The following is a 55,258-nucleotide window of genomic DNA, read 5'->3' as shown; positions in this document are numbered from 1 at the left end:
AAACGCCGCAGCATCGCGTTGTTGTGGTCGCCGAAGCTGGCGTGCGTGCCGAACGGGTCGGGCACCGTCGTCAGCGGTTCCTGCAGATGCTCGCGCAGCATGTCGGTCTGCGGCACGTTATCCGGCACCTTGCGCATCCCGTCGAGGTCGTCGGAAAAGCAGATCAGCCGGGTGGGCAGGTCGCTGATCGCCTCGAAGGCGCGGCGGATCATCGTGGTGCGCAGCACCTCGCCGAAGGTGCCCATGTGGGGCAGGCCGGACGGGCCGTAGCCGGTCTCGAACAGGACGTGCCCGCTGGCCGGCGGGGCCTTGTCGAACCGCTTGAGCAGGGCCCGCGCCTCCTCGAACGGCCAGGCCTTGCTGGTCATCGCCACGTCGCGCAGGTCGGACATGCCCTCGCCCCTTCATGTCGGCAGGAAGTGCGGCGTCGTCCCTAGTCCCGGCGGCGTGGCCCGTCAATCGGAGGGGCCGTGCCTTGCCCGGTCGCCGCGGCGTGCTTATTCCAGTGTCGCAACGAAGAAGCGAAGGCCAGGGCAATGTCCGACACCCCCTCTCTCGAACCGACCGACGCGCTGATCGCGCTGATGATCGCCGTGTCGGCCTCGGACGAGGACATCCGCACCGCCGAACTGGTGACGATCACCAACATCGTGAACAACCTGCCGGTCTTCGCCGACTACGACACCGCGCACATCCCGACGATGAGCCGGCTGGTGTTCGACCTGTACGCGCAGGAGGACGGCCTCGACGCGCTGTTCGACCTGATCCGCACCGCCCTGCCCCGCCGCCTGTGGGAGACCGCCTACGCCATGGCCTGCGACGTCGCCGCCGCGGACGGCCGGATCGAGGGCGCCGAGGCGCGGATGCTGGAGGAGATCCGCCACGAGCTGGAGATCGACCGCCTCCACGCCGCGGCCATCGAGCGCGGCGCGCGGGCGCGGTATCAGAGGCTGTAGGAGCGGAAGGCGGTCCGGGCGCACCAGTTGAAGGCCGGAGCTTCGTGCTGAGAGGGCGCGAGCTCGATTTGATTGGCGAGATCGATCCTGGAACATCCGGAGGGCGGCGTCTGGCCGCGCTCAGACGCTCCGACGGGGCGGTAGAAGCGCTTTATCTGGCCTCCCCCGGACGACCTCGACCATCTCGCAGGTGGTGAGGAAGCGTCTGGCCGGGGGGCGGCCAGACGCTGCCCGGGCCGCTGGCGCGGCTGAGTCCGGGCGGGCGCCAGGCTCCACGCCATCCCTGTTTCCGAAGTCGGGTCAGGTCTCGCGGCCAAGTCGCGGTTAGGAGACTCTTGCAGCCGCCCTCCGCTCAAACCCCCGGCACCGCGCCCCGCCGGCCATTGCCGCACGCCCGGCAGCCCGGCATGAAGGGCCGATGCTCGACGCCTACGCCCGCCGCCTGATCGACCCGCCGCTGAACCGCCTCGGCGCACGTCTCGCCGCGCGGGGCATCGCACCGGACCACGTCACGCTCGTCGGCCTCGCCTTCGGCCTGCTGGCCGCCGTCCTGATCGCGGTCGGCTGGACGCTGGCCGCCCTGATCCCCATCGCCGGCTCTCGCCTGTGCGACGGGCTCGACGGCGCCGTCGCCCGCGCGAGCCGCAGGACCGACTACGGGGGTTACCTCGACATCGCGACCGACTTCCTGTTCTACGGCGTCGTCCCGCTCGCGTTCGTCCTGAACGACCCCGCCGGCAACGGCGCGTCGGGAGCGTTCCTCCTCGCCTCCTTCTACTTCAACGGGGCGACGTTCCTCGGCTACGCCATCCTGGCCGAGAAGCGGCGGATGGAGACGGACGCGCAGGGGGTGAAATCGCTCTACTTCTCGAACGGCCTGCTCGAGGGCACCGAGACGATCCTTCTCTTCGTCCTCGTCTGCCTTCTCCCCTCGACCTTTCCCACGCTCGCCTGGATCTTCGGCGCCCTGTGCTTCCTGTCCGGTGCGCTGCGCCTGTGGGGCGCCCGGCTGGTCTTCCGCGAGCGGGTTTGACCGCCTGCGCCCGGCCGGATAAGGCGCCACGGGGCGTGAGGGACAGATGCGGACCACGATCAGGGGCGGCGACGACGAGACGGCCGGTTTGCTGGCATCGGCGCTGGGGGACCGCGGCGCCACGGTCGATCGCCGGCCGGAGGACGGGCCGCTCCGCGTCGCCTGCGGCGACCGCCCCGCGATCACCCTGATTACGCTGCCCCGCGCGCCCGGTGACATCGTGCGGCACCTCGAGGCAGGCCATATCCTGGTGGCGCCGCTTCACGCCGGTCCACCCGTCGCCGGCGTCTGGCGCCCGCGCCTCTCCGCCGGCAGCCTCGCCAGCCGGCTGCTGGACGGCTCCGCTGAGGGCGCCCTCGCCGACGACCCGTCCGGCAGCCGCCTCTACCGGGTCGGCGCCCGGGCGCTCGACCTGTGCTTCGTCGTCGCCGTCGCCGTGCTGCTCGGCTGGACCTTCCCCCTGATCGCCCTCTGGATCCGCCTCGACAGCCCCGGATCGGCGATCTTCGCCCAGACCCGCGTCGGCCGGCACGGGCGCCCCTTCACCTGCCTGAAGTTCCGGTCCATGCGCGCCGGCACGCGGCAGGCCGGCACCCATGAAGTGTCCGCCGACGCGGTGACGCGCCCCGGCCGCCTCCTCCGCCGGCTGAAGCTGGACGAGCTGCCGCAGGCCTGGAACGTGCTCATGGGCGACCTCGCTCTGGTCGGGCCGCGCCCATGCCTGCCCGTGCAGAAGGACCTGATCGCAAGGCGACGGGAGCGGGGCGTCCTGTCCATCCGGCCCGGCATCACCGGTCTCGCCCAGGTGGCCGGCATCGACATGAGCGACCCGGAGCGACTCGCCCGCATCGACGCGGCCTATGCGGCGATGCGGTCCCTGTCGCTCGACCTCGCGCTGGCGTGGAGAACCGTCCGGGGCGGCGGACGGGGCGACCGCGTCGACCGCGGATCGGCCCGTTGAGCGAAATGCCGCTTCCGGATTTGCGTACTTTGTTGATTTTCCGCGGTGCGGCATCCTATCATGGTCGTGATACGGAAGTTACCGGTTCGAAATCGTCGTCGTGCTAGCGACCGCCCCGCACAATTCTATGCCAGAAACATTTCGAGGCTGACGTGGGGCTTGGCAATCTGATCGTTTCCCTGCCGCGGGGGGCAAAGCAGGCCACCCTGGCACTGCTCGACGTGGCGCTCGTACCCATTGCGCTCGTGGGCGCCTACACGCTGCAGCTGAACGGCCTTCCGCCGAGCGAGGCGCTCCTCGATCGCTGGCAGGCCGTGCCTCTCCTGATGCTGATGGCCGGGCTGCTGTGCCTCGCGCTCGGCATCCACAAGGTCCAGCTCAAGGCCTACGAAAGCCGGGCGATCCGGCTGAGCGCGGTGCATGCGGTCGTGATGGGAATCGCGACGGCGATCGTCGACGACATGGCGAACGGCGGCATACCGGCGGCGACGTTCATCACCTTCGGTCTGCTCTACTTCTTCCTCACGACAGGATCGCGATTCCTGTTGCTGCAGATCGTGCTCGCGATCTACCGGCGGAACCACGACCAGGTCCGCGTCATCATCTACGGCGCCGGCCGCACCGGCCAGCAGCTGGCCGCCGCCCTGTCGACGGACGACCGCATCCAGCCGGTCGCGTTCGTCGACGACGACAAGAGCCTGCAATCGACCATCGTCCGGGGCCTGTCGGTCTATTCCCCCCTCACCATCCCCGCGCTGATCCGCGACAAGGGAGCCCACCGCGTCCTGCTTGCCATGCCATCGGTCCCGCGGACGCGGATCAACCAGCTGTCCCGCCAGCTCGAGGACATGGGCGTGGAGGCGCAGACGCTGCCCTCTTTCGCGCAGCTCGCCGGCACCGACACCCAGCTGCTGGTGGAGCAGTTGCGCCCCGTCACGCCATCGCGCCTGCTGCGCCGCGCGCCGCTCGACGCCGAGCTGCCGGGCGGGTCCGAGACCTACGTCGGCCGCAGCGTCATGGTGTCGGGCGGCGGCGGATCCATCGGCTCGGAACTGTGCCGCCAGCTGATCCGGTGCCGGCCGGCGAAGCTCGTCATGGTCGAGTTCAGCGAACTTGCCCTCTACTCCATCACCAACGAGCTGGAGCCGCTGGCGCAGGCGAACGGCGTCACGCTCGTCCCTATCCTCGCCTCGGCCGGAGAGGCCGCGCTGATGCGCAAGGTTCTGACCGACCACGCGGTCGAGATCGTGCTGCACGCGGCGGCCTACAAGCACGTTCCGATCGTCGAGCACAATCCCGTGGCCGGCCTCGCCAACAACGTGCTCGGGACCCAGGTCCTGGCCCAGGCCGCGCTGGACTGCGGGGTCGAACGTTTCATCCTGATCTCGTCGGACAAGGCGGTCCGGCCGCGCAACATGATGGGCGCCTCCAAGCGGCTGGCCGAACTGGTGGTGCAGGACCTCGCGCAGCGCGCCCAGACGACGGGCGGGCGCACGATCTTCTCGATGGTGCGGTTCGGCAACGTGATGAACTCCTCCGGCTCGGTCATCCCGCTCTTCCACGAGCAGATCTCCAAGGGCGGGCCGGTCACCGTCACCCATCGTGCCGTGACCCGCTATTTCATGACGATCCCCGAGGCCGCGCGCCTCGTCCTCGTCGCCGGCACCTTCGCCGAGGGCGGCGAGGTGTTCGTCCTCGACATGGGCGAGCCGATCGCGATCTACGACCTCGCCCGGCAGATGATCGAGGCGATGGGCCACCAGCCCCGGACCGAGGAAACCCCGGACGGCGACATCGAGATCAGGATCACCGGCCTGCGTCCCGGCGAGAAGCTGCATGAAGAGTTGCTGATCGGCCAGGGCCAGCTGACCACGCCGCACCCCAAGATCCTCCTCGCGCGCGAGACCAAGCTGTCCGAGATCGAGGTCGCCGCCGCGCTCAAGGCCCTGCGGGGGGCCGTGGCCGAGGCGGACGTGGCCGGCGTGCGCAGCGTCGTCGCCCGCTTCGTCGAGGGCGGCGAGGCCATCGTGGCCCGCGAGCCGAGCGCGCCGGCACAGCCGCCGGCCAACGTCCCCGCGCCGGGGGCGGCGCCCCAGCCGGTCTGACTTCAGCGGTCGTTGTCGCCGTAGCCGACCGGATTGGCGCTCTGCCACGCCCAGAGGCTGCGGACCATATCGTCGATCCCCAGTTCGGCCCGCCAGCCCAACGCCTCGGCCGCCTTCGCACAGTCGGCCTCCATCGCCGCGACGTCACCCGGACGCCGGGGATGGACCTCGGCCGGAAGCTCCCGCCCGACGGCCCGGCAGAAGGCCGCGTGCATCTCGCGCACCGAATAGCCCCGCCCCGTCCCGATGTTGAGCGCTTCGAAGCCGCTCGTCTCCTCGAACCGGCCCAGGGCCGCCACATGAGCGCGGGCGAGGTCCACGACGTGGATGTAGTCTCGCACCCCCGTCCCGTCCGGCGTGTCGTAGTCGTCGCCCCAGATGCGCAGCGCACCGCGCCGTCCGGTCGCGACCTGCGCCAGGAACGGCATCAGGTTCTGCGGCACGCCCCGCGGATCCTCGCCGATCCGGCCCGAGGCGTGGGCTCCCACCGGATTGAAGTAGCGCAGCGCGATGGCCGCCGCCCCGGGCGTCGCCCGCGCCCAGTCCGCCAGCACGTCCTCGCAGATCGCCTTGGTCCGGCCGTAGGGACTGGTCGGCGCTCGCGGATGGACCTCGTCGTAGGGCAGGTAGACCGGCTCGCCATAGACGGTCGCCGAGGACGAGAAGATCACGCGCCGGCAGTCCCCCGCCGCCATCGCCGACAACAGGGACACGGTGCCGCCGACGTTCACGCGGTAGTAGTCGAGCGGCTTCTCCTCGCTCTCGCCCACCGCCTTGAGACCCGCGAAATGTATCACCGCGTCGGGCCGGTGCGCGGCAAGGATGTCGATCAGGCGTGCGGTGTCGGTGATGTCCGCGTCCAGCACCTCCATCGGCCCGTCCGCAAGCTCGCGCACCCGCGACAGGGCGGTGCGCGAGCCGTTGTCGAAATTGTCGACGACGATCGGCTCGTGCCCCGCCGCCAGCAGCTCCACCAGCGTGTGGGACCCGATATAGCCGGCGCCGCCGGTCACCAGAACGCGCATCGCACCTTCCCCCCTCCGGCCCCTGATAGCCGCGCTGGCCGTCCCGGGGAAAGGCTTCCCCTCGCCCGCGCCTCCGGTCCGGGTCCACTTGCCCCGGATATGCGAACGGGGCGCGCGACCAGCCGCCGCGCACCCCGCCCGGAACGATCAGGGGATCAGTTCTGCGCCGCGTCCGTCACCTCGTGGGTGAACGCGCCCTCGGGCTCGGCGGTGATGACCGGGTCCGACCCGCCGCCGAGCAGAGTGTCGACGGTCCGCTGGTAGGCCTCCTCGTCGAGGCTGCCGTCGGAGCCGGCGGTCAGCTTGGCGACCTCGCCCATCATGCGGATCTGGTGCTCTTCGGTCTGGGCGCCTGTCTCGTCGTAGTCGAGGACGATCATCGCCGCCTCCTCGGGGTTCTCCTCGGCCCATTTCCAGCCGCGCATGGAAGCCCGCACGAAGCGCGCCATCTCGTCCACGAATTCGGGATCCTCGAGGTTCTCCTCCATCACGTAGAGGCCGTCCTCGAGCGTGGCGACGCCCTGCTCGTCATAGCGGAAGTTCACCAGCTCTTCCGGCGTGACACCCGCGTCGATGACCTGCCAGTACTCGTTGTACGTCATGGTCGAGATGCAGTCGGCCTGCCGCTGCAGCAGCGGATCGACGTTAAAGCCCTGCTTCAGGACCTCGACGCTGCCCTCGGCCGCGCCGTCGGTCGCGATGCCGAGCGTGCTCATCCAGCTGAGGAACGGATACTCGTTGCCGAAGAACCAGACGCCGAGCGTGCGGTTGTCCAGATCCTCGGGGCTCTCGATGCCGACGTCGCCCCAGCAGGTCAGCTGCATGCCGGAGGCCGCAAAGGGCTGGGCGATGTTGACGAGCGGCAGGCCGTTCTCGCGGGCGGCGAGGGCGGCGGGCATCCATTCCACGATCACGTCGGCGCCGCCGCCCGCGATCACCTGCGTGGGCGCGATGTCGGGGCCGCCGGGCAGGATCGTGACGTCGAGGCCCTCTTCCTCGTAATAGCCGTTCTCGAGCGCGACGTAATAGCCGGCGAACTGGGCCTGGGTGACCCACTTCAGTTGCAGCGTCACCTCGTCCATCTCCTGCGCCAGCGCGCCGAGAGGTGCCAGCGTCAGACCGGCGGCCAGTAGCGTGTTCTTCATTTCCCGTTCTCCCTGTTGTCGGGCCCGGACTGCCCGGGCTCCCCTCTTATCGTTGCGACGGGTGCCAGAAGGTCATCCGCCGTTCCACCAGCGCGGCCAGCCCGTAGGTCGCCGTTCCCGCCAGCGCCGCCACCACAATCGACGCCCAGACCATGCCGAGGTCAAGCTGGCCGATCGAGGTCGAGATGCGGAAGCCGAGGCCGAGCGTCGGCGAGCCGAAGAATTCCGCGACGATCGCCCCGATCAGCGCCAGGGTCGTGCAGATTTTCAGCCCGTTGAAGATGAACGGCATCGCCGCGGGCAGCCGCAGGGTCGTCAGCGTCTGCCGCCACGAGGCGCCGTAGGTGCGCAGCAGGTCACGCTGCATCTGCGTGGTGTCGGCGAGGCCGGCGACCGTGTTCACCAGCATCGGGAAGAACACCATCAGGACGACTACGGCCGCCTTCGACTGCCAGCCGAACCCGTACCACATGACGAGGATCGGCGCCGTGCCGACGATCGGCAGCGCCGCCATGAAGTTGCCCAACGGGAGGAGGCCCCGGCGCAGGAAGGAGAACCGGTCCACCAGAAGCGCGACGAGGAACGCCGCCCCGCAGCCGATGACGTAGCCGGCGAGCGCGCCCTTCAGGATCGTCTGCACGAAGTCGGCCCAGAGGGTGCCGGCACGGGCGGCGAAGGTCTCGGCCACCAGGCTCGGCGGCGGCAGGATCACCTGCGGCACGTCGTAGAGGCGCACCGTCAGCTCCCACAGGACGATCAGACTCGCCCCGAACAACGCCGCGACGGCCAGCGCGCCGCCCGCGCTGCGGACCCGCAGGGACAGCACGACGTTCAGCGTCCACGCCGCCGCCCACAGCGCGAGGATGGCGAGGAGGCGCGGATCCCAGACCGCGCCGATGGAGAACGCGCCCGTCAGGAGGGCGACGAGCGTCAGCACGGCCAGAAGTCCCAGAGCGGCGAGCACGGGCGTGGCGTAGGGAGACAGCCTCATCCCGCGACCCCCATCGCCCGCAGCGTCCGCCGCTCGGCCCAGCCGATGACCCAGACCAGCAGCGCGGCGAGGACGGCCGCCGCGAACAGCGCCGACCAGATCTGCACCGTCTGGCCGTAGTAGCTGCCCGCCAGCATCCGCGCGCCGAGGCCCCCCTTCTGCACCGGCAGCTCGCCCACGATGGCGCCGACGAGGCTCGCCGCGATGGCGATCTTGAGCGAGGCGAAGAGGTAGGGGACGGACGCCGGCAGCCGCAGCTTCCAGAACACCTGGCCCCGGCTCGCGCTGTAGGTGCGCATCAGGTCGAGATCCATCCTCTCGGGCGCGCGAAGGCCCTTCACCATACCGACGACGACCGGGAAGAAGGACAGGTAGGCCGAGATCACCGCCTTTGGCAGCAGGCCCTGCACGCCCACGGAATAGAGGACGACGATGATCATCGGCGCCAGCGCGACGATGGGCACGGTCTGGCTGACGATGGCCCAGGGCATGACGCTGAGGTCCATCGTCCGCGAATGGACGATCCCGACGGCGAGCAGGATCCCGAGGATCGAGCCGATGAGAAAACCGGACAGCGTCGCGGCCAGCGTGATGCCGCCGTGATAGATCAGCGACCGGTTCGAGAAGCTCCCGGACTGCACGATGCCGCGCCGTCCGTTCACCTCTTCGTCCCAGGTCGTCGCCCAGATCTCGGCCGCGACCTGGTGCGGCGCCGGCAGGCGCGGCCGCTCCAGCGACCACGATTCGCCGAGGAGGCCGGGATTGCGCAGGGCGAGCGTCAGACCGGAAAGGTCCCGCCGCTCCACCGCCGTCGGCGGGTCGATGACGGCACCCGCCCGCTCGGCCCTGGTCAGCGTCTCGGCCGCGTTCATCACCGGGACGGCGGCGTACCACAGGGCCAGAAGGCCCAGCACGACGACGAGGACGGGCACGAGGCTACGCACGGCGCCCCCTCGCCGCGGCGCCGGGCACCAGCGCCGTCACGAATGCCAGCACGGCGGCGACCGCGCCGGCGGCAGACAGCGACGCGAGGACCGGCGGGGCCCTCACGAATGCCGCCTCCGCGCCGCGCGCAGCCACAGCGCCACGACGGCGCCGATGGCGATGACGCCGCCCGCCACCATCACGATGCGGGCCTCGGCGCAGCGGGTCAGGCCGGGCACGACCATGCAGTTCCGCTCGGAATGGACGGCCCAGGCGGCGCCGACGAAGGACAGGCCGAAGACGAACGCAACGATGACGATGGTCTTGAAGACCCAGCCCCTCATCTCGCGCCGGCCCCCGTCACTCATCGACATGCCCCGCCCTCAGCCCCTCGCGCACGCGGTGGGCGATCTCGATGAACTCTCGGCTGTCGCGGATGTCGAGCGGCCGCTCGCGCGGAAGCGGGCTGTCGATCACGTCGGTGATCCGGCCGGGCCGCGGGCTCATCACCACGATCCGCGTGGAGAGGTAGACCGCCTCGGGGATCGAGTGGGTGACGAAGCCGATGGTCTTTCCGGTCCTGTCCCACAGGCGCAGCAGTTCTTCGTTGAGGCGGTCGCGGACGATCTCGTCCAGCGCGCCGAACGGCTCGTCCATCAGCAGGAGGTCGGCATCGAACGCCAGCGCCCGCGCGATCGAGGCGCGCTGCTGCATCCCGCCCGACAGCTGCCAGGGAAACTTCTTCTCGAAGCCGGCGAGGTCCACCAGCTCCAGCACCCTGGCGACCCGCTCGTCCCTCTCGGCCCGGGGAAAACCCATGATCTCCAGCGGAAGGCGGACATTGCCTCCGATGGTGCGCCAGGGGTACAGGCCCGCCGCCTGGAAGACGTAGCCGTAGGCGCGGCTGCGGCGCGCTTCGTCCGCCGTCATCCCGTTGACGCTCAGCGTGCCGCCTGTCGGCGTCTCCAGCCCGGCGATGCAGCGCAGGAACGTCGTCTTTCCGCAGCCCGAGGGGCCGATGAAGCTGACGAACTCGCCGCGGCGGATGTCGAGATCGACGCCCTTCAGCGCGTGCACCGGGCCGTCGGCCGTCTGGAAGGTGAGATCGAGGCCGCGGGCGGAGATCACCGCGTCGGCCGGTCCGGGTGCCGTCGCGGCCCGTGCCTCAGCCAAGGGTTCCGCCACGGTTGATGACCCAGGTTCGCCACGTGGACATGACGAGGAAGAAGGACGCCATCGGCGCCGCGAGCAGGGCGTAGGCGTAGGACAGCTCGCCCATGTCGCCGGTGCAGGCCTGCGCCCCGCCGCCGCCCAGCGGCAGGTCCACCGGCAGCACCCCGCAGAAGCGCAGGACGTCGATCGCCGTGACGGCGAAGTAGACGGCGCCGGCGGCACCGACGAGGGCCGACAGGCGCGGGTGGCCCGTCCGGGTGGCCAGCCACATCAACCCGGCAATTCCGCCGACGAAGGCCGCGATCATGATCGCCAGTCCAACAAGCAGCATATCGGAGACTCAGACCTCGCTACCCACTCGCAGTGCACCCCCGAACCGCGCCGAAGGCAAGCCATGCACTCTCGCCCTAACCGCAACGGCGCCCGAGGCCAAGCCCGCACGCCGCACCCTTGCCACCCCGTCGCGCCGGCGTCACACGCCCGTGGCCGGAATGCCCGTGCGCTCCACCGGCCGGGGCGACGTCAGCTCCTTCCAGGTGGAAAGGGCGCGGTTCACCGGCGTGTTCGCCTCGCGCGGGACGAACTGGCCATGCCCCTCCTGCCCCCGGACCTCGCCGTCGTGCACCGCGACCCTGCCACGGGTCAGGGTGAAGCGCGGCAGCCCCTTCACGTGTTTCCCCTCGAAGACGTTGTAATCGATGACCGATTGCTGAGTCTTTGCGCTGATCGTCTTTTCCTTCATCGGATCCCAGACGACGATGTCCGCGTCCGACCCGACCCGGATCGCCCCCTTCTTCGGGTAGCAATTCAGGATCTTGGCGATGTTGGTCGAGGTGACGGCCACGAACTCGTTCGGCGTCAGCCGCCCTGTTCCGACGCCGTAGGTCCACAGCATCGGCAGCCGGTCCTCCAGCCCGCCGGTGCCGTTCGGGATCTTGGTGAAGTCGCCGATGCCGGTGCGCTTCTGCTCGGTCGTGAAGGCGCAGTGATCCGTCGCGACCACCGACAGCGACCCGGCCTGCAGGCCGGCCCACAGCGAATCCTGGTTCTTCTTGTCCCGGAACGGCGGCGACATCACGCGGCGGGCGGCATAGTCCCAGTCCTGGTTGAAGTACTCGCTTTCGTCCAGCGTCAGGTGCTGGATCAGCGGCTCGCCCCAGACCCGCTTGCCCTGCTGGCGCGCCCGGCGGATCGCCTCGTGGCTGTCCTCGCAGGAGGTGTGGACGACGTAGAGCGGCACGCCCGCCATGTCGGCGATCATGATCGCCCGGTTCGTCGCCTCGCCCTCGACCTGCGGCGGACGGGAGTAGGCGTGGCCTTCGGGGCCGGTGTTCCCCTCGCGCAGCAGGCGGGCCGACAGGTCGGCCACCACGTCGCCGTTCTCGGCATGGACCATCGCGATGCCGCCCAGCTCCGCGAGGCGCTGGAACGAGGCGTACATCTCGTCGTCCTGCACCATCAGCGCGCCCTTGTAGGCCATGAAGTGCTTGAAGGTGTTGATGCCGCGGTCCTCGATGACAGACTTCATCTCGTGGAACACCTGCTCGCCCCACCAGGTGACGGCCATGTGGAACGAGTAGTCGCAGTGGGCGCGGGTCGACTTGTTGTCCCACATCTTCAGCGCGTCGTGCAGGCCCTGCCCCGGGCTCGGCAGCGCGAAGTCCACCACCATCGTCGTCCCGCCGGCAAGGGCGGCACGCGTGCCGCTCTCGAAGTCGTCGGCCGAGTAGGTGCCCATGAACGGCATCTCGAGATGCGTGTGCGGGTCGATCCCGCCCGGCATGACGTAGCAGCCGGTCGCGTCCAGCTCCTCGTCGCCCGTCAGGTTCTCGCCGATCTCGGCGATCCGCCCGCCCTCGACCAGGACGTCGGCCTTGTAGGTCAGGTCATGGGTGACGATCGTGCCGTTTCTGATGACGGTGGTGGTCATGCGGTCTCTCCCGTTTCAGTGCCCCGCGCCCCGGCCCTGAGCCGGGGCCTCGCCGGGCTCAGGGAAGCGCGTGGATCACGTCCTTCCAGTCGGGGTTCGCCCCGGTGATCAGCTGGTCCTTCCAGGCCCTGTGCCATCGCTTGATGGCTCGTTCCCGCCGGAGCGATGTTTCGAAGTCGTCGTGCGCCTCGAACCAGACGAGGGTGCGGATCCCGTACTTCGATGTGTGCAGGGAGAGCCCGGCGCGATGCGCCTCGATCCGCTGCCGCAAGTTGCGGGTCCGTCCGATGTAGATCGCGCCGCCGGGGCGGGAGGCCAGGATGTAGACGTAGTGAGGCACGCCGCAGCGATACGTCGTCCCGGCTAACCGATGGTGAACAAAGCCGGTCGGGGCCCCGGGTCAGGCCCGGGGCGGGTATTCTGGAGTGCTCCGGTGCACCTCGCCCCCACCCGCCCCGGGCCTGACCCGAAGCACCGCCGATGACCAAGGCCCACCCGCCCCGGGCCTGACCCGGGGCCTCGCCCCACCAAGTGCCCCCACTCACCCTCATTCCCGATAGTCCGGCTCTTCCCGGTCGAGGATCCGCTTCATCTCCTCGAAATGCGCCACCTCGGCGTCCTTGTACGCCGCCCACTCCGCCGCCGTCGCCTCGGCCAGCGCGTCGTCCATGACGGCGAGCGACCGCCCGGTCGAATAGGCCAGCACCATTGTCCGCGCCGCCCGCTCCAGGTGGTACATGGCGTCGAACGCCTCGGCGACGGTGGCGCCGAGCGTGGTGACGCCGTGGTTGCCCATCATCACCGCGCCGTGGTTGCCGATGGTCCGGGCGATCCTCTCGCCCTCGGCCTCTTCCGTGGCGATGCCGCCGAAGGACAGGTCGTAGGCGAGGCGGCCGTGCCAGCGCGCCGTGACCTGGTCGATCGGCAGGATCGTCGGGTCCTTGAGGCCGGCCAGCGCGGTGCAGTAGGGCGGGTGCAGGTGGATCGCGACGCGCGCCTGCGGCAGCGACCGGTGCAGGGCCGAGTGGATCGACCAGGCCGACGGGTCGGGCGCGTCCGGGCGCTGCATCGTCGTGCGGTCGTCGGCATCGACGAGCAGCAGGTCGGACGCCCGGATGCGGCTGAAGTGCATCCAGCGGGGATTCACGAGAAACGTGCGCCCGTCGGGCGAGACCGCGGCCGAGAAGTGGTTCGCGACCCCCTCGTGCCAGCCCTCGCGGGCGGCGAGGCGGAACATCGCGGCGAGATCGACGCGCAGGTCGGCCTCGGTGGCGGCGGCGTCGAGCATGCTAGTCCTCCCCGTCCAGTTCGGCCCGCAAACCGGCCAGGCAGTCCGCCTCGAGCGTCGGGTCGACATCGAGGCAGAGCGGCACCTCCTGCGCCCGCCCCGCGGCCGGCAGCGCGAGCGCGGCGACGGCGGCGAGGAAGGGCGGAAGGCGGCGCATCGCGGACCTATTGCAGCGGCGCGGCCAGCGGCTCGCCCGCCAGCATGTCCGACGTTGGCGGAGCGCCGTCGCAGATCGGGTTGCCGGCAGCGTCGCGGATCAGGTAGCCCGACGGCGGCACCGTCGCCTCGACGGTGAACAGGTAGCAGCCGTCGGCGTTCTTGATCACGGTCGTTTGCGGCGCCCCCGGCGGCAGCGCGGCGACGACCTGCGGCGGCAGCGGCGGAGGCGGCGGCGGTTCGGCCGGCTCTTCGGGCGGGAAGATGCCGTTCAGGGTGTCCTGGATGCCGCCGGCGCAGCCGGCCAGCAGCGCCACCAGCGCGAGGGGAAGAAAGCGGGTCACAGTCGTTTCACCATCGAAAAAGGTCTCGTTGCGCCCTGCTTACGGCACATGGACGAGCGGCGCCACCACGGGGCCCGCTCACTCCACGATCACCGCCGTGTCCACCACCGCGTGAAACAGCACGTCGGCCCCGGCGCGCGCCCACTCGGGGCTGATCTCCTCGGCCTCGTTGTGGCTCAGGCCGTCCACGCAGGGGCAGAAGATCATCGCCGTCGGCGCGACGCGGTTGATCCAGCAGGCGTCGTGGCCGGCGCCCGAGACGATGTCCATGTGGGAATAGCCCAGCCGATCGGCGGCGGACCGCACGGCCGACACGCAGCCGGCGTCGAACTCCACCGGGTCGAAATGCCCGGTCGGCTCGATCTCGATACCCAGACCGAGCTCGGCGGCGATGTCGGCCGCCTCTTTCTCCAGCCGCTCCCGCATCGAGGTCAGCTTGGCCAGATCGGGCGAGCGGAAGTCGATGGTGAAGACCGCGCGCCCGGGGATCACGTTGCGCGAGTTCGGATAGACGTTCGCCTGCCCGACCGCGCCGACGGCGTTCGCCTGGTGATCCATCGCGATCCGATGCACGGCCTCGGTGATCCGCGCCATGCCGAGACCGGCGTTCACCCGCATGTTCATCGGGGTGGAGCCGGTATGCGCGTCCTTGCCGGTCAGCCGCACCTCCAGCCACCACAGGCCCTGCCCGTGGGTGACGACGCCGATGTCCTTGCCCTCGGCCTCGAGGATCGGGCCCTGCTCGATATGCAGCTCGAAGAAGGCGTGCATCCTGCGGTCGCCGACCGCCTCCTCGCCCTTCCAGCCGATGCGCTCCAGCTCGGCGCCGAAGCTTTTGCCGTCCGCGTCCTTGCGGTCGTAGGCCCAGTCGAGGGCGTGCTCGCCCGCGAAGACGCCGGAGGCGAGCATCGCGGGGGCGAAGCGGGTGCCCTCCTCGTTCGTCCAGTTGGTCACGACGATCGGGTGCTTCGTCCTGATGCCGAGGTCGTTCAGCGTGCGGATGATCTCCAGCCCGCCCAGCACGCCGAGCACGCCGTCGTACCTGCCGCCGGTCGGCTGGGTGTCGAGGTGGCTGCCGACGTAGACCGGCAGCGCATCGGGGTCGGTCCCCTCGCGCCGGGCGAACATCGTGCCCATCGCGTCGACGCCGGTGGTCAGCCCCGCCTCGTCACACCAGCGCTTGAACAGCGCGCGCCCCTCGGCGTCGGCGTCGGTCAGGGTCTGGCGGTTGTTGCCGCCGGCGACGCCGGGGCCGATCTTCGCCATCTCCATCAGGCTGTCCCAGAGGCGCTCGCCGTTGATGCGAAGGTTCTCGCCGGGTGCGGCCATGGTCCCCGTCTCCCCTGCTGGCGCGGCCGTGCCTGCGCGTCTGCCGATTTGACCATTCGGTCAAAGGCACGCTACCAGAGGCGGGAGGGCAGTCAACCCGCCGGCCGACGCGGACCGGCGCGAGGACCGGGAGGCGGCGGGCGGATGACGGGCAGCGCGGTGGAGGGGACGACGCGGATCCAGGCTCGGAACCGGCAGGCGATCCTGGAGGCGGGGCTCGACGTCTTCTCCCAGCACGGCTTCCGCGGCGCGACACTCGACCAGATCGCCGGAGAGGCGGGCCTTTCGAAGCCCAACGTCCTCTACTACTTCGCGTCCAAGGAGGCGATCTACGCAGCCCTTCTGGAACGACTTCTCGACACCTGGCTCGCCCCCCTCGCGGCGCTCGACCCGGACGGCGAGCCCGAAGACGAGATCCTCGGCTACGTCCGCCGCAAGCTGGTGATGAGCCGCGACTATCCGCGCGAGAGCCGCCTCTTCGCCAACGAGATCCTTCAGGGCGCTCCGCGCATCGGCGAGATCCTCGGCACCGATCTTCGGGTGATGGTGGACGACAAGGCCGCGGTGATCCGCGGCTGGGCGGCGGACGGGAAGATCGCGGACGTGGAGCCGCATCACCTGATCTTCTCGATCTGGGCGCTGACCCAGCACTACGCCGACTACGACGTTCAGGTCCGCGCCGTCCTCGGCGGCGCCGACCCGTTTCCGCAGGCCGAAGCCTTCCTCGTCCACCTGTATCGGCGCACGATCGCGCCCGGCCCACCTTCGGGACGAGAGCGGACTTGACACCCGATGCCGGCCCTTTAAGCCTCCACGGTCATTTGCCCGTCCCCGTAGTTTAGCAGCAGGACGACCCGTCGCATGCAGGCGCCGAAGCATCCGCAGGAGACGGCGAGGCTGAACCTCGTCGCTCAGTACGGGATCCTCGACACCCCCGAGGAGCCGGAATTCGATGCCATCGCCCGACTGGCGGCCGTGATCTGCGACGCGCCCGTCGCGCTCGTCTCGATCCTCGACCGCAACCGGCAATGGTTCAAGGCGCACCACGGGACGGATCTGACCGAGACCCCGCTCGAGCAGTCGATCTGCGGTCATGCCGTTCTCGGCGACGGCCTTCTCGAGATCGAGGATACCGCCGCCGATCCGCGCACGACGGACAACCCGCTCTGCATCGGCGGCGACGCCTTCCGCTTCTATGCCGGCGCGCCCATCGTCGACGGGTCCGGCCTGCCTGTCGGCACGGTCTGCGTCCTCGACCAGCGGCCGCGCACGCTGAGCGGCGCGCAGCAGCAGGCGCTGAGCGACCTCGCCGACCAGGCGATGCGGCTGATCAAGTTGCGCAGCGCCCTCAGCGACGCCGAGCTGGTGGTGCAGGAGACGAACCACCGCATAAAGAACTCGCTGCAGTCGGTCTCGGCCTACGTCCGGCTTCAGCGCGCCAACCTCGTCGGCGCGGGCGAGGACGCGCTGGCGGCCTTTCGCGCGACCGAGACGCGCATCGGGTCGGTCGCCGCGCTGCACGAGGCGTTGTGCTACTCGGCGGTCGGAGAGAGGGTGGATCTCGCCGGTTATGCCGAGCGGATCCTGTCGCTGACGATGGCGAACGCGCCCGGGCACGTGCGCGGCGTAGTCGAGATCGAGCCGTGCCGCGTCAGCTCGCGCCAGGCCTCGGCGCTCGGCACGATCTTCAGCGAGTTCGTGTCGAACTCGGTGCGCCACGGCTTTCCCGACGGGCGCGCGGGGGCGATCCGCCTCGCCGGCCGGTTCGATGGCGACGGCCGGATGCGGATCGAGTGCAGCGACGACGGCGTCGGCCTCGCCGCCGGCCCCGTGCCCGGCGGACTGGGCGGTCTCGGCTTCCGCATCATCGAGGGCGCGATCCAGCAGCTCGACGCCGAGAAGCTGGAGCTGACGGCCGGCGACGGCACGCGCCTGGCACTGGTGTTCGAGCCGGAGTAGCTGCGCCTCGGAACCGCGGGCCCGTTAGCTCCGCCAGAGAGGGCGGCGTCCGGGGGCCAAAATGGTGCCCGGACCTCTTGCGCCACTCCACCCGGCCGGGCGAGCAAGGATCCGGCCCTGCCTCATGCCTTGGCGTCGGTCTTTCCGGCGCAGCCTCCGGGGCTCATGGCCACGCGCGAGGACACCCGGATGGACCGTCAGGCCGCCCTGCCCTCGAACGCGGCGGCCATCAAGGCGCGGGTATAGTCTGTCTGCGGCGCGTCGAAGATCGCGGCCGCGTCGCCGGCCTCCACCACGTCGCCGTTCTTCATCACCATCACCTTGTGCGACAGCGCGCGCACGACCTTGAGGTCGTGGCTGATGAACAGGTAGGCCAGTCCGTACTTCTGCTGCAGGTCGCGCAGCAGCTCAACGATCTGCACCTGCACCGTCATGTCGAGCGCGCTCGTCGGCTCGTCCAGCACCATCAGGCGGGGCCGCAGGATCAGGGCGCGGGCGATGGCGATGCGCTGGCGCTGGCCGCCGGAGAACTCGTGCGGGTAGCGGTCCATCGCGGCGGGGTCGAGGCCGACCTCGCGCATGATCTCGGCCACCATCTCGCGCCGGTTGCGGCCCTTCTCGACCCCGTGAACGGTCAGGCCCTCGGAGATGATCTGCTCCACCGTCATCCGCGGGGAGAGCGACCCGTAGGGGTCCTGGAACACGATCTGCATCTCGGACCGGAGCGGCCGCATCTGCCGCGTGTTCAGCCCGTCGATCTGGCGGCCCTGGAAGGCGATGCCGCCCTCCGAGTGGATCAGCCGCATCATGGCCAGCGCCAGCGTCGTCTTGCCCGATCCGCTCTCGCCCACGACGCCCACCGTCTCGCCCGCGCGAACCGTGAGCGTCGCGTCGTTGACGGCGCGGATGTGGCCGGCGGTGCGCTTCAGCATGCCCTTGTGGATCGGGAACCAAATCTTCAGGTGCTCGGTCTCCGCCACCACCGGGGCGTCCGCGGGCACCGGAGGCGGCACGCCCACGCTCTCGGCCGACAGCAGCATCTGCGTGTAGGGGTGCTGCGGGTTGGCGAAGATCTCGGCGGTGGGACCGTGCTCCACGATCTCGCCGTCCTTCATCACGCAGACCCGGTCGGCGATCCGCCGGACGATGGTCAGGTCGTGGGTGATGAACAGCATCGACAGGCCGGTCCGGGCCTTGAGGTCGGCGAGCAGGTCGAGGATCTGCGCCTGGATCGTCACGTCGAGGGCGGTCGTCGGCTCGTCCGCGATCAGCAGGTCGGGATCGTTCGACAGCGCCATCGCGATCATCACCCGCTGGCGCTGGCCGCCGGACAGCTGGTGCGGATAGGCGCCAAGGCGTGTGCGCGGCTCGCGGATGCCGACCTGGGTCAGCAGCTCCACGATCCGCTCGGTCACCGCGGCGCCGCGCAGGCCCTGGTGCAGCTCGATCGATTCGCGCAGCTGCTTTTCGATCGTGTGCAGCGGGTTGAGCGAGGTCATCGGCTCCTGGAAGATGAAGCTGATATCGTTGCCGCGGATGTCGCGCAGCACCTTGTCGCCGGCGCCGATCATCTCGCGCCCGTCGTAGCGGACGCTGCCCGACAGGCGCGCGCTCTCGCCGAGGAGCTGGACGGTAGACAGGGCGGTGACGGACTTGCCGGACCCGCTCTCCCCCACCAGCGCGACCGTCTCGCCGCGGCCGACTTCGAACGAGACGCCGCGCACCGCATGGACGGTGCCGCCGTCCTGGCTGAAGCGGACGTTCAGGTCCCGGACCTCGAGGAGCGCGCTCATGCCGCCATTCCCATCGGCCGCCGCGAGGATTCGCGGGCGTGCCCCAGCGGCCCCCCTCCCTCACGCCGGGAGGGCGAGGCGGCGAGGGCCGCGTCGGCCTCGGCCTGCGCCTGGCTCTCGGTCACCTCCGGCCCCTCGCCGGTGAAGGTCTTGCGCGGATCGAACGCGTCGCGGACGCCCTCGAAGATGAAGACCAGCAGCGACAGCATGATCGCGAAGGTGAAGAAGGCGGTGAAGGCCAGCCACGGCGCCTGCAGGTTCTGCTTGGCCTGCAACGTCATCTCGCCCAGCGACGGGGCCGAGGACGGCAGCCCGAAGCCGAGGAAGTCGAGGCTCGCAAGCGTGCCGATGGCGCCGGTCACCAGGAACGGCAGCATCGTCACCGTCGCCACCATCGCGTTCGGCAGCATGTGGCGGAACATGATCGTCCGGTCGGAGACGCCGAGCGCCTTGGCCGCGCGAACATACTCGAAGTTGCGCGCCCGCAGGAACTCCGCCCGCACGACCCCCACCAGCGCGGGCCAGCCGAACAGCACCGTCAGGAACACCAGAAGCCAGAAACTTCGCCCCAGGATCGCGAAGATGATGATGATGACGTACAGGCTGGGCGTGCCGGTCCAGATCTCGATGATCCGCTGGAAGATGAGGTCGGTCCAGCCGCCGAAATAGCCCTGCACCGCGCCGGCGATGACGCCGATCAGCGACGAGGCGACGGTGACCATCAGCGCGAAGAGCACCGACAGGCGGAAACCGTAGATGACCCGCGCCAGCACGTCCCGCTTGGTGTCGTCGGTGCCGAGGAGGTTGGCGCCGCGATAGGCGGGCGGCAGCAGGCCGAACTGCTCCTCGCCCTCGGCATCGGTCCAGTAGCCGACCACGTTCGGCGGCGACGGCGCGACGCCCGGGCGGTCGACGATGGTGTCGTAGGAATAGGGCAGCAGCGGCCAGACCATCCAGCCGGCCTCGAACCCTTCGAGGTCAGGGGTCTCGCCTTGCGCGACCTGCGCGATCAGCTCGTTCGGCGTGTCGAAGCAGGCGTCCATGCCGCCGGTCACGATCAGGCACTGCACCTCGGGGTCGCCGTAAGCGGCCTCGGTCGGGAAGTCGCCGCCGAACTCCTGCTCGGAATAGAACGAGAAGATCGGCATCCGGATCTCGCCGCGGTAGCTGACGAGGACCGGCTTGTCGTTGGCGAAGAACTCCGCGAACAGCGACAGCCCGAACAGGATGCCGAAGATCCATAGCGACCACAGCGCCCGGCGGTTGCGCTTGAAGTTGCGCCAGCGGCGCTGGTTCAGGGGCGACAGGCGCGGCCGGCGCCCCGTGGGCGCGCCCTGCGGCGTCAGCGTGGTCGACGGATCGACCGCCTCGCCCGGATGCGGCGCGCTGGAGGCAGCCTCGTTGCGGTACGGGTCGGGGTCGGACATCTATCCTCGGCTCTCGAAATCGATGCGGGGGTCGATGAAGACGTAGGTGAGGTCGGTCAGGATGCCGATCACGAGGCCCAGCAGCGAGAAGGCGAACAGGGTGCCGAACACCACCGGATAGTCCCGCGCCAGCGTCGCCTCGTAGCCGAGCCGGCCGAGACCGTCGAGGCTGAACAGCGTCTCGATGATGAGGCTGCCGCCGAAGAACACGCCGATGAAGAGGGCGGGAAAGCCCGAGATCACGATCAGCATCGCGTTGCGGAAGAGATGCCCGTAAAGGACCCGCCGCTCGGCCAGGCCCTTGGCGCGGGCGGTCATCACGTACTGCTTCTTGATCTCGTCGAGGAAGCTGTTCTTGGTCAGCAGCGTCAGCGTGGCGAAGGACGAGATCAGCGAGGCCAGCACCGGCAGGGTGATGTGCCACAGGTAGTCGAGGACCTTCCCGATCAGGCTCAGCTGCTCCCAATTGTCGGACGTCAGGCCCCGCAGCGGGAAGATGCGCCAGTAGCTGCCGCCCGCGAAGAGGACGATCAGCAGGATCGCGAAGAGGAAGCCCGGGATCGCGTAGCCGACGATGATCGCGCCCGACGTCCAGGTGTCGAACGGCGTGCCGTCGCGCACCGCCTTGCGGATGCCCAGCGGGATCGAGATCAGGTAGGCGATCAGCGTCGACCACAGGCCGAGCGTGATCGAGACCGGCATCTTCTCGAGCACCAGGTCCACCACGCTGATCGAGCGGAACCAGCTCTCGCCGAAGTCGAAGCGCATGTAGTCCCACATCATCATCAGGAACCGCTCGAGCGGCGGCTTGTCGAAGCCGAACTCCCGCTCGAGCTGTTCGATGAATTCCGGCGGCAGACCGCGGGCGCCGACGTAGCCCGACATGCCGCCGCCCGTGGTGGCCTCGCTCACCTCGTTGCCGCCGCCGGCGATCGTCTCGAAGACGTCGCCGCCGCCCTCCATCTGCGCGATGATCTGCTCGATCGGCCCGCCGGGCACGAACTGGATCAGCGCGAAGTTGACGATCATGATCCCGAGCAGCGTCGGGATCACGAGCAGCAGCCGGCGAAGGATGTAGGCCCCCACGACGGCCCCTTAGTTGAAGGCGCCGGCGGCGCGCAGCCGCTCGGCCGCCTCGGCGTCGTACCACCAGAAGTCGAGCTCGCCGGTGGCGTAGGGAGGCATGTTATCGGGGTGCCGGTACATGTCGTAGTAGGCGATGGTGTCCGTCGCCTTGTACCATTGCGGCACCCAGAACCGCAGCGAGCGCATGACCCGGTCGATCGCGTGCACCGCGTCGGTCATCTCCTCCAGCGTCTCGGCCTCGATGGCGGCGGGCAGCAGCCGGTCCACGGCCTCGTTCCGCAGCCGCATCACGTTGCGCGAGCTGTCGTCGGCGGTGGAGCTGTCGTACCACTGCTTGAGGCCCGAGCCCGGCTCGAAGCCCATGTCGAAGCCGTGGTTCGTGAGGTCGAAGTCGCCGGACCTGCGCCGCTCGACGTACTGCGAGGTGTCCACCCGGTCGAGCGTGGCGTCGATGCCGAGCCGCTCGAGGTTCTCGATGAACGGATTCACGATCCGGTCGAACAGCGGCGAATATTCCAGGATCGAGATGGTCAGCGTCTGGCCGTCCTTCGTCCGCATCCCGTTGTCGCCCACAGTCCAGCCGGCCTCGTCCAGCAGCCGCCCCGCCTCGCGGAAGACGCTGCGGTCGGGCTGGTTGTCGCTGGCGTCGTTGACCGGTGCCATCACCGCTTCGTCGGTAAGGATGCTCTCGGGCAGCAGCCCCTCGTCCACCAGCGGCTGCAGCAGCGCCAGTTCGCCCTCGGAGGGGGTGCCCGTCGCCTCGAGCTCGGAATTCTCCCAGAACGAGTTCACGCGGTCGTAGAGGCCGTAGAACAGCGTCTCGTTCGACCATTCGAAGTTGAACATCAGACCGATCGCCTCGCGGACGAGCGGGTCCTGCCATTGCGGCTTGTCGAGGTTGAAGACGAAGGCCTGCGCGTAGGCGATGTTGCCGTCGGGGATCGTCTCCTGCACGACCCAGCCGTTCTGAATGGCAGGGAAGTTGTAGCCCGTGGCCCAGTCGCGCGACGAGTTCTCGCGCCGGAACGTGTACTCGCCGGCCTTGAACCCCTCGAACGCGGCCGATCCGTCGGCGAAGTACTCCACCCGGATCGTGTTGAAGTTGTTGCGCCCGATGTTGAACGGATGCTCCGCGCCCCACCAGTCCTCGTTCCGGCCGATCACGATCTGCCGGTTGTAGTCGAAGCTGTCGAGGACGTAGGGCCCGGTGCCGAGGAACGGCGCGTCCTGGCTCTCGTCCAGGCGGGTGCCGGTCTCCTCGAACCACGACTTGCTGAAGACCGGCGTGGAGCCGGCGAAGCCGATGCGGTCGCGGATCGGCGCCTCGTCGGCGAAGGTGAAGCGGATCGTGTGGTCGTCGATCACCTCGACGCTCTCGATGAAGCTTTCGACGACGGCGCGGTACTCGGCGATCCCCTGCTCCATGAACAGGTTGAAGCTGAACTCGATGTCCTCGGCCGTCATCGGCCGCCCGTCCGAGAAGGTGACGTCGTCACGCAGGTTGAAGATCACCCAGTCGCGGCTTTCGGGATATTCCAGCGTCGTGCAGAGGTAGCAGTAGACGCCGTACACGTCGTCGGCGGTGCCGGTCAGGATCGTCTCGTAGTAGATCGACGGCAGCGCGGCCGACACGCCCTCGCGGGCGTAGTTGTTGAAGCTGTCGAAGGTGCCTTGCGACCAGATCGAGATCTCGCCGCCCTTGGGTGCGTCGGGATTTACGTAATCGAGATGCTCGAAGTCGGCCGGGTACTTCAGCTCGCCGAAGTTGGTGTAGCCGTGGCTCTCGATCACCTCGCCCTCGGCCTCCTGGCCCCAGGCGTCGCCGGCTGCGATCAGCGCAGCTCCGGCGAGGAGGGCGCCCGCGGCCAGGCGCGGCAGCGCCGGCACGGCGGCCCGGACGGCGGCGTCGGTCGGGCGGCGGGTCGGGCGAGGATGGGGGCCTTGGTGGGTCACGGACGGTCCTCCTGTGGCGGTCGGGCGCGATACCTTCGGGAGGTGAAGCTAATTGGGGGCGCGTCGACCATTCAAGTTGATTAAGCGTGAACGGGTCATGAGCGCACCGTGAGGTGCCGCAGCGGCGGGCGCAACGGCGCAGATGCGGGCGACGCGATGCGCCGCCCACACGACGACGCCGCCCGCGGGCGATCGGCCCGGAGCGGCGCCAGGAACAGGGGGGATCGGGCGGGCGATCAGTCGTCCAGGCTGTCGAGCCAGGCGATCAGGTCGGCGCGGTCCTGCGGGTCGCGCATGCCGGCGTAGGACATCGCGGTGCCCGGCGCCACGCCGCGCGGGTTCTCGAGGAAGTGGAACAGGTTCTCGCGGCTCCATTCCTCGCCGACCTGCTCCAGCGCGCCGGTGTAGTTGAAGCCGTCGACGGCATCGATCGGACGGCCGACCACGCCGTAGAGCGTCGGGCCGGTGCCGTTGTCGCCCGGCTCGATCGAGTGGCAGGTGCGACAGTTGCGCCACAGGTTCTCGCCGTCCGACGCGCTCGCCGCGGCGAACAGCTCCTCGACGTTCACCTCCTCGGCCGGCTCGGCCTCGGCGGGCGCGCTCTCCTCGACCGGAATGACGTAGGCCTGCGCATGCTCGCCCTCGCCATGGTCCTCGGCCGGATGGTAGATGGTCTCGGCGACCCAGCCGCCCAGCAGGAAGACCAGGAAGGTCCCGCAGAAGCCTCCGACGATCTTGGTGCCGGTCATTGTGTCGATCATGTCGCGTTCCATCCCGATCCAGTCCCCGCGGCTTCTAGCCGCTTGGGCCGCGCTTCTGCAAGGTGTAGAGGCGCGACGAAATGCCCGCGAAGAGGCGCCGGTTAAGGGGGGAATACTGGAGTGAGCGGCCGCATCGCCTTTCAGGGGGAGCCGGGCGCCTACGGGCACCAGGCCTGTCTCGAGGCGCGCCCCGACCTCGACCCCCTGCCCTGCCCGACCTTCGACGACGCGATCGAGGCGGTCCGCAAGGGCGACGCCGAGCTCGGCATGATCGCGGTCGAGAACTCGACCTATGGCCGGGTCGCCGACGTCCACCAGCTGCTGCCCGAGAGCGGGCTGAACATCGTCGACGAGGCGTTCGTCCGGATCCACATCAACGTCCTCGGCGTGCCCGGCGCGCGCCTGAACCAGCTGCGCCGCGTCCGCTCGATGGACATCCTGCTGGGCCAGGCGCGGGACTTCCTGCGCGAGCACGGGCTCGAGACGCTGAAATGGTCCGACAACGCCGCCGCCGCGCGCGAGATCGCGGCCCTCGGCGATCCGTCCGAGGGCGCGCTCGCCTCGGACCTCGCGGCGCGGGTCTACGGCCTCGACGTCCTCGCACGCCACATCGAGGACCACGACCGCAACACCACGCGCTTCGTCGTCATGGCGCGCGAGCCGGACTACAAGCGGCGCGGCAAGGGGCCGATGATCACGTCGTTCGTGTTCCGGGTCCGCAACATCCCGGCCGCGCTCTACAAGGCGATGGGCGGGTTCGCGACGAACGGCGTGAACATGACCAAGCTGGAGAGCTACATGGTCGGCGGCCACTTCACCGCGACCCAGTTCTACGCCGAGATCGAGGGCCACCCCGACGACCGCAACGTCCAGCTCGCCTTCGAGGAGCTGGACTACTTCACCGAACAGCTGAGGCTTCTCGGCGTCTATCCCGCCGCCCCGCGCCGCTACGAGATCGTCCGGGACTGACCGCCCGCATCGAACCCGCTCCCGCCCCGTTCCCTCTACTGCCGGGAATCCCGCATGGGCCCCGGGGGTGTGAAACCCCCGGCGCTTGCGCCCAGAGCGCGGGTCCGGTCAGGGCGCCGGAGGGGGGGCCGCCGCCTTCCGTGACCAGCGGGCCTCGATCTCCCTCGCCATCGCCTCGGCCCGCGTGTCGAGGCGCCGGGTGATGTTGCCGCGGGCGATCTTCAGCGACTGGAGCAGCAGCCGGGCCGGCATCGACTTGGCGGTCAGCTCGGTCTTCAGGGTGACCCGCGTCCGCGTCCGCGACAGCGCCACGCAGTCCACGGTGGTCAGGCCCTCGAGGCCGCCGGTGGACGAGGTGACCGAGAAGCTCTCGGGCGGCTCCCAGGCGACGAGATCGGCGCGCAGGTCGCGCTCGCGGCCGCGGAACTGGAAGCGGATCTGCCAGGCCGAGCCCTCCTCGACCTCGTCGGCCCCGTCGAGCCGGCGGACGTCCGCGCCGCGGCGCATCGCCTGCCGCTCGTAGGCGGCGAAGTCGCTGACCTGCCGGAAGACGACCTCGATCGGCGCCTCGACATCCTGCTGCGTGCTGATCTGCATCCGTCCCGTCCGCTCCCTGTGCCGCCGCGAGGCGCCGGCACTGTTCCGTCAATCGAGCGTGCCCGCAAGCCACCTGTCCAGAAGGAACCGCGCGATCGCGCCCTTGCGTGCCGGCCGGATCACGGGGTCGCGCCCCTGAAAGGCGGCGGCCAGCCGCTCGCGCCCGACCCACAGCGCCGCCTCCAGCTCCACCGGGTCGAGCGTGATCTCCCCCGTCAGCGCCTCGCCGCGGCAGCCCAGCATCAGCGAGGCGGGGAACGGCCAGGGCTGGCTGGCGAGGTAACCGACCCGCCCGACCCGGACGCCCGCCTCCTCCCACACCTCGCGGCGGACAGCGGCCTCGACGGTCTCGCCCGGCTCCACGAAGCCGGCGAGGAGCGAGTACATCCCCTCCGGCCAGACCGGCGAGCGGCCGAGAAGGACCTTCTCGCCGCGGGTGATCAGCATGATGACGACGGGATCGGTGCGCGGGAAATGGTGGCCGCCGCACGACGGGCAGTCGCGCTGCCATCCGGCCTGCACGATCCGGGTCGGCGTTCCGCAGCGGGCGCAGAAGCCGTGCGTCTCGTGCCAGCCGAGAAGCGCCTTGGCGGTCGCCGCAAGCTCCGCCTCGAAGGGCGTCAGCCGCGTCATCGCGGCCCGCAGCTCGGCGAAGCGCGCGCCGTCCGGACCGGCCGGATGCCGCTGCTCGGACGCGTCGAGAAAGGCGCCCACGCTCTCGATGTCGATGTCCGCCGGCGGCTCCCACGGCGAGATGTCGGCGGCCCAGAGGCCACCCTTGTCGGAGCGGCCGAGGAACAGCGGCGCCTCCCGGGCGTCCGCCAGCACCGGATGGCCCGCCGGCAGCCGCGACAGACGCGGCGCCTCGGCCGGCCCCTCGACCATCGGCTTGCCGCGCCACAGCGCGATCCAGCGCGAATCGCGCTGCGCCGCGAGCTCGCCCAGGCCCGCGCCGTCGCCCCTCAGCTCGGCCGCGCGGTCCAGACCGCCGCCTCCGAAAACCACAGTCTCTGCATCTTTCATGGCGGGACTTGACCCCGAACTCCGCGTCGTGGCCAGTCCCAATCCGATAGGGACTTGCCCGGCAAACGACTCAGCCTATGGTTGAAACCGGGGCGCGAACTGGAAAGGGTGATCGTGGACGGCATGGCGACCGCGGACACCGGGACTCTGGTCCCGGCCATCGGCGTGCGGCTGATCGCCACCACCGACCTGCATTTCCACGTCTGGCCCTACGATTACGCGACCGACCGCCCGGCCCCCGCCGTCGGCCTCGCCGCCGCCGCCGAGACCATCGCGGCCCTGCGCGCGGAGGCGCCCGCCACGCTGCTGTTCGACAACGGCGACCTGCTGCAGGGCAGTGCGCTGTCCGACAGGGTGCGCGCGGACTGGGAGCCGGGCCAGGGGCCGCACCCGCTGATCTCGGCGATGAACGCCCTCGGCTACGACGCCGCGACCATCGGGAACCACGACCTGAACTTCGGGCTGCGCTACCTGCGCGACGCGCTGGCGGACGCGGCCTTTCCGGTCGTGTCGGCCAACCTCGTGCACCGCCGGGACGGCGGCTGGGAGACCCTGCTGCCGCCGACCGCGCTCCTGCGGCGCACGGTGTCCGACGGCGAGGGCGGTGAGGTGCCGCTGACGATCGGCATCGTCGGCATGCTGCCGGCCCCGTCGGCGAGCTGGGACCGTCTCGTCCTCGGCCGCGATGTCGAGACGCCGGACATCGTGGCCGCCGTGGCCGCGGTGCTGCCCGGCCTGCTCGCGCAGAAGCCCGACATCGTCGTCGCGCTGTGCCATTCCGGCCTGATGGACGGCGGCGAGCCGGGCGAGAACGCGGCGACCGCCGTCGCCGCTCTCGACGGGATCGACGTGGTGGTGGGCGGACACACCCACGAGGTCTTTCCCGGACCCGCGGTGCCCGAGGGACGCCTGCACGGCAAGCCGGCGGTCATCGCCGGCTCGCACGGGCGGCAGATCGGCGTTGTGGACCTGCGGCTCACCCGCATCGGCGACCGTTGGCGCCCGATCGACGCCGCCGTCCGGACCGAGCCGGTCTCCCCGGTCCCGGATGCCGGCGACGCGCCCGAATGGGACGCGCTGCGCCCCTACCACGCCCGCGTCCTCGCCGACGTGCGCCGCCCGCTCGCCCGCCTGACGGCGCCGCTCTCCACCCGCTTCGCGATGATCGGCGCCGCCCCCGCGGGCCAGCTGCTCGGCCGTGCCCTGCGGGACCACGCCGCCGCCCGCCTCGCCGGCCGGCCGGAGGCGCAGCTGCCGATCCTCGCCGCCACGGCGCCGCTGATGGCGGGCGGGCGATCGGGCCCCCAGAACTACATCGACCTGCCGGCCGGACCGATCACCCGCGGCTTCGTGGGGCAGGTCTACCCGTTCCCCAACCCGGTCTGCCTGCTGCGCCTGACGATGCGCGACGTCCGCGACTGGCTCGAGCGCACCGCCCTGGCCTTCCGCCGGATCGGGACCGGTCCGCCGGGCCCCCTGCTGACCGACGCGCCGCCCTACCTCTTCGACACGATCTGGGGCCTGCGCTACGCGATCGACGTCACCGCCCCGGACGGCGACCGCATCCGCGACCTCCGCCTCGAGGACGGGACCGTCCTGCCCGGCACCGCGCAGGTCGTCGTCGCCGTCAACTCGCATCGGGCCAGTGGCGCCGGCGGCTACGAGGCCGCGTCCCGCGGCACCCTGCTCGACATCAGCCCGACGACCCTGCAGCAGATCTTCGGCGACTGGCTGGCGCGCAAGGACAGGGTGACGCCCGACGCGACCCCGATCTGGGACTTCGCCCCGGCGCCGGGCCGCGCCGCCTGGATCGACACCGCGCCCTGCCCCGTCGGCCACGTTCCCGACATCCCGAATCGGCGGCTGCGCGAGAGCGGCGAAGGCAGCGAGGGCTTCTGCCGGATCGTCATCGACCTCTGAAGAGGCAGACTGCCTATTTCCTGAGCGCCTGCCGGTATTCTGCCCGATCTTGAGGCAGCGGCAAGCGGTACCGCCCCGGTTTCCCCGCCCCCCTCCGGTGCACGTCTCCCCTCGGCTCGCCGGGCAGGACATCACGGGCGACGGCACACTTATCGGACAGGGGAGACGACAGACGTGATCCACAAGACGCTAGCATTCCTCGGCGCCGCGCTTCTCGCCGCGCCGGCCCTCGCCCAGACCTCCATGCCGTTCGCGCTGGACTGGAAGTTCGAGGGCCCGTCCGCGCCCTACTTCCTCGCCATCGACAACGGGTCGTTCGAAGAGCAGGGCCTCACGGTCGAGATCGCCGAGGGCAACGGCAGCCTCGACGCGATTCCCAAGGTCGCGACCGGCGCCTACCCTATCGGCTTCGCCGACATCAACTCGCTGATGCGGTTCCTCGACCAGAACCCCAGCGCGCCGGTCACCGCGGTGATGATGGTCTACGACAAGCCGCCCTCCGCCGTGGTCGGCCGCGCCAGCCTCGGCATCACCGAGCCGTCGGATCTCGAAGGCCGGATCCTCGGCGCCCCGCCGCCGGACGGCGCCTGGGCGCAGTTCCCGATCTTCGCCGCCGAGACCGGCCTCGACATGGACGCGATCACGGTGGAGCCGGTCGGCTTCCCCACGCGCGAGCCGATGCTGGCGGAGGGCCAGGTGGCGGCCGTCACCGGTTTCTCGTTCTCGTCCACGCTGAACCTGATCCGCCTCGGCGTGCCCGAGGACGACCTGACCGTGCTGCTGATGGCCGACTACGGCGTCGACCTCTACGGCAACGCGATCATCGTCAACACCGACTTCGCCGCCGAGAACCCCGAGGCGGTCACCGGCTTCCTCACCGCCGTCGCCTCAGGATGGCAGGCCGCCATCGACGATCCCGACGCCGCCATCGCCAGCCTGATCGAGCGCAACCCCGCCGCCGACGCCGAGCTCGAGAAGGAGCGCCTGATGATGGCGATCGAGGCCAACGTGATGACGCCCTACGTCACCGAGACCGGCTTCGGCGGCATCGACGACGCCCGGATGGCCAGCGCGATCGAACAGACGGCCACCGTCTACGAGTTCCAGTCCGAACCGGACGCGGCCCTCTACTTCGACCCGCAGTACCTGCCCTCGCCGCTGCCGACGCTCGAATGATGATGCGGGGCGGGTCGCCACGGCGCACCCGCCCTGCCCCCCTATCTTGCACCAAATACCTCCGGGGGTGAATTGGCCGTCAGGCCAAGAGGGGGCAGCGCCCCCTTCGCTCCGCCGCAGCGAGGCACCGACCCGCAGATGACGAACCTCATCGAGATCAAGGACGTCCGCCACGCCTACCGCACCAAGGCCGGTCCCCTGCCGGTGCTGGACGGAGTCGACATGGGCGTCCCCGAGGGCACGTTCGCCGCCGTCGTCGGCCCGTCGGGCTGCGGCAAGTCCACCCTGACCCGCCTCGTCGCCGGCCTGATGAAGCCCGACGCCGGCGAGGTCCGGCTGCACGGCGAGCGCGTCACCTCCCCCCGCAGGACCGTGGGCATGGCGTTCCAGAACCCGGTGCTGCTGGAATGGCGCACCATCCTCGACAATGTCATCCTGCCGCTGGAGATCGTGGCGCCCCGGATGCCCCGGGCCGAGCGCGAGGCGCGGGCGGAGGAACTGCTGGCCCTCGTCGGCCTGCAGGGCTTCGAGACCAAGCGCCCGTCCGAGCTGTCGGGCGGCATGCGCCAGCGCGCCTCGCTGTGCCGCGCCATCGTGCACAAGCCCGACGTCCTCATCATGGACGAGCCGTTCGGCGCGCTCGACAACTTCACCCGCGAGGACCTGTGGCAGACGATGCGGGATCTCCGCCGCAGCGAGCCGTCCACCTGCGTCCTGATCACCCATGATCTGCGCGAGAGCGTGTTCCTCGGGGATCAGGTCATCGTTCTGTCGGGTCGCCCGGCGCGGACGCAGTACGTGATGGACGTGGATCTGCCCGAGGACCGGACGCTCGACGTCCTCTACACGCGGGAGGTGGGAGACATGCTCCACGTGCTGCGGGACCAGATCAAGGTCGCCCAGGGGCGCGGGGCCGACGACGCCGCGCCCCCCGCCGCCCCGCCGCCGGGATCGGCCGCGCAGGGCGTCGCCGGCCCCGGCCTCGCGGAGCGCGCCCGATGATCCGTCAGGTCGCCGTCCCCGCCCTCGCCATCCTCGCCTTCCTCGCCTTCTGGGAGCTGATCGTGCGGCTGAACGGCTGGCCGGACTACGTCATGGCCTCGCCGTCGGACCTGCCCGCCGCCTATGCCCGCTTCTGGGAGCTGTTCCTGATCGGGTCCTGGCAGACGCTCTGGCGGACCGTCGCGGGCCTCGCGCTCGCGGTGCTGTTCGGCCTGCTCCTTGGCATGGTCATGGGGTTCTCGCGGATCGCGCGGGACGCGCTCTATCCGCTCCTCGTCGGATTCAACGCCATCCCCAAGGCGACGCTGGTGCCGGTGCTGGCGCTCCTGTTCATCGGCCAGCACAACTTCAACACCGTGCTGATGGCGTTCCTGATCTCGTTCTTCCCGATCGCGGTCTCCGTCGGCATCGGCCTCAGCACGCTGGAGCCGGAATACCGCGACATCCTGCGCTCGCTCGGCGCGTCGCGGGTGACGATCTTCCGCAAGATCGCGCTTCCCAAGACGCTGCCGGAGTTCTTCGGCGCCCTGAAGGTCGCGGTGACGCTGGCCTTCATCGGCACCAACCTCGTCGAGATCGTCTCGCCCCACGGGCGGGGGCTGGGAGCGCTGTTCCTGAGCGGGCAGACGAACTCGAACTATCCGCTGATGTTCGCGGTGCTCATCGCGCTCGCGGTGCTGGGGATCGTGCTCTACTACGCCGTGGTCTGGCTGGAGCGGACCTTCGCCGGCTGGGCGGAGCGGCCGCAGACGTGACGTCGGCGATGGGTTGAAAACCCGTCTTACGTGTCGGCGCAAGCGGCCGGGGCGCGGACCGTAGGACGGGTTTCTAACTCAGCGTCGCCGCCCGTCACCCCATCTCGCCCCGCCACAACGTCACCTTGAGCCCGCCGTGCGGCACGGGCGGCCCCGCCGGCTCCAGCCCCAGGCCGGTCGCCTTCGCCAGCCCGCCGTCCGACGTCACGAGCCCCACGCGCCAGCCGCCGAACCCTTCCTTCATCGTCTGCCCGAACGCGCCGTAGAGCGAGAACAGCAGCTTGCGGTCGCCGATCCGCGCCCCGTAGGGCGGGTTCACCATGACGATCCCCGGCGGCCCGTCCGGCGGCGCGGCGTCGCGGATCGCCCGACGCTCGAACAGCGCGACCGCATCTACGCCGGCGCGGGCGGCGTTCTGCGACGCCATCCGCACCGCGCCGGCATCGCGGTCCGAGCCGACGAAGCCGAAGGCGATCTCGCGCGGCTCCGGGGCGGGCGCCTTCGCCACCGCGACGGGCAGCCGGTCCAGCGCGAAGTCCCGCCCCCGCCCCGGCGGCAGGCCCAGCGCCCACTCCGCCGCCTCGATGACGAAGGTCCCCGAGCCGCACATCGGATCGACGACCGGCACGTCGCCGCGGTAGCCCATCTGGCGCAGGAACAGCGCCGCCAGCGTCTCGCGCAGCGGCGCCTTGCCGACCGCCAGCTTGTGGCCGCGTTTGTGCAGGGGCTCGCCGGAGGTATCGACGCTGATCGAGACGAGGTCGTCCTCGATCCGGACCATGACGCGGAGCGGATCGTCGCCCTCCGGCGGCGGCCCCAGCGCGGCGGCGATCGCGCCCTCCACCCGGCTCGCGGCGGCGCCGGCGTGGTAGATCTTGGACCGGCGGCAGGTCGCCTCGACCTTGACCGGCACGCCCTTCGGCAGGACCTCGTCCCACGCGACCTTGTGCGCCCGCTTGTCCAGTTGCGCCGGGTGAAACGCCCGGAACTCGGCGATCCGCGCCAGCACCCGGCCCGCACCGCGCAGCGTCACGTTCGCCCGCCTCGCCTCGTCCCAGCCGCCGGCGATCTCGACGCCGCCGGGAACCGTGACCGGCGAGGCGAATCCGGCCTCGGCGGCCTCCTCGGCGAGGACGGCTTCGAGGCCGGGCGGCGCGGCGAGGAAGAGGGAGAGGGGCTGCATCCGGTTGGCCTAGCCGGGCGGAGGCGGAAGGCCAAGGGGAATGGGGAGCGGCCGACGGGCGGGGCATCGGTAGCGACGTCAGGTCGGGCGGGGACAACCAGCATCACCCGCCCCGGGCTTGACCCGGGGCCGCGAACCGGGAGCGAGCGCCCCTGCCCGCCGGGGCCCCGGGTCAGGCCCGGGGCGGGTGACGAGCGTGAGCGGCCGCGAGCGGACTGCGCGACCGCCCCACGATCACACGTTGATCGACCCCACGGACCCACCATCCACGCGCCAGTTGGCGCCGGTGACGAAGCTGGCGAGCTCGGAGCAGAGCAGCGCCACGACCGGCGCCACCTCCTGCGGCTGGCCGCGGCGCTTCAGCACCAGGTACGGGCGCTCCTCCTCGAGGAAGCTCTGCACCGCGTCCTCCTTCGACGTGCCCATCTCCTCGGCGCGCTTCTCCATCATCCCGTCGGTCATCGGCGTCTCGATGAAGGCGGGCGCGACGCAGTTCACCAGCAGCCCCTCTCCGGAATGGGCCATCGCGACCGACTTGGCGAAGGACAGGAGGGCGGACTTGGACGCGTTGTAGACCGTCTCCTCCGGATAGGGCTGGGCCACGTTCTCGGACGTGACGAAGACCATCCGCCCCCACCCGCGCGAGATCATCGCGGGTCCGAGGTGACGCGACAGGCGCACGGCGGAGTGGAAGTCGATTTGCAGCGCGTCGTCCCAGTCCTCCTCCGCCATCTCCAGCGGGTCGCCCTTGGCGCCGGTCACGCCAGCCGCATGGACGAGGATGTCGAACTCGGTCCCGGCGTCGCGCAGCAGCGCCTCGACGCCGTCCTTCGTCGAGATGTCGGCCCGGATGGCGGTCGCGCCGAGCGGATCCGCCACGGCGGCGAGCTTGTCCTCGTCCTTGTCGGTCAGGGTCAGCGCAACGCCGGCCTCGTGCAGCCGCGCGGCCACTTCCTTGCCGATGCCTCCCGAGGCGCCGGTCACCAGCGCGCGTCGTCCGTCGATCTTCAGGTCCATGACTCGTTACCCCACAAATGTAGGCGTCGCCGCCGAACGCGGGCGCGGCACGGACCGTTCCGCCGCGGCGGCGCACGGCCGTTGCACGGTCCCGCGAGTTCTCCTATATGCGGGATCGAGAGGTTGGCGCGGGCAGGCGCCTCGCCAACCCGGTCAGGTCCGGAAGGAAGCAGCCGTAACGAGCCCCGCTTGGGTCGTTGTCAGCCTCTCACCCTTGACGCACGCGAAGGAGGGCCAGTCATGGAGACCCGTTCCCCCTTCCGGGCCGCCGCCTGAGACCCAGGCCGCCGCTCGGCCCGTGATCCTGCGCCCCGACCGGGGCGCGCTCTCTCACGCGCATCAGGGCTTATCCCATTGAACACCCCTACAGATGCCGGCCTCGGATGGTCGGCGCACTTCGACCGCCAGCTGGATGCCGGCGACACCTCTCCCCGCGCCCGGATCGTCGCGGTGCACCGCGACCGGGTCGAGGCGCTGACCCCGGACGGGCCGGCGCTCCTGCGGACGCCCGAGGAGACCGGGCACTACGCGGTCGGCGACTGGGTGCTACACGACGGCGTCCACGTGACCCGGCTGATGGACCGCGAGACGGTGATCCAGCGCCGCTCCGCCGGCCCCGTGGCGAAGGACCAGCTGATCGCCGCGAACGTCGGCACGCTCGGGATCGTCACCAGCTGCAACGACGACTTCAACGAGGCGCGGCTGGAGCGGTATCTCGCGATCGCCGCCGCGGGCGGTTGCCTGCCGATGGTCGTGCTGACCAAGGCCGACCTGACGGACGAGGCAGACGACTACGCCCGGCGGGCGCAGCGGCTGTCGCCGCTCGCGACCGTCCTGACGCTCGACGCGCGGGAGCCGGAGGAGGCGCGGCGGCTCGATCCCTGGTGCCGGGACGGGCAGACGCTGGCGCTGGTCGGATCGTCCGGTGTCGGCAAGACGACGCTGCAGAACGCGCTGACCGGCATCGAGGCGGCGACCCGGGGCATCCGCGAGGACGACGCCAAGGGGCGGCACACGACGCCGGCGCGGGCGCTGCGGCGGACGCTGGCGGGCGGCTGGCTGATCGACACGCCCGGCATGCGCGAGCTGCAGCTCTCCGGGGTGGCGGAGGGGATCGCCGAGGTCTTCGCCGACATCGAGGACCTGACGACGGCCTGCCGCTTCCGCGACTGCGCCCACGAGGCGGAACCGGGCTGCGCGGTGCAGGCGGCGATCGGCGACGGCCGGCTGGACGCGGCGCGGCTGGAGCGGTGGCGCAAGCTCGGCCGCGAGGACCGCTACAACAGCGAAAGCATTGCCCAGGCGCGGGCGCGATTCCGGGCCGCGGGCAAGATGCACCGGCACGGCAAGACGCGGGGGGACTGGAAGCGGGGGGATCGGTAGGGGCGGCGTGAGCGCCGTTGCGGGACCGGATCGTCCGGCGGTTCCGGCAAGAGCCGGGCCACGAGGAACGAGCCCCGGGACCTACCGCCCCGGGCTCGACCCCGGGCCTCGCGGGCATCGCGCCCGGCCGCAGCGGGGCCCCGGCCCGGGGCCGGGGCGGGGCTCCATCTCCCGCGCTTCCGCATCGCCCCGTCGCGACCAAGGCAGGCGCCTCGCCGCTTCGCCGGACCCTCGACGGACCGGAGCGAGGGGGCGCTCACGTCCCCGCTGCCCACAGTCTCTGCGCCTCTGTCTCCACCGCGCCGGGACGGGCGTGCCGGAGGCGCGCCAGCGCGACGGCAGGGGCCTCGCCCGCCTCGACCATCAGGCGCAGGGCGATCATCCCCGAGCGGCCGCGGCCGCCGGCGCAGTGGACGAGGGCGCGACCATGACCGGCCAGCGCGGCCCGCAGGGCGATCGATTCGGCCGGCCATGCAGCGGCCGCGTCCGGTCCCGGGACGCCGTAGTCGGGGACGGGGAACGACCGCCAGGCGATCCCGGCCGCGGCGAGGTCGGCGGGAAGCGCGGCGGCGGCGCCCGTCAGTTCGGCGGCTTCCACGAGCGACAGGACCAGCCGGGGGCGCCATCCCACGATCCGCGCGAGGTCGGCCAGGTAGGCGTCCCCAGCCCCTGAAGCGCCGCCGGGGCGGGGCGCGAGAGCCAGCGTGCCGCCCGCGACAGGCAGCGTCCGGGGCCAGTCGTCAGGAGGGGCGGCAGGGTCGGTCGGGAGCACGGCGCAGTCACACCTCTTCTGGGCCAGCAGCCATCAACGGCGCGGCGGACGCAGGAGCCGGGGGGCGTCCCCGGCCGGACCGACCGAATCGACCGCCGATCGGTGGATCCGTACCCGCACTCGATGGACGATCGGGGTCGGAACCCCTTCCCGCCCCGACCTCTTCCTTCAGGAGATCCGCAAGGGAGGCCCCCGTGCCGAGCTTCGCCGACTGGCCAATCTGGGGCAACGTCGCCCTGTTCTGCGTCGCCGCCGCCGCCGTGTGGATGTCGGGCACCCGCCTGTCCCGCTACGCCGACGCCATCGCGAAGCGGACCGGCATCGGGCAGGCGGTCCTCGGCGTCATCCTCCTGGGCGGGATCACTTCGCTGCCGGAGATCGCCGTGACCGGCACCGCGGCGACGGGCGGCAACGCGCAGCTCGCGGTCAACAACCTGCTCGGCGGGTTCACGGCGCAGGTCGCCGTCCTCGCGCTCGCGGACGCGGTGATCCGCAAGCGGGCGCTGACGGCGGTGGTGCCGGACCCGATCGTGCTGCTGCAGGGGGCGCTGGGGATCGTCCTCGTCTCGATCACCGTCTGCGGCATCGTCGTCGGCGACGTCGCCGTGCTCGGCGCCGGCGCCTGGACGTGGGGCATCCTGTTCGTCTTCCTCTACGCGATCCGTATGGTCGCCAAGTCCGGCAGCCACCCCGCCTGGCAGGTGGTGGGCGAGCCGCCGTCCGAGGAGATCGGCGCCGAGCAGCCGGAGGTCGACCATTCCGACCGGCGGCTCTACATGCTGACGGCCGGCGTGGCGGCGGTGATCCTGGCGATGGGCTGGCTGCTTTCCACCACGGGCGAGGCGCTGGCCGAGCAGACGGGCCTCGGCGACAGCTTCTTCGGCGCGGTGTTCATCGCGATCTCGACCTCGCTGCCGGAAATTTCGACCGTGATCGCCGCCGTGCGGCTCGGCCGGTACGTGATGGCGGTCAGCGACATCTTCGGCACCAATCTCTTCGACGTCGCCATCATCGTCGTCGTGGACCTGCTGTTCCCTGGCGGGCCGGTGCTTGCGGAGGTCGGCAGCTTCTCGATCCTTGCCGGGATCCTCGGCATTCTCGTCACCGCGATCTATCTCGCCGGCCTGATCGAGCGGCGGGACCCGGCGGTGGCGGGCGTCGGGCTGGACACGATCCTGGTAGCGGGCGTCTACGTCGGCGGCGTCGTCCTGCTCTACACCTTGCGGTGAGGGCCGGGGAGCCTAGGCTGGCACCATGCAGGACGGAACCCCGCCAGACCCGGACGCCAAGACCCAGTGGGCCGAGGCGCGCACCGACTGGGCCGAGGACAGGACCGTGCTCGCCAACGAGCGCACCTTCGCGGGCTGGATGCGCACCGGCATGGGCGCGCTCGCCGTCGCGCTCGGCCTGAAGGCGGTGTTCCGCCCGTTCGAACCGACATGGCTGCCCAAGGCGGTGGCGCTGATCTTCGTCGCCGTGGCGCTGGTCACGATCTGGTCGGCCTGGCGCAACGCCGTGCGCACCTACCGCAAGCTCGACATGCACAGCGCGCGCCCGATCGGCAGCCGGGCGATCACCGTCATCGCCGCGACGATGGCGACGGGCGCGGTGGCGACCGGAGGCATCCTCATCCTCCTCTGACCGCGGGTCCCGCGGCCGCCCGCGCGGTGGACGGGGACCGCGGGCGCCCTTAGGTTGGCGCCGTTCCAGGAGACCGCCATGTCCGACGCCCCCGCCGCCTATCAGGTGCTGGCCCGCAAGTACCGGCCCGAGACGTTCGCCGACCTCGTCGGGCAGGACGCGATGGTGAAGACGCTGAAGAACGCGTTCGCCGCCGGGCGGATCGCGCAGGCCTTCATCATGACCGGCATCCGCGGCACCGGAAAGACGACAACGGCGCGGATCATCGCCAAGGGGCTGAACTGCATCGGCCCCGACGGCACCGGGGGCCCGACGACCGACCCCTGCGGCGTGTGCGAGCCGTGCCGCAAGATCATGGCCGGCCGCTTCATGGACGTGCTCGAGATGGACGCCGCCTCCAACACCGGCGTCGATTACGTGCGCGAGCTGAACCAGATGGCCAATACCCGGCCGTCCGAAGGCCGCTACAAGATCTTCATCATCGACGAGGTCCACATGCTGTCGACGAGCGCGTTCAACGCGCTCCTCAAGACGCTGGAGGAACCGCCGCCGCATACGAAGTTCATCCTCGCCACGACCGAGATCAGGAAGGTGCCGGTCACGGTGCTGTCCCGCTGCCAGAGGTTCGACCTGCGGCGGATCGAGCCCGAGGTGATGATCGCGCTTCTGCGGAAGATCTCGGACGCCGAGGGGGCGCAGATCAGCGACGACGCGCTGGCGCTCATCACCCGGGCGGCCGAGGGGTCGGCGCGGGACGCCGAATCGCTCCTCGACCAGGCGATCAGCCACGGCGCGGGCGAAACGACGGCCGAGCAGGTGCGCGCGATGCTGGGCCTCGCCGACCGGGGGCGCGTCCTCGACCTCTTCGACATGATCCTCGGCGGCCGCGCGTCCGAGGCGCTGGCCGAGCTGTCGGCGCAGTATGCCGACGGGGCGGACCCGATGGCGGTGTTGCGCGATCTGGCCGAGGTCACGCACTGGGTCAGCGTCATCAAGATCACGCCCGAGGCGGCGGAGGATCCGACCGTCGGCCCGGACGAGCGCGCGCGCGGGCGGCAGATGGCCGAAGCGCTGCCGATGCGGGTGCTGACGCGGATGTGGCAGATGCTGCTGAAGGCGCTGGAGGAGGTGGCCGCGGCGCCGAACGCGATGATGGCCGCCGAGATGGCGGTGATCCGCCTGACCCACGTCGCCGACCTGCCCTCGCCGGAAGAGCTGGTGCGCAAGCTGAAGGACGCGCCGCCCCCCGGGCCTGCGCCCGGCGGCGGCGCGCCGGCGCCGGGCGGCGGCGGGCACGTCGAGGCGCGGGGCGCGGTGCGGCCGACCCATTCCGGCACGGGTGGAGTGTCCGCCTCCGGCGCACAGACTGCGACGGCGCTCGACGCGAACGCGCTGGCCCGCTTCGCCCGGTTCCAGGACGTGGTGGAGCTGATCCGCGCCAACCGCGACGTGCGGCTGCTGGTGGAGGTCGAGACCACACTCCGCCTCGCCGCCTACCAGCCCGGCCGGATCGAGTTCCAGCCGACCGACGACGCCGCCCCCGACTTCGCCCAGCGCCTCGGCCAGCGGCTGCAGGCCTTCACCGGAAACCGCTGGGCGGTGAGCGTAGTGAGCTCCGGCGGCGGCGCGACGATCGCCGAGGCGCGCGACGCCGAGGACATGCGGCTGAAGGAGGAGGCGTCGGAGCATCCGCTGGTGCAGGCGGTCCTCGAGCATTTCCCCAAGGCGCGGATCACCGCGATCCGCACCGCCGCCGAGGAGGCGCAGGCGGCCGAGACCGAGGCGCTGCCCGAGGTCGAGGGCGAGTGGGACCCGTTCGAGGAGGAGTGAGCGGGCTTGCAGAGGTTCCCCCAGCATTGTCCGGGGGGCCTCGGACGGCGCGAGGCCCCGGGTCAGGCCCGGGGCGGGTGGAGAGAGGGGCACCGGGGTGCCTTCGGTGCAGCCGTATCACGGCGGGAATGCCCGCCCCGGCCCTGAGCCGGGGCCCGGCTCCCGATCGTGCCCCCGGTGCCCCCGGGGCCGACGCGCCTTGATCCACCGCCCCCCGGCCCGTATCTCGGAAGGCAACCCCCGACAGGAGGAAAGCGGATGTTCAAGGGACTCGGCGGCTTCGGCGACATGGCCAAGATGATGAAGGCCGCGCAGGAGATGCAGGGCAAGATGGAGGAGATGCAGGCGCGGTTCGACACGATGACCGCGACCGGCGAGAGCGGCGCGGGCCTGGTGAAGGCGACCGCGACGCTGAAGGGCGAGCTGACGGCGCTCGACATCGACCCCTCGATCTTCCAGCCGGACGAGAAGGAGGTGGTCGAGGACCTGATCCTCGCCGCGATCCGCGACGCGCAGTCCCGCGCGGCCGAGAAGATGCAGGCCGAGATGTCGCGGATGGGCGAGCAGTTCGGCCTGCCGCCAGGCATGAAGCTGCCGTTCTGAGGAGCTGCCTGCTGCTTCGCATGTCCCCAAATACGCACCGGCCGGACCGCGCCGCCGGGCGCTCGGCCGCGGCATGAGCGCCGCCCCCGAGAGCCTTGAGCGGCTGATCGAGCTGATGGCCCGCCTGCCCGGCCTCGGCCCCCGCTCGGCCAGGCGCGCGGTGCTGCACCTCCTCGGCAAGCGCGGGCAGCTGCTGCTGCCGCTGGCCGAAGCGATGCGCGACGCCGGCCAGAACGTCCGCGACTGCGTGATCTGCGGCAATGTCGGCCTCGCCGACGAATGCGCGATCTGCGCCGACGAGCGCCGGGCGAACGGGCAGATCTGCGTGGTCGAGGAGGTGTCGGACCTCTGGGCGATGGAGCGGGCGGGCGTGTTCAAGGGGCGCTACCACGTGCTCGGCGGGACGCTGTCGGCGCTCGACGCGATCGGACCGGACGAACTGCGCATCCCGCGCCTCGTCGATCGTGTGGCGAGCGAGGGCGTGACCGAGGTGATTCTCGCGCTCGGCGCGACGGTCGACGGCCAGACCACCACCCACTACATCGCCGACCGGCTGCCGGACGTGACCGTCACCTCGCTGGCGCAGGGCGTGCCGGTGGGAGGCGAGCTCGACTACCTCGACGAGGGCACCATCAGCGCGGCGCTGAAGGCGCGGCGCGGGCTGTAGGCGCGCTGCGGATCCGCCATCAGGCCGCCGACGACGGCGGCGTTCATCACGAACACCACATGCACCCGGCGCGAGGCGGGGGAGGTCGCGGTGCGCGACCAGCCTGATCCTCAAACCGACTGACTCCTCCGGCTGCGCCCGTTCGGCGCCGGTTCGCCTGCATCCGATCGTCGGGCCGGCGCGCCGACCTCCCATCATTCGACCGGCTCCGCGAGGGCGCGGGGGACACATTCCCCCTTGCGGCACCAGGCAGTTCTTCGGCGAGCGCGATTGGTGTAGGGAGAGCCCTGACGTTAAGTAAGGACAAGCCGATGACCGACGCCGCCTTCTGGGACAGGATCGCCGACAAGTATGCCGCGCGACCCATCGCCGATCCCGACGCCTACGAGGCGACGCTGGAGCGGACGGCGGGGCACCTCGCGCCGACCGACCGCATCCTCGAGCTCGGTTGCGGCACCGGCGGCACGGCGCGGCGGCTGGCGTCGTCGGTCGCCCACGTCACCGCCACTGACATCGCGCCGCAGATGATCCGGATCGCGACGGAGCGGCAGGCGGCCGAGGGCATCTCCAACGTCGAACACCTCGCCCTGCCGGCCGACGCCGACGTTCCAGGCGCGCCGTTCGATGCGGTGGTGGCGTTCAACCTGCTGCATCTGTCGGGGCCGCTGGCGCCGGCGCTCGCGCATATCCGCACGCAGGTGGGGTCCGGCGGCCTCTTCATCTCGAAGACGCCCTGCCTCGGCGACATGTTCTTCGGGATCCGCCTCGTGCTGCCGCTGATGCGCCGGTTCGGCAAGGCGCCGCGGGCGACCTTCTTCAGCGCCGCGCAGCTGCGGTCGGAAGTGGAGCGGGCGGGATTCGAGGTCGTGGACGACACCACGTTCGGGGCAGCGAAGAACGCCCGCTACCTCGTCGCGCGGCGCCGCTGACCGGCGCCGGCGACAGGGAGGGGGCGGGCCGTCCGGCCCGCCGCCCCGCGCCTCAGCGGCGGTCGTCCTCGTCCTCGTCGTCGCCCGAGTCGTTCGGCAGGTTGAAGAAGCTGTCCGCGTCCGACACGTCGCGCAGATCCTCTTCCTCGTCGCCCTCCGGCCCGCGCGGGTCCTCGCCCGAATCGGTCAGCGAGAAGGTCTCGAGCCCCGAGATCGCGGTCGGGATGCGCGGCTCGGCCGGCATGCCCAGCGACTGCTCGGTCGAGACCAGCTTGCGCCGCTCGTCGTCGGACATCACGCCGCCCTCGCGCGCCTTCTTGGCCGCGGCCTTCTGCACGGCGGCGTCCAGCTCGGACTGCTTGCACAGGCCCAGCGCGACCGGGTCGATCGGGTCGATGTTGCCGATGTTCCAGTGCGTCCGCTCGCGGATCGACTGGATCGTCGGCTTGGTGGTGCCGACCAGCCTGGAGATCTGCGCGTCGGTCAGCTCGGGGTGGAACTTGACCAGCCACAGGATCGAGGCGGGGCGGTCCTGCCGCTTCGACAGCGGCGTGTAGCGCGGCCCGCGGCGCTTCTCCTCGCCCACGGCGGCTGCGTTGAACTTCAGCTTCAGCCGGTGGGTCGGGTCCTTCTCGGCCTTGTCGATCTCGGATTGGTCGAGCTGGTTGTTGGCGACCGGGTCGAAGCCCTTCACGCCCTGCGCCACGTCGCCGTCGGCGATGCCCTGGATCTCGAGCTCGTGCATCCCGACGAAGTCGGCGATCTGCTTGAAGCTCATCGTGGTGTTGTCGACGAGCCAGACGGCCGTCGCCTTGGCCATGAGCGGTCTGTCGGACATGTGCGGGTCTCCTGTCGTCGGCACGGCTTCCCCGGCGCCCGGCGGGACCGGGCGGCCCGGGACATCCGGACCAAGTTCACGTTGTCGGGGAACTCGGCGGCTATATAGTCGCGTGACCCCGCGGAGGGAAGGGATGAAATACGCTGCAATCGCCGCGCTGCTGGCGCTCGCCGCCCCGGCCCGGGCGGACGGGACGGCCGGCGACTTCGACTATTACGTCCTGTCGCTGTCCTGGTCGCCGACCTGGTGCCGCCAGCAGGGCCAGGCCGAGGGGTCCGAGCAGTGCGCGGACGGGGCGGGCTTCGGCTGGGTGCTGCACGGCCTGTGGCCGCAGTACGAGGAGGGCTGGCCCGACTATTGCGCGACCTCCTTCGCGCCGCCCTCGCGCGGGATGACGGGGGCCATGGCCGACATCATGGGGACCGGCGGGTCGGCCTGGCACCAGTGGCGCAAGCACGGGGTCTGCAGCGGGCTGTCGCCGGCGGACTACTACGCGCTGGCGCGCGAGGCCTACGGACGCGTCACGCGGCCAGAGGTGTTCGAACGGCTGGAGCGCGAGGTGACGCTGCCGGCGGAGGTGGTGGAAGAGGCGTTCACCACGGACAATCCGGGCCTCGATCCGCCGGAAGTGACCGTCACCTGTCGGTCTGGGATGATCCAGGAGGTGCGCGTCTGCATGACGCGCGATCTGGAGTTCCGCCGCTGCGGGGCGGACGTCATCCGCGACTGCACGCTGGACGACGCCCTCCTCCTGCCCGTCCGCTAGGCCTCAGCGGCCGACGTTCTCGCGCCAGCCGTCGTCGATCGCCGACACCCACTCGCCCTGCAGCTCGGGCAGGGCGCTCTCCGCCAGCTCGGCGGCCGGGACGACCGAGGGGTGCTGCGGCAGCGCGTCGAACTCGGCGCGGATGTCCTCCGGCACCTGAGACAGGTCGATCGCCGGCGGCGCGCCCCAGACGTCCGGCCGCGCCTTCTCCAGCTGCGCTTCGGCCGAGAGCATGAGGTTCACCGCGACGAGGGCGGCGGCCTTGTTGGGCGAGTTGTAGGGGATCGTCAGGTAGTTCGTGTTGCCGATCGTCCCGCCGTCCAGACCATAGCTGCGGACCGTGGCCGGGAACGTGCCGTTCTCGACCAGCACGCCGAACTGCGAGGGGTTGTAGTCGAAGATCAGGTCGACCTCGGAGTTGGCGAACATCTGCTGCAGCTGCGTGATCGAGGTCGGATAGGTCTCTCCCTCGCGCCACAGGTCGGGCTCCAGATCGTTCAGGATCGCCCACGCCTCCTTCGCCGCCGCGTCGAAGGTCGCCTGGTCGAACGGGCCGAGCAGCGCGTCGGGGCCACCGGCTGCGTGGTAGAAGACGTGCCGCACGAAGGCCGAGCCGTTGAAGTCGGGCGGCGCCGGGTAGGTGAAGCGGCCGGGGTTGGCGTGCACCCACTCGATCAGCTCCGGGATCGACCGCGGCGGCTCGGGCGTGCGCGCCTCGTCGTGGCCGAAGGCGAACTGCGCCGTGGACCAGGGCGCCTCGCAGCCGTCCACCGGCACGCCGAAATCGTTGGCGATGGAGGGGTTGTCCCAGTCGACGAGCGTGTCGTTCGGCAGCGCGTCGGTCCAGCCGCACCAGACGAGATCGCCCTGCCGCATGGTGCGGAAGTTCTCGCCGTTGATCCAGATGAGGTCGACCGCGCCCGTGTCGTCGGCACCGGCCTCCTTCTCGCCGAGGACGATGTTCACGGCGTCGGACGTGTCGGTCAGCGGCACGAGGTTCAGAGTGATGCCGTACTCCTCGGACAGGCGGTCGCCGACCCAGCCGGTGACGTAGTCGTTGATGTTCTGAGCCCCGCCCCACATGAAGACGTTGACCTCGCCGCCCTCGGCCGCGGCCACGATCCCCTCCCAGTCCATCGCCAGAAGGGACTCCCCGTCGGCCGTGTCGGCGGCGGCCGGCAGGGCGGTGAAGAGGAGAAGGGCGGAGAGGGCGAGGCGCATGAGAGGGTTCCGGTGTTGCGGGCAGTTGCGGCAACACTAGCCGCCCGCTGCCCCGTGGCCAGTCACGGGCCCGTCAAAGGCCGCGACCGTACGGAACGCGCTTCCCGCCGGCGTGCGGGTCCGCGTAAGGTATCGCGTCCCGACCGAAGGCCCCCCGCATGACCCAGACGCTCCTCCTCGCCGTCCTCTTCCTCGCCGCGGGGCTCGCCGCGGTGCCGCTCGCCACGCGGTTCGGGCTGGGGTCGGTCCTCGGCTACCTGATTGCGGGGATCGCGCTGTCGCCGATCCTCGCGGCGCTGCACGTGGACGTGGAGGCGATCCAGCACTTCGCCGAGTTCGGCGTCGTGATGATGCTGTTCCTCGTCGGGCTGGAGCTGGAGCCGAAGCGGCTGTGGGAGATGCGGATGCAGCTGCTCGGCCTCGGCGGGCTGCAGGTGGTCCTGACGGCGGCGGCGGTGATGGGCCTCGCGATGCTGCTGGGGCTTGCGTGGAACCTGGCGCTCGCCACAGGCCTGATCCTGGCGCTGTCCTCCACCGCCATCGTGCTGCAGACGCTGAACGAGAAGGGCCTCATGAAGAGCGACGGCGGACGGGCCTCGTTCTCGGTCCTGCTGACGCAGGACATCGCCGTCATCCCGATGCTGGCGCTGATGCCGCTGCTCGCCTTCGGTGTCCACGCCGGGGCGGAGGCGGGCGATCACGGGGCGGCGGACGCGGGCCACGGCGCCGGCCTCAGCCTCGTCGAGGGGCTGCCGGGCTGGGGCGCCGCGCTGGTCACGCTCGGCGCCATCGCCGCGGTGGTCGTGGGCGGCGCGGTCCTGACCGGCCCGCTCTTCCGCTTCATCGCCCTCGCCCGCCTGCGCGAGCTGTTCATCGCCGCCGCCCTCCTGATCGTCACCGGCATCGCGCTCCTGATGAGCCTCGTCGGCCTGTCGCCCGCCCTCGGCACCTTCCTCGCCGGGGTGGTCCTCGCCAACAGCGAGTACCGGCACGAGCTGGAGGCCGACATCGACCCGTTCCGGGGCATGCTCCTCGGCCTGTTCTTCATGACGGTCGGCGCCGGGATCGACTTCCTGCTGATGTGGGACAACCTCCTGCCGATCCTCGGCCTGACGGTCGGGCTGATGGCGCTGAAGGCCGCGGTCCTCGGCGTCCTCGGCCTGGCCTTCCGGCTGCGCGGGGCGGACAGGTGGCTGTTCGCCCTCGGCCTCGCGCAGGCCGGCGAGTTCGGGTTCGTCCTGCTGGCCCTCACCGTCGGCGCGGGCGTGCTGCCCGACGCGCTCGCCGACCGGCTGCTGCTGGTCGTCGCGCTGTCGATGCTGCTGACGCCGCTCCTCTTCATTCTCTACGACCGGGTGCTGGCGCCGATGTACGCGGGCGGCCGGCGCGAGGCGGACGAGATCGACGAGACGGGCGACGTGCTGATCCTCGGCCACGGCCGCTTCGGCGGGATCGTGAACCGGATGCTGCGGCTCAACGGCTACCGGACGGTGGTCGTCGATTACAGCGCCCAGCAGCTGGAGATGCTGCGCCAGTTCGGGCTCAAGGTCTATTTCGGCGACGCCACCCGGCCCGACCTGCTGGAGGCCGCGGGCATCGCCCGCGCCCGCCTCCTCATCATCGCGATCGACGGCGTGGACGAGACCACGCGCATCGTGGAACACGTGACCAAGGCCTACCCGGACCTCCACGTCATCGCCCGGGCCCGCAACCGGCACCACGTGTACGAGCTGTGGTACGCCGGCTGCCGCGACATCATCCGCGAGACCTACGACAGCTCGATCCGCGCCGGGCGCTCCGCGCTCGAGGCGCTGGGCCACAAGCACGAGCAGGCGATGGCGCGGGCGCGCGCGTTCGAGATCAAGGACCGCGCCGCGATGGTGGAGGTGTCCGACCTCTACGACCCGAACGTCCCGGCGATGGAGAACGCCCCCTACGTCGCCCGCGTGAACCAGATCATGCGCGAGTGGGAGGCCGAGTTGACCGGCGCCACCGACACCACCGAGGATCAGGAGAGGCTGGCGGCGGACTTCCGCGGCGGCTGACGCCGACGGGGGTGGTGCCCCGTCGCCGCCTGCGGTTTAGTCCGCGGGCGGCAGGCAGGGGAGGCGAACGCATGGCCAAGGCAGAGATCGGACTGGTGGGGCTCGGCACGATGGGCTCGGCGCTCGCGCTGAACATCGCCGACAAGGGGCACAGCGTCGCGGTCTGGAACCGCACCCATTCCCACACCGAGGCGTTCGTGCAGGAGGCCGGTCCGCTGGCCGAGCGGATCGTCCCGGCCGAGACCCACGCCGACCTCGTCGCCGCGCTGGCCGAGCCGCGGGCGATCATCCTGATGGTCCCCGCGGGCGCCCCGGTGGACGAGCAGATCGCCGCGCTGCGGCCGCTCCTCGGCCCCGACGACCTCATCATCGACGCCGGCAACGCCAACTTCCGCGACACCAGCCGCCGCGCGACGGACAGCGGCGGCCCGTTCCTCGGCATCGGCGTCTCGGGCGGCGAGGAAGGTGCGCGGCACGGGCCGTCGATCATGGGCGGCGGCGAGCGCGCGTACTGGGACCGGGTGGCGCACATCCTGAAGGACATCGCCGCCGACTACGAGGGCACGCCCTGCGCCACCTGGATGGGCGAGAAGGGCGCCGGCCACTTCGTCAAGGCCGTCCACAACGGCATCGAATACGCCGACATGCAGATGATCGCCGAGACCTACGGCATCCTGCGCGACGGCATGGGGATGGGCTACGACGCGATCGCCGACGTCTTCGCGAAATGGAACGACGGACCGCTCGCCAGCTACCTGATCGAGATTTCCGCCAAGGTCGCCGCCGCCACCGACGCCCGGACCGGAGAGCCGCTGCTGACCGTCATCGCCGATTCGGCCGGCCAGAAGGGCACCGGCCGCTGGACAGCGGTCGAGGCGCAGCACCTCGGCGCCGCGATCCCGGCGATCGAGGCGGCGGTCGCGGCGCGGAACCTGTCGGCGAAAGCGGACATGCGCGCGACGGGCGAAGAGCTGTTCGGCGCCGGTCCGCAGCCGATGGGGCCGAACGCGCCCTCGCTCGATTCGCTCGAGCAGGCGCTGATGGCGGGCAAGATCATGTGCTACGCCCAGGGCTTCGCCATGATCAACGCCGCCTCCGACGAGTTCGGCTGGGCCCTGCCCCTGCCCGAGATCGCCAGGGTCTGGCGTGCCGGGTGCATCATCCGCTCGGCCATGCTCAACGACATGGCCGACGCGCTGGCCGAGGATCCGGCGCGCAACCTGCTGTTCGCGCCGTTCTTCGCGGACAAGGTCAGGGCCGCGGCCCCCGCCCTGCGCGAGGTCGTCATTGCGGCGCAGGCGGCCGGCATCGCCGTGCCGGCGCTGGCCTCCGGCCTTGCGTGGTTCGACACGGTCCGCACCGCGCGCGGCACCGCCGACATGATCCAGGGGCAGCGCGACTTCTTCGGCCTGCACGGATTCGTCCGCCGCGACACCGGCGAAAGCGGCCAGCACGGCCCCTGGGCCAGCTGATCGGCCGGGGCCGGCGCGCCGGCCTTCCGGGCTTCACCGAACCTTAAGTCGTTCGCGGCTATCCCCTGCCCCGTGACAACTGGCAGCGGACGCGCGGGCATGGCAAACGACACGGCTCTGAGGCTCGACCTCGCCCACCCGGACTGGACCGACGACCTCAAGAAGGTCGAGGCCGCGATTCTCGCGGACATCACCCGCCCGGTGATCGTCGACGCGAGCGCGGCGACAGAGGTCGGGGCGCTCGCCGCGCAACTCCTGATCGCGGCCCGCCGCGCTGCCTCGACCGAGGGGCGCAGCTTCGCGGTCGAGGCGCCGTCGGACGCCGTGCGCGACTCGCTCGACCGGATGGGCCTGTCCGCCGCCGTCCTCGGCGCTCCGGAAACGGAGGTCGCGGGATGAGCGTCTCTGTCCTCGCCATCGACGATTCCCGCACCATCCGCGAGATGGTCAGCCGCACGCTCGGCGACGCCGGCTTCGACGTCACCACCGCGACCGACGGCAAGGCCGGGGTCGCGGCCTTCGAGGGGCGCCGCTTCGACGCCGTCGTGACCGACATCAACATGCCCAACCTCGACGGGTTCGGCGTGATCGAGGCGATCCGCGGGGGCCGGACGAACCGCCGCGTCCCGATCCTCGTCCTCACCACCGAAAGCGGCCCCGCCCTGAAGGAACGGGCGCGAAAGGCCGGCGCCACCGGCTGGATCGTGAAACCGTTCGAGGACCGCGCCTTCGTCGACGTGGTCCGCCGCGTGACCGGAGGGGCCTGAGCGATGTCGGATTCGCTGCGCGACATGTTTTTCGCCGAATGCGAGGACCTGCTCGAGGCGCTGTCCGAAGGCCTCGCCGCCATGAGCGACGGCACCCACGACGCCGAGACGGTCAACGCGATCTTCCGGGCGGTCCACTCGATCAAGGGCGCGGCGGGAGCCTTCGCGCTGGAGGACATCGTCTCGTTCGCCCACCAGTACGAGACGGTCCTCGACCTCATCCGCTCCGGCCAGCTCGACCCCGATGCCGAGGTGATGCGCGCGATCCTGCGATCGTCGGACGTTCTCGCCGACCTCGTGGACGCGGCGCAGAACGATCGCACCGACCGGCCCGACGCGATGGCGCCGCTGCTGGAGCAACTGACCCGGCTCGCCGACGCCGCGCCGGCCCCGATCGCCACGCAGCCGCCTGAACCAGAGGCCGTCTTCGCACCCATGGCCGCGATGCCGCTGACGCTCGCCCCGATCGTCGGCGCCGAGAGCCGGTTCCGCATCCGCTTCCGGCCGGAACGCGCGCTGTTCGACAACGGCCACGACCCGCTGCGCCTGCTCCGGGCCCTATCCGCCCTTGGCGAGCTGACAGTGGACTGCGACCTCTCTGCCATCCCGCCCCTCGGCAGTTTCGACCCGGAGGAGAGCTTTCTCGCCTGGGACATGACGCTGACCGGCGACATCGCCGAAGGCGAGATCCGCGGCGTCTTCTCCTTCGTCGATGGCCTCTGCACGCTGTCGGTCGAGCGCGAGGACGACGAGGCCCCGCAGTCCACGGTCCCGAACTCGCCGCTCCCTCAGCCCGCTGCGACGCCGCCCGGCGAGGCGGAGACACCGCTCGTGAACGCCGATCCGCCGCCGGACCCCGGGGGAGAGCGCCAGCCCGTTCGCGCGGGAGGCGCCGCTGCCGCCAACGCCGGCCCCGCCCGGCCCACGCTCCGCGTCGATCCGGAACGGGTCGACCGCCTCATCAACACCGTCGGCGAGCTCATCATCAATCAGGCCGTCATCGGCCAGAAGATCGCCGCCCTCGGCGCGGAACCGAACTCCGAGGTGATGAGCGACCTCGACGACTACCGCCACCTTGCACGCGACATCCAGGAAGGCGTGATGGCGATCCGCGCCCAGCCCGTGAAGCCGCTCTTCCAGCGGATGGGCCGCATCATCCGCGAGGCGGCCGAGGCCGTCGGCAAGGAGGTCGTCCTCGAAACCGAGGGCGAGATGACGGAGGTCGACAAGACGGTGGTCGAGCGACTTGCCGACCCGTTGACCCACATGGTCCGCAACGCGGTCGATCACGGAATCGAACCTGCCGCCCTCCGTACCGAGCGTGGCAAACCTGCGGAGGGCACTGTCCGCCTCATCGCCGCCCATCGCTCCGGCCACGTCCACATCGCGATCGCCGACGACGGCGGCGGACTCGACCGCGAGCGCATCCTCGGCAAGGCGGTCGAGAAGGGTCTCGTGTCCCCCGAGGCGAAGCTGACCGAGAGCGAGATCGACAACCTCCTGTTCCTCCCCGGCTTCTCGACCGCCTCCTCGATCACCAATCTCTCGGGTCGCGGCGTCGGCATGGACGTGGTCAAGACCGCGATCACCTCGCTCGGTGGCCGCGTCTCGATCTCCAGCCGGCCCGGCCACGGCTCCACCTTCTCGATCACGCTGCCGCTGACGCTGGCCGTTCTGGACGGAATGGTGGTGACGGTCGGCGACCAGACGATGGTCCTGCCGCTCTATTCCATCCTCGAGACGATCCGCCCGCAGGCCCGGAACGTCACGCCCCTTGGCCGCGGCGGTCATGTCCTGTCGATCCGCGGCGCCTACGTCCCCATCGTCAGCCTGGCCCACGTCCTGGGCCTCGCGTCCGAGCCTTTCGATCCGACCCGCTCGATCTTCGTTCTCATCAGGGCGGACGGGTCGCAGCCGGTGGCCCTCGCCGTCGAGGCGATCTCGGACCAGCGGCAGGTCGTCATCAAGAGCCTCGAGGGCAATTACGGCCGCATCCCGGGCATCTCGGCCGCCACCATCCTCGGCGACGGCAAGATCGCCCTCATCGTCGACACCGACACGGTCGTGGCCATCGCCGCCCAGACGCCGGCGGTCCAGACCATCCGCGACAAGGAACCGGATCATGAGCAGCTCGCCGCTTTGGGATGACAACGCCACGATCGAGTTCGTCTCCCTGGTCTCAGGAGGGCAGAGTTTCTGCCTGGAGATCACGACGATCCGCGAAATTCGCCGATGGAGCGCCGTGACCCCGCTCCCCTATTCCGAGGATTCGGTTCTGGGCGTGATGAACCTGCGCGGCGCAGTCATCCCGATCGTCGACCTCGCCGCACGCCTCGGCCTCGGCCGCACCGACCCCACGGCCCGCCACGTCATCATCGTGGTTGCCGTCCACCAGCGCACCTTGGGCCTCCTCGTCGACTCCGTGTCCGAAATCCTGACCGTGAAGGGAGGCGCGATTCGTGAGACGCCCAACGTCCGCTCCGACGACAGCATCCGTTCGATCCGGGGACTTCTCCAGATCGAGGAAGAGATGTCGCGCATCATCGACCTCTCCGCCCTTCTGCCGGCCGAACACGAGGACGCCGCGTGACTGCAACGTCCACCGATCGCACCGACATGCAGCCGGACGCCTGCGAATTCACCGAGGACGACTTCGCGGCGATCTCGCGGATCGCCAAGGCCGAGTACGGCCTGCATCTCGAGCCGTCGAAGAAGTCGCTCATCCGGTCCCGGCTGAGGCGCCGTATCCGCGCGCTCGGACTCGGCGGGTTCGGCGCCTACTGCCGCATCGTCGAGAACGGCGACCCGGTGGAGCGTGAGCACTTCGTCTCCGCCCTCACCACCAACGTCACCCATTTCTACCGCGAGCCGCACCATTTCCGGCACCTCGAAGGCGAGGTCCTGCCGCCGCTGATCGATCCCGCCCGGGCCGGAGAGCGGATTCGCGTCTGGTCCGCCGGCTGCTCCACCGGCCCCGAGCCCTATTCCATCGCCGCGAGCATCCTGAAGGTCTTTCCGGACGCCGCCCGCTTCGACGTGCGCATCCTCGCGACCGACATCGACCGCGCGGTCCTGCGCCGCGCCGAGGGCGGCCGCTACGAGGCGGAGGAATGCAAGGTGCCCGACGAAGAGCATCGCCGCCGCCTCTTCGCCGGGCGCGAGGACGGCGTGGCGACGATCCGGCCGGAGGTCGCCGGCCTCGTCACGTTCCGGCCGCTCAATCTCAACGGTCCTTGGCCGATGAGCGGCCGCTTCCACGCGATCTTCTGCCGCAACGTGGCGATCTACTTCGATCGCCCCACGCAGGAGCGGCTGTGGTCCCGCTTCGCCGAGTTCCTCAAACCGGGGGGCATGCTCTACATCGGCCATTCCGAGCGCGTCACCGGCCCCGCCACGCAGGCCTTCGCCGGCTGCGGTATCACGACCTACCGCCACACGTCCGCGCCACGCCCGATTTCTTGAACGGAGAACCCATGTCCCTGAAGGATACCCTGCGCGTGATGGTGGTCGACGACATGTCGGTCAGCCGCGGCCTGCTCACCCAGGCTCTCGAGGAAATCGGCATCTGGAAGGTGGACGCCCAGAACAGCGGCCAGAGTGCCCTGTCGCGTCTTGCGGCGAGCCCGGTCCACCTCGTCATCTCGGACTTCAACATGCCCGGGATGGACGGCCTGCAGTTGCTCGAGGGGCTGCGCAGCAATCGCTCGACGCAGCAGATCGGCTTCATCCTCGTCACCGGGACACCGACGCAGGAGATCGTCGACAAGGGGCGCCGGCTCGGCCTCAACAACCTCGTGAAGAAGCCGTTCACCACGGCGTCCCTGAAGCAGTCCATCGAAGCCGTCGTCGGGCGGCTCTGATGAGCGGCGAACCACCCACGCCCGAGGGCGTCGACCTGGCGCTGCTCCTCGGTCGGGTCGGCACCGTCCTGTCGGAGGCGCAACGCTCACTTATGGAACACGAGGAGGTCATCATGGCCGCTCTCGCCCGCCAGCACATCGACGCGGCCCTGGCGCGGGACCTGCAGCACATCGACCTCGTCGGCCAGATCATGGCGGACCTCGCAGACCTGATCGCCCGGGTCGCGGAGACGGAACTCGACGGCCAGGCGATAAGGCGAGACGTCATCGCCGCCGCTCTCCGGCTGGAGCGGGTGCGAGCCACCCTGCTCGGAGACGCGCCGGGCCCCCGCCTGCCCTCGGTTGAGCTTTTCTGACGTGGCACCGGGATCGCTCATCACCCGCCGCCGTACCCCTCCCGACTATCGAGGAGATGCTGCATGATCGCTGAAGATTCTCCCATTCCCGCCCCCGCCGCGGGAACAGCTCGATGAGCGGCATTCTCATCGCCCATCGCAATCCGGTTCGCCGCGACCGGCTTGTCCGCGCCGTCGAAGCTGCCCCCGGCCGGCACCTCGTGGCGGCGGTCGCGGACCTGACAGCGGCCTATCACGTGTCCGAACACACGCGTCCCGCTGTCGCGCTCGTCAGCGAGGACCTCGCCGCGCTCCCCGAATTCGAGGTCATGGTCCTCCTCTTCCGGGCGCTGGCGATCCGCTGCATCGTCCTCGCCGACGGGCAGGCCGGCTCCAGGCGCTCCCTCGTGGAGGGGGTGGAGCGGATGCCCATGGACGACGTCCTGGGACGGCCGGATCTGCCCGGCGGCCCCGTCCCACCGGTGACGCCCCCGAAGACCGCCGGGCCGGCCCCGGCCGCAGAGTTTGCATCCGACCGCCTCATCCTGATCGGGGCAAGCACCGGGGGCGTCGACGCGCTGATCAAGGTCCTCGGCGCCTTCCCCTCCGACTGCCCGCCGACCCTCGTCGTGCAGCATACCGGCGGCGCCTTCAGCGCCGGGCTCGCACGCCTGATCGACTCTCATGTCGCGCCGAAGGTCGCCGAGGCGGCGGAGGGGGAGCGACTGACCGCCGGGAAAGTCCTCATCGCCCCCGGCTCGGATCGGCACCTCACCGTCGCGTCGCGCGGGACCCTCGTCTGCCGCCTGGAAGACGGGGCGGCGATCAGCGGCCACCGACCGTCCGTCGACGCCCTGTTCCGGTCGGCGATCCCCCTGGCGCCCCGCGTGGTGGCCGCCCTACTGACCGGGATGGGGCGCGACGGCGCGGCCGGACTGACCGATCTTCGGCGCGCGGGGGCCGCGACCTTCGGCCAGGACGAAGCGACGAGCGTCGTCTACGGCATGCCGCGGGTCGCGTACGAGTTGGGCGGGGTGGGTCGCCAGTTGCCGGTCACGGCCATCGGGCAGGCCCTGCTCTCCGCTTGCCGGCGGGTTCCCGCATGACCGAGAGCAGATGGTCCGGCCGCACCGAGACGGTCATTCAGGGCCAGTTCAAGGTCTGCGACACTCCGGGGGTCATCCTCTCGACGGTTCTCGGCTCGTGCGTAGCGGCATGCCTTTACGACGAGCATCGGCAGATCGGCGGAATGAACCATTACCTTCTCCCAGAGGGGGGGCGGGGCTCGCGCGAGATGAAATACGGGGCCATGGCGATGGAGCTTCTCATCAACGGTCTGCTGCGAGCCGGCGCAGATCGCCGGCGCCTCAAGGCCAAACTGTTCGGCGGCGCCCGGATCACCCGAACGTTCGACGACATCGGAGCCCGCAACGCCCGCTTCGCGCAGGACTTCATGGCAATGGAAGAGATACCGGTCGTGGCTCGCAGCCTGGGCGGCGACCTGCCGCGGCGAGTGCATTTCCTCCCGTTGGACGGTCGGGCTCGGGTCCTGCTGATCGACCGGGCAGAAGAGCCGGCGATCGTCGCCCCGCAACCGATGCCGCAAGCACCAATTACGCTATTCTGAGGATGGATCTCGCTCGACCGAAGCGCCGACCGGAACCTGAATCAGTCCGGCGAAGCACGCGGTCGATAGTCATTTGGGAAATCACATCGCAGAGAGAGAGGTTAGCCGTTTCTTATCAGGTCTGGCGGTGACTTACTCTCCCACGTCTTGAGACGCAGTACCATCAGCGCGACGGGTCTTAACTTCCGAGTTCGGGAAGGGATCGGGTGTTTACCTCGTGCCATGGCCACCAGACCGGGTAAGGAACGGCGGCGCGGGTTATTTTTGTCCCGCGCCTGATCCAAGTCGAGTTGTGTTTGGGTATTTTGTACGGCTTCCGTTCGGGTGACGGCTTTTGTGTTGCCGTTACCGGATCGGGTCAAGCCTATCGGACGATTAGTACCGGTCAACTGAGCGCATTGCTGCGCTTACATCTCCGGCCTATCGACGTGGTGGTCTTCCACGGTCCTCGAGGGATACCTTGTTTTGAGGGGGGCTTCCCGCTTAGATGCCTTCAGCGGTTATCCTGTCCGGACATAGCT

56 protein-coding genes, 2 rRNA genes and 1 other RNA gene (1 of these 59 cut by a window edge) are annotated in these 55,258 nt (G+C 70.5%); 31 read left to right on the top strand and 28 right to left on the bottom strand.

Annotated elements, in window-relative coordinates; all coding sequences use genetic code 11:
- A protein-coding gene (locus A37W_RS0103700; RefSeq protein WP_018301676.1) for a lysine--tRNA ligase crosses the window boundary here: on the bottom strand, positions 1-392 show its beginning. 1,186 nt of this gene lie to the left of the window's left edge; 392 of the gene's 1,578 nt are visible here — the first part of the coding sequence; its start codon is at positions 390-392; its stop codon lies beyond the left edge, outside the window.
- A 144-nt stretch (positions 393-536) separates the two neighbouring features.
- Here A37W_RS0103700 and A37W_RS0103695 point away from each other — a divergent pair, with 144 nt between their 5' ends.
- The 4 genes from A37W_RS0103695 (at position 537) to A37W_RS0103680 (ending at position 5,055) form a co-directional block, all read left to right on the top strand.
- A complete protein-coding gene (locus A37W_RS0103695) occupies positions 537-956 on the top strand; it encodes a tellurite resistance TerB family protein (protein WP_018301675.1) in 420 nt (139 codons plus the stop codon).
- A 418-nt stretch (positions 957-1,374) separates the two neighbouring features.
- Positions 1,375-1,989 carry a CDP-alcohol phosphatidyltransferase family protein gene (locus A37W_RS0103690; protein WP_018301674.1) on the top strand — a complete coding sequence of 205 codons (615 nt, stop codon included), beginning with the start codon at positions 1,375-1,377 and terminating at the stop codon, positions 1,987-1,989.
- Positions 1,990-2,035: 46 nt separating this feature from the next.
- Entirely contained in the window at positions 2,036-2,950 is a 915-nt protein-coding gene (locus tag A37W_RS23125; RefSeq protein WP_018301673.1) for a sugar transferase, read from the top strand.
- 152 nt (positions 2,951-3,102) lie between these two features.
- The gene (locus tag A37W_RS0103680; RefSeq protein ID WP_018301672.1) at positions 3,103-5,055 is read left to right on the top strand and encodes a polysaccharide biosynthesis protein; all 1,953 of its coding nucleotides are present in this window, start codon (positions 3,103-3,105) and stop codon (positions 5,053-5,055) included.
- 2 nt (positions 5,056-5,057) lie between these two features.
- Here the strand turns inward: A37W_RS0103680 and galE are convergent, their stop codons facing one another.
- The 13 genes from galE to A37W_RS0103610 form a co-directional block, all read right to left on the bottom strand.
- Positions 5,058-6,080, bottom strand: coding sequence for a UDP-glucose 4-epimerase GalE (galE, locus tag A37W_RS0103675; RefSeq protein ID WP_018301671.1), 1,023 nt, complete (start codon positions 6,078-6,080; stop codon positions 5,058-5,060).
- A 155-nt stretch (positions 6,081-6,235) separates the two neighbouring features.
- Positions 6,236-7,225 carry an ABC transporter substrate-binding protein gene (locus A37W_RS0103670; protein WP_018301670.1) on the bottom strand — a complete coding sequence of 330 codons (990 nt, stop codon included), beginning with the start codon at positions 7,223-7,225 and terminating at the stop codon, positions 6,236-6,238.
- A gap of 46 nt (positions 7,226-7,271) precedes the next feature.
- Positions 7,272-8,216, bottom strand: coding sequence for an ABC transporter permease (locus tag A37W_RS0103665; protein WP_018301669.1), 945 nt, complete (start codon positions 8,214-8,216; stop codon positions 7,272-7,274).
- Positions 8,213-9,160 carry an ABC transporter permease gene (locus A37W_RS0103660; protein WP_026198271.1) on the bottom strand — a complete coding sequence of 316 codons (948 nt, stop codon included), beginning with the start codon at positions 9,158-9,160 and terminating at the stop codon, positions 8,213-8,215. The genes A37W_RS0103665 and A37W_RS0103660 overlap by 4 nt, the downstream gene beginning before the upstream one ends.
- A gap of 102 nt (positions 9,161-9,262) precedes the next feature.
- The gene (locus A37W_RS0103650; RefSeq protein WP_156169455.1) at positions 9,263-9,514 is read right to left on the bottom strand and encodes a hypothetical protein; all 252 of its coding nucleotides are present in this window, start codon (positions 9,512-9,514) and stop codon (positions 9,263-9,265) included.
- Complete coding sequence (locus A37W_RS0103645; protein WP_229666025.1) at positions 9,501-10,313, bottom strand: ABC transporter ATP-binding protein; 813 nt, start codon at positions 10,311-10,313, stop codon at positions 9,501-9,503. Before A37W_RS0103645 ends, A37W_RS0103650 begins: the two co-directional genes overlap by 14 nt.
- Positions 10,306-10,644 carry a hypothetical protein gene (locus A37W_RS0103640; protein WP_018301665.1) on the bottom strand — a complete coding sequence of 113 codons (339 nt, stop codon included), beginning with the start codon at positions 10,642-10,644 and terminating at the stop codon, positions 10,306-10,308. The genes A37W_RS0103645 and A37W_RS0103640 overlap by 8 nt, the downstream gene beginning before the upstream one ends.
- 141 nt (positions 10,645-10,785) lie before the next feature.
- Positions 10,786-12,243 carry a dihydropyrimidinase gene (gene hydA / locus A37W_RS0103635; protein WP_018301664.1) on the bottom strand — a complete coding sequence of 486 codons (1,458 nt, stop codon included), beginning with the start codon at positions 12,241-12,243 and terminating at the stop codon, positions 10,786-10,788.
- 58 nt (positions 12,244-12,301) lie between these two features.
- Positions 12,302-12,583 carry a GIY-YIG nuclease family protein gene (locus A37W_RS0103630; protein ID WP_018301663.1) on the bottom strand — a complete coding sequence of 94 codons (282 nt, stop codon included), beginning with the start codon at positions 12,581-12,583 and terminating at the stop codon, positions 12,302-12,304.
- A gap of 207 nt (positions 12,584-12,790) precedes the next feature.
- Positions 12,791-13,531, bottom strand: a complete 741-nt coding sequence (locus A37W_RS0103625) for a class II aldolase/adducin family protein (RefSeq protein ID WP_018301662.1) — start codon at positions 13,529-13,531, stop codon at positions 12,791-12,793.
- A 1-nt stretch (position 13,532) separates the two neighbouring features.
- The gene (locus tag A37W_RS23645; protein WP_018301661.1) at positions 13,533-13,688 is read right to left on the bottom strand and encodes a hypothetical protein; all 156 of its coding nucleotides are present in this window, start codon (positions 13,686-13,688) and stop codon (positions 13,533-13,535) included.
- A 7-nt stretch (positions 13,689-13,695) separates the two neighbouring features.
- Positions 13,696-14,031 carry a hypothetical protein gene (locus A37W_RS20890; RefSeq protein ID WP_018301660.1) on the bottom strand — a complete coding sequence of 112 codons (336 nt, stop codon included), beginning with the start codon at positions 14,029-14,031 and terminating at the stop codon, positions 13,696-13,698.
- 78 nt (positions 14,032-14,109) lie between these two features.
- Positions 14,110-15,360, bottom strand: a complete 1,251-nt coding sequence (locus tag A37W_RS0103610) for a Zn-dependent hydrolase (protein WP_018301659.1) — start codon at positions 15,358-15,360, stop codon at positions 14,110-14,112.
- Positions 15,361-15,504: 144 nt separating this feature from the next.
- Here A37W_RS0103610 and A37W_RS0103605 point away from each other — a divergent pair, with 144 nt between their 5' ends.
- On the top strand, positions 15,505-16,146 hold the full coding sequence (locus A37W_RS0103605; RefSeq protein ID WP_018301658.1) for a TetR family transcriptional regulator C-terminal domain-containing protein: 642 nt from the start codon (positions 15,505-15,507) through the stop codon (positions 16,144-16,146).
- A 75-nt stretch (positions 16,147-16,221) separates the two neighbouring features.
- Complete coding sequence (locus A37W_RS0103600; protein WP_018301657.1) at positions 16,222-17,319, top strand: histidine kinase dimerization/phosphoacceptor domain -containing protein; 1,098 nt, start codon at positions 16,222-16,224, stop codon at positions 17,317-17,319.
- A gap of 197 nt (positions 17,320-17,516) precedes the next feature.
- Here the strand turns inward: A37W_RS0103600 and A37W_RS0103595 are convergent, their stop codons facing one another.
- From A37W_RS0103595 to A37W_RS0103575, 5 genes are all read right to left on the bottom strand, one after another.
- Complete coding sequence (locus A37W_RS0103595; protein WP_018301656.1) at positions 17,517-19,112, bottom strand: ABC transporter ATP-binding protein; 1,596 nt, start codon at positions 19,110-19,112, stop codon at positions 17,517-17,519.
- Positions 19,109-20,539: an ABC transporter permease gene (locus A37W_RS20885; RefSeq protein WP_018301655.1), complete on the bottom strand. Its 1,431-nt coding sequence runs from the start codon at positions 20,537-20,539 to the stop codon at positions 19,109-19,111. The genes A37W_RS0103595 and A37W_RS20885 overlap by 4 nt, the downstream gene beginning before the upstream one ends.
- Positions 20,540-21,625 carry a microcin C ABC transporter permease YejB gene (locus A37W_RS0103585; RefSeq protein WP_018301654.1) on the bottom strand — a complete coding sequence of 362 codons (1,086 nt, stop codon included), beginning with the start codon at positions 21,623-21,625 and terminating at the stop codon, positions 20,540-20,542.
- A 9-nt stretch (positions 21,626-21,634) separates the two neighbouring features.
- Complete coding sequence (locus A37W_RS0103580) at positions 21,635-23,578, bottom strand: extracellular solute-binding protein (protein WP_018301653.1); 1,944 nt, start codon at positions 23,576-23,578, stop codon at positions 21,635-21,637.
- Between the two features lie 236 nt (positions 23,579-23,814).
- A complete protein-coding gene (locus tag A37W_RS0103575; protein ID WP_040753444.1) occupies positions 23,815-24,339 on the bottom strand; it encodes a c-type cytochrome in 525 nt (174 codons plus the stop codon).
- Between the two features lie 120 nt (positions 24,340-24,459).
- Here A37W_RS0103575 and A37W_RS0103570 point away from each other — a divergent pair, with 120 nt between their 5' ends.
- Entirely contained in the window at positions 24,460-25,308 is an 849-nt protein-coding gene (locus tag A37W_RS0103570; RefSeq protein WP_018301651.1) for a prephenate dehydratase, read from the top strand.
- 108 nt (positions 25,309-25,416) lie between these two features.
- Here A37W_RS0103570 and A37W_RS0103565 read toward each other — a convergent pair whose 3' ends face one another.
- A complete protein-coding gene (locus tag A37W_RS0103565; RefSeq protein ID WP_018301650.1) occupies positions 25,417-25,905 on the bottom strand; it encodes an SRPBCC family protein in 489 nt (162 codons plus the stop codon).
- Positions 25,906-25,953: 48 nt separating this feature from the next.
- On the bottom strand, positions 25,954-26,928 hold the full coding sequence (gene nudC, locus A37W_RS0103560; RefSeq protein WP_026198270.1) for an NAD(+) diphosphatase: 975 nt from the start codon (positions 26,926-26,928) through the stop codon (positions 25,954-25,956).
- A 123-nt stretch (positions 26,929-27,051) separates the two neighbouring features.
- On the opposite strand from nudC, the gene A37W_RS0103555 reads away from it, so the two are divergent.
- From A37W_RS0103555 to A37W_RS0103540, 4 genes are all read left to right on the top strand, one after another.
- Entirely contained in the window at positions 27,052-28,848 is a 1,797-nt protein-coding gene (locus A37W_RS0103555) for a 5'-nucleotidase C-terminal domain-containing protein (protein WP_040753443.1), read from the top strand.
- Between the two features lie 177 nt (positions 28,849-29,025).
- Positions 29,026-30,024: an ABC transporter substrate-binding protein gene (locus tag A37W_RS0103550; protein WP_026198268.1), complete on the top strand. Its 999-nt coding sequence runs from the start codon at positions 29,026-29,028 to the stop codon at positions 30,022-30,024.
- Positions 30,025-30,162: 138 nt separating this feature from the next.
- Positions 30,163-31,026, top strand: coding sequence for an ABC transporter ATP-binding protein (locus A37W_RS0103545; RefSeq protein ID WP_018301646.1), 864 nt, complete (start codon positions 30,163-30,165; stop codon positions 31,024-31,026).
- A complete protein-coding gene (locus A37W_RS0103540) occupies positions 31,023-31,781 on the top strand; it encodes an ABC transporter permease (RefSeq protein WP_018301645.1) in 759 nt (252 codons plus the stop codon). Before A37W_RS0103545 ends, A37W_RS0103540 begins: the two co-directional genes overlap by 4 nt.
- Before the next feature lie 94 nt (positions 31,782-31,875).
- Here the strand turns inward: A37W_RS0103540 and A37W_RS0103535 are convergent, their stop codons facing one another.
- Together A37W_RS0103535 and A37W_RS0103530 are read right to left on the bottom strand one after the other, a co-directional pair.
- Positions 31,876-32,964: a THUMP domain-containing class I SAM-dependent RNA methyltransferase gene (locus tag A37W_RS0103535; protein WP_018301644.1), complete on the bottom strand. Its 1,089-nt coding sequence runs from the start codon at positions 32,962-32,964 to the stop codon at positions 31,876-31,878.
- 234 nt (positions 32,965-33,198) lie between these two features.
- Positions 33,199-33,981, bottom strand: coding sequence for an SDR family NAD(P)-dependent oxidoreductase (locus A37W_RS0103530; RefSeq protein ID WP_018301643.1), 783 nt, complete (start codon positions 33,979-33,981; stop codon positions 33,199-33,201).
- Positions 33,982-34,097: 116 nt separating this feature from the next.
- Here A37W_RS0103530 and ffs point away from each other — a divergent pair.
- Positions 34,098-34,195: signal recognition particle sRNA small type (gene ffs, locus A37W_RS23120), an RNA gene on the top strand.
- 140 nt (positions 34,196-34,335) lie between these two features.
- Positions 34,336-35,364 (top strand): ribosome small subunit-dependent GTPase A, encoded by a 1,029-nt coding sequence (rsgA, locus tag A37W_RS0103525; RefSeq protein ID WP_018301642.1) that lies wholly within the window; start codon positions 34,336-34,338, stop codon positions 35,362-35,364.
- 256 nt (positions 35,365-35,620) lie between these two features.
- Here the strand turns inward: rsgA and A37W_RS0103520 are convergent, their stop codons facing one another.
- Positions 35,621-36,136 (bottom strand): protein-tyrosine phosphatase family protein, encoded by a 516-nt coding sequence (locus tag A37W_RS0103520; RefSeq protein ID WP_018301641.1) that lies wholly within the window; start codon positions 36,134-36,136, stop codon positions 35,621-35,623.
- A gap of 194 nt (positions 36,137-36,330) precedes the next feature.
- Between A37W_RS0103520 and A37W_RS0103515 the strand changes: the two genes are divergently transcribed.
- The 6 genes from A37W_RS0103515 (at position 36,331) to A37W_RS0103490 (ending at position 41,806) form a co-directional block, all read left to right on the top strand.
- Positions 36,331-37,365 carry a sodium:calcium antiporter gene (locus A37W_RS0103515; RefSeq protein WP_018301640.1) on the top strand — a complete coding sequence of 345 codons (1,035 nt, stop codon included), beginning with the start codon at positions 36,331-36,333 and terminating at the stop codon, positions 37,363-37,365.
- Between the two features lie 25 nt (positions 37,366-37,390).
- Positions 37,391-37,777, top strand: coding sequence for a YidH family protein (locus A37W_RS0103510; RefSeq protein WP_018301639.1), 387 nt, complete (start codon positions 37,391-37,393; stop codon positions 37,775-37,777).
- A gap of 78 nt (positions 37,778-37,855) precedes the next feature.
- Complete coding sequence (locus tag A37W_RS0103505) at positions 37,856-39,607, top strand: DNA polymerase III subunit gamma/tau (RefSeq protein WP_018301638.1); 1,752 nt, start codon at positions 37,856-37,858, stop codon at positions 39,605-39,607.
- A 258-nt stretch (positions 39,608-39,865) separates the two neighbouring features.
- Positions 39,866-40,210, top strand: a complete 345-nt coding sequence (locus A37W_RS0103500; RefSeq protein WP_018301637.1) for a YbaB/EbfC family nucleoid-associated protein — start codon at positions 39,866-39,868, stop codon at positions 40,208-40,210.
- 73 nt (positions 40,211-40,283) lie between these two features.
- A complete protein-coding gene (gene recR, locus A37W_RS0103495; protein WP_018301636.1) occupies positions 40,284-40,877 on the top strand; it encodes a recombination mediator RecR in 594 nt (197 codons plus the stop codon).
- Positions 40,878-41,188: 311 nt separating this feature from the next.
- Positions 41,189-41,806 carry a class I SAM-dependent methyltransferase gene (locus A37W_RS0103490; RefSeq protein WP_018301635.1) on the top strand — a complete coding sequence of 206 codons (618 nt, stop codon included), beginning with the start codon at positions 41,189-41,191 and terminating at the stop codon, positions 41,804-41,806.
- A gap of 52 nt (positions 41,807-41,858) precedes the next feature.
- On the opposite strand, the gene A37W_RS0103485 is transcribed toward A37W_RS0103490, so the two are convergent.
- Complete coding sequence (locus tag A37W_RS0103485) at positions 41,859-42,644, bottom strand: DUF1013 domain-containing protein (protein WP_018301634.1); 786 nt, start codon at positions 42,642-42,644, stop codon at positions 41,859-41,861.
- A gap of 133 nt (positions 42,645-42,777) precedes the next feature.
- On the opposite strand from A37W_RS0103485, the gene A37W_RS0103480 reads away from it, so the two are divergent.
- Complete coding sequence (locus tag A37W_RS0103480; protein ID WP_018301633.1) at positions 42,778-43,410, top strand: ribonuclease T2 family protein; 633 nt, start codon at positions 42,778-42,780, stop codon at positions 43,408-43,410.
- Between the two features lie 3 nt (positions 43,411-43,413).
- On the opposite strand, the gene A37W_RS0103475 is transcribed toward A37W_RS0103480, so the two are convergent.
- Positions 43,414-44,631 carry an ABC transporter substrate-binding protein gene (locus A37W_RS0103475; protein WP_018301632.1) on the bottom strand — a complete coding sequence of 406 codons (1,218 nt, stop codon included), beginning with the start codon at positions 44,629-44,631 and terminating at the stop codon, positions 43,414-43,416.
- Between the two features lie 158 nt (positions 44,632-44,789).
- Here A37W_RS0103475 and A37W_RS0103470 point away from each other — a divergent pair, with 158 nt between their 5' ends.
- The 11 genes from A37W_RS0103470 (at position 44,790) to A37W_RS0103420 (ending at position 54,737) form a co-directional block, all read left to right on the top strand.
- Positions 44,790-46,676 (top strand): cation:proton antiporter domain-containing protein, encoded by a 1,887-nt coding sequence (locus A37W_RS0103470; protein ID WP_018301631.1) that lies wholly within the window; start codon positions 44,790-44,792, stop codon positions 46,674-46,676.
- 71 nt (positions 46,677-46,747) lie between these two features.
- Entirely contained in the window at positions 46,748-48,148 is a 1,401-nt protein-coding gene (gene gnd / locus A37W_RS0103465; RefSeq protein ID WP_018301630.1) for an NADP-dependent phosphogluconate dehydrogenase, read from the top strand.
- A 99-nt stretch (positions 48,149-48,247) separates the two neighbouring features.
- On the top strand, positions 48,248-48,547 hold the full coding sequence (locus A37W_RS20880; protein WP_018301629.1) for an STAS domain-containing protein: 300 nt from the start codon (positions 48,248-48,250) through the stop codon (positions 48,545-48,547).
- The gene (locus A37W_RS0103455) at positions 48,544-48,915 is read left to right on the top strand and encodes a response regulator (RefSeq protein WP_018301628.1); all 372 of its coding nucleotides are present in this window, start codon (positions 48,544-48,546) and stop codon (positions 48,913-48,915) included. The genes A37W_RS20880 and A37W_RS0103455 overlap by 4 nt, the downstream gene beginning before the upstream one ends.
- Before the next feature lie 3 nt (positions 48,916-48,918).
- Positions 48,919-51,063: a chemotaxis protein CheA gene (locus tag A37W_RS0103450; protein ID WP_018301627.1), complete on the top strand. Its 2,145-nt coding sequence runs from the start codon at positions 48,919-48,921 to the stop codon at positions 51,061-51,063.
- On the top strand, positions 51,038-51,505 hold the full coding sequence (locus tag A37W_RS0103445; RefSeq protein ID WP_018301626.1) for a chemotaxis protein CheW: 468 nt from the start codon (positions 51,038-51,040) through the stop codon (positions 51,503-51,505). Before A37W_RS0103450 ends, A37W_RS0103445 begins: the two co-directional genes overlap by 26 nt.
- Entirely contained in the window at positions 51,502-52,377 is an 876-nt protein-coding gene (locus A37W_RS0103440) for a CheR family methyltransferase (RefSeq protein ID WP_229666026.1), read from the top strand. Before A37W_RS0103445 ends, A37W_RS0103440 begins: the two co-directional genes overlap by 4 nt.
- Before the next feature lie 11 nt (positions 52,378-52,388).
- A complete protein-coding gene (locus A37W_RS0103435; protein WP_018301624.1) occupies positions 52,389-52,775 on the top strand; it encodes a response regulator in 387 nt (128 codons plus the stop codon).
- Positions 52,775-53,131, top strand: coding sequence for a hypothetical protein (locus A37W_RS0103430; RefSeq protein ID WP_018301623.1), 357 nt, complete (start codon positions 52,775-52,777; stop codon positions 53,129-53,131). The genes A37W_RS0103435 and A37W_RS0103430 overlap by 1 nt, the downstream gene beginning before the upstream one ends.
- A 113-nt stretch (positions 53,132-53,244) precedes the next feature.
- A complete protein-coding gene (locus tag A37W_RS0103425) occupies positions 53,245-54,216 on the top strand; it encodes a CheB methylesterase domain-containing protein (RefSeq protein ID WP_018301622.1) in 972 nt (323 codons plus the stop codon).
- Positions 54,213-54,737, top strand: coding sequence for a chemotaxis protein CheD (locus A37W_RS0103420; RefSeq protein WP_018301621.1), 525 nt, complete (start codon positions 54,213-54,215; stop codon positions 54,735-54,737). Before A37W_RS0103425 ends, A37W_RS0103420 begins: the two co-directional genes overlap by 4 nt.
- 119 nt (positions 54,738-54,856) lie before the next feature.
- On the opposite strand, the gene rrf is transcribed toward A37W_RS0103420, so the two are convergent.
- Positions 54,857-54,971 (bottom strand): 5S ribosomal RNA (rrf, locus tag A37W_RS0103415).
- Positions 54,972-55,091: 120 nt separating this feature from the next.
- Positions 55,092-55,258, bottom strand: a 23S ribosomal RNA gene (locus tag A37W_RS0103410); the annotation flags it as partial.

The sequence above is a fragment of the Wenxinia marina DSM 24838 genome, assembly GCF_000379485.1.
Classification (GTDB): domain Bacteria; phylum Pseudomonadota; class Alphaproteobacteria; order Rhodobacterales; family Rhodobacteraceae; genus Wenxinia; species Wenxinia marina.
The sequence above is the reverse complement of the archived record's forward strand: the minus strand, read 5'-3'. Positions and strand labels throughout refer to the sequence as shown.

Excerpts from the sequence above, each read along its gene's own strand:
- A37W_RS0103695 (WP_018301675.1), top strand. The coding sequence starts at position 537 with ATGTCCGACACCCCCTCTCTCGAACCGACCGACGCGCTGATCGCGCTG.
- A37W_RS0103690 (WP_018301674.1), top strand. The coding sequence starts at position 1,375 with ATGCTCGACGCCTACGCCCGCCGCCTGATCGACCCGCCGCTGAACCGC.
- A37W_RS23125 (WP_018301673.1), top strand. The coding sequence starts at position 2,036 with ATGCGGACCACGATCAGGGGCGGCGACGACGAGACGGCCGGTTTGCTG.
- galE (WP_018301671.1), bottom strand. The coding sequence starts at position 6,080 with ATGCGCGTTCTGGTGACCGGCGGCGCCGGCTATATCGGGTCCCACACG.
- A37W_RS0103670 (WP_018301670.1), bottom strand. The coding sequence starts at position 7,225 with ATGAAGAACACGCTACTGGCCGCCGGTCTGACGCTGGCACCTCTCGGC.
- A37W_RS0103665 (WP_018301669.1), bottom strand. The coding sequence starts at position 8,216 with ATGAGGCTGTCTCCCTACGCCACGCCCGTGCTCGCCGCTCTGGGACTT.
- A37W_RS0103650 (WP_156169455.1), bottom strand. The coding sequence starts at position 9,514 with ATGTCGATGAGTGACGGGGGCCGGCGCGAGATGAGGGGCTGGGTCTTC.
- A37W_RS0103640 (WP_018301665.1), bottom strand. The coding sequence starts at position 10,644 with ATGCTGCTTGTTGGACTGGCGATCATGATCGCGGCCTTCGTCGGCGGA.
- hydA (WP_018301664.1), bottom strand. The coding sequence starts at position 12,243 with ATGACCACCACCGTCATCAGAAACGGCACGATCGTCACCCATGACCTG.
- A37W_RS0103625 (WP_018301662.1), bottom strand. The coding sequence starts at position 13,531 with ATGCTCGACGCCGCCGCCACCGAGGCCGACCTGCGCGTCGATCTCGCC.
- A37W_RS23645 (WP_018301661.1), bottom strand. The coding sequence starts at position 13,688 with ATGCGCCGCCTTCCGCCCTTCCTCGCCGCCGTCGCCGCGCTCGCGCTG.
- A37W_RS0103610 (WP_018301659.1), bottom strand. The coding sequence starts at position 15,360 with ATGGCCGCACCCGGCGAGAACCTTCGCATCAACGGCGAGCGCCTCTGG.
- A37W_RS0103605 (WP_018301658.1), top strand. The coding sequence starts at position 15,505 with ATGACGGGCAGCGCGGTGGAGGGGACGACGCGGATCCAGGCTCGGAAC.
- A37W_RS0103600 (WP_018301657.1), top strand. The coding sequence starts at position 16,222 with ATGCAGGCGCCGAAGCATCCGCAGGAGACGGCGAGGCTGAACCTCGTC.
- A37W_RS0103595 (WP_018301656.1), bottom strand. The coding sequence starts at position 19,112 with ATGAGCGCGCTCCTCGAGGTCCGGGACCTGAACGTCCGCTTCAGCCAG.
- A37W_RS20885 (WP_018301655.1), bottom strand. The coding sequence starts at position 20,539 with ATGTCCGACCCCGACCCGTACCGCAACGAGGCTGCCTCCAGCGCGCCG.
- A37W_RS0103575 (WP_040753444.1), bottom strand. The coding sequence starts at position 24,339 with ATGATCGACACAATGACCGGCACCAAGATCGTCGGAGGCTTCTGCGGG.
- A37W_RS0103565 (WP_018301650.1), bottom strand. The coding sequence starts at position 25,905 with ATGCAGATCAGCACGCAGCAGGATGTCGAGGCGCCGATCGAGGTCGTC.
- nudC (WP_026198270.1), bottom strand. The coding sequence starts at position 26,928 with ATGAAAGATGCAGAGACTGTGGTTTTCGGAGGCGGCGGTCTGGACCGC.
- A37W_RS0103555 (WP_040753443.1), top strand. The coding sequence starts at position 27,052 with ATGGCGACCGCGGACACCGGGACTCTGGTCCCGGCCATCGGCGTGCGG.
- A37W_RS0103545 (WP_018301646.1), top strand. The coding sequence starts at position 30,163 with ATGACGAACCTCATCGAGATCAAGGACGTCCGCCACGCCTACCGCACC.
- A37W_RS0103540 (WP_018301645.1), top strand. The coding sequence starts at position 31,023 with ATGATCCGTCAGGTCGCCGTCCCCGCCCTCGCCATCCTCGCCTTCCTC.
- A37W_RS0103535 (WP_018301644.1), bottom strand. The coding sequence starts at position 32,964 with ATGCAGCCCCTCTCCCTCTTCCTCGCCGCGCCGCCCGGCCTCGAAGCC.
- A37W_RS0103530 (WP_018301643.1), bottom strand. The coding sequence starts at position 33,981 with ATGGACCTGAAGATCGACGGACGACGCGCGCTGGTGACCGGCGCCTCG.
- A37W_RS0103510 (WP_018301639.1), top strand. The coding sequence starts at position 37,391 with ATGCAGGACGGAACCCCGCCAGACCCGGACGCCAAGACCCAGTGGGCC.
- A37W_RS0103505 (WP_018301638.1), top strand. The coding sequence starts at position 37,856 with ATGTCCGACGCCCCCGCCGCCTATCAGGTGCTGGCCCGCAAGTACCGG.
- A37W_RS0103500 (WP_018301637.1), top strand. The coding sequence starts at position 39,866 with ATGTTCAAGGGACTCGGCGGCTTCGGCGACATGGCCAAGATGATGAAG.
- recR (WP_018301636.1), top strand. The coding sequence starts at position 40,284 with ATGAGCGCCGCCCCCGAGAGCCTTGAGCGGCTGATCGAGCTGATGGCC.
- A37W_RS0103490 (WP_018301635.1), top strand. The coding sequence starts at position 41,189 with ATGACCGACGCCGCCTTCTGGGACAGGATCGCCGACAAGTATGCCGCG.
- A37W_RS0103485 (WP_018301634.1), bottom strand. The coding sequence starts at position 42,644 with ATGTCCGACAGACCGCTCATGGCCAAGGCGACGGCCGTCTGGCTCGTC.
- A37W_RS0103480 (WP_018301633.1), top strand. The coding sequence starts at position 42,778 with ATGAAATACGCTGCAATCGCCGCGCTGCTGGCGCTCGCCGCCCCGGCC.
- A37W_RS0103475 (WP_018301632.1), bottom strand. The coding sequence starts at position 44,631 with ATGCGCCTCGCCCTCTCCGCCCTTCTCCTCTTCACCGCCCTGCCGGCC.
- A37W_RS0103470 (WP_018301631.1), top strand. The coding sequence starts at position 44,790 with ATGACCCAGACGCTCCTCCTCGCCGTCCTCTTCCTCGCCGCGGGGCTC.
- gnd (WP_018301630.1), top strand. The coding sequence starts at position 46,748 with ATGGCCAAGGCAGAGATCGGACTGGTGGGGCTCGGCACGATGGGCTCG.
- A37W_RS20880 (WP_018301629.1), top strand. The coding sequence starts at position 48,248 with ATGGCAAACGACACGGCTCTGAGGCTCGACCTCGCCCACCCGGACTGG.
- A37W_RS0103455 (WP_018301628.1), top strand. The coding sequence starts at position 48,544 with ATGAGCGTCTCTGTCCTCGCCATCGACGATTCCCGCACCATCCGCGAG.
- A37W_RS0103450 (WP_018301627.1), top strand. The coding sequence starts at position 48,919 with ATGTCGGATTCGCTGCGCGACATGTTTTTCGCCGAATGCGAGGACCTG.
- A37W_RS0103445 (WP_018301626.1), top strand. The coding sequence starts at position 51,038 with ATGAGCAGCTCGCCGCTTTGGGATGACAACGCCACGATCGAGTTCGTC.
- A37W_RS0103435 (WP_018301624.1), top strand. The coding sequence starts at position 52,389 with ATGTCCCTGAAGGATACCCTGCGCGTGATGGTGGTCGACGACATGTCG.
- A37W_RS0103430 (WP_018301623.1), top strand. The coding sequence starts at position 52,775 with ATGAGCGGCGAACCACCCACGCCCGAGGGCGTCGACCTGGCGCTGCTC.
- A37W_RS0103425 (WP_018301622.1), top strand. The coding sequence starts at position 53,245 with ATGAGCGGCATTCTCATCGCCCATCGCAATCCGGTTCGCCGCGACCGG.
- A37W_RS0103420 (WP_018301621.1), top strand. The coding sequence starts at position 54,213 with ATGACCGAGAGCAGATGGTCCGGCCGCACCGAGACGGTCATTCAGGGC.